Annotated in this window: 54 protein-coding genes and 1 tRNA gene (1 of these 55 running past the window's edge); 23 read left to right on the top strand and 32 right to left on the bottom strand. The window is 46.3% G+C overall.

From position 1 onward, the window contains the following. Positions 1-76: 76 nt before the first annotated feature. Together HR45_RS15060 and HR45_RS15065 are read right to left on the bottom strand one after the other, a co-directional pair. The gene (locus HR45_RS15060; RefSeq protein WP_037444571.1) at positions 77-529 is read right to left on the bottom strand and encodes an LPP20 family lipoprotein; all 453 of its coding nucleotides are present in this window, start codon (positions 527-529) and stop codon (positions 77-79) included. Then, entirely contained in the window at positions 526-1,134 is a 609-nt protein-coding gene (locus tag HR45_RS15065) for a FlgO family outer membrane protein (protein ID WP_037444573.1), read from the bottom strand. The genes HR45_RS15060 and HR45_RS15065 overlap by 4 nt, the downstream gene beginning before the upstream one ends. A 281-nt stretch (positions 1,135-1,415) precedes the next feature. Between HR45_RS15065 and HR45_RS15070 the strand changes: the two genes are divergently transcribed. The 7 genes from HR45_RS15070 to HR45_RS19105 all read left to right on the top strand — a co-directional run bounded on the left by HR45_RS15070 (position 1,416) and on the right by HR45_RS19105 (position 7,941). Then, complete coding sequence (locus HR45_RS15070) at positions 1,416-2,561, top strand: flagella assembly protein FlgT (protein ID WP_037444575.1); 1,146 nt, start codon at positions 1,416-1,418, stop codon at positions 2,559-2,561. 54 nt (positions 2,562-2,615) lie between these two features. Next, positions 2,616-2,691 (top strand) — tRNA-Arg (locus HR45_RS15075). 48 nt (positions 2,692-2,739) lie between these two features. Further along, positions 2,740-4,062, top strand: a complete 1,323-nt coding sequence (locus tag HR45_RS15080) for a motility associated factor glycosyltransferase family protein (protein ID WP_037444578.1) — start codon at positions 2,740-2,742, stop codon at positions 4,060-4,062. Beyond that, entirely contained in the window at positions 4,059-4,301 is a 243-nt protein-coding gene (locus HR45_RS15085; RefSeq protein ID WP_037444580.1) for a hypothetical protein, read from the top strand. The genes HR45_RS15080 and HR45_RS15085 overlap by 4 nt, the downstream gene beginning before the upstream one ends. An 82-nt stretch (positions 4,302-4,383) precedes the next feature. Next, positions 4,384-5,457: a glycosyltransferase family 2 protein gene (locus HR45_RS19100; RefSeq protein WP_052074775.1), complete on the top strand. Its 1,074-nt coding sequence runs from the start codon at positions 4,384-4,386 to the stop codon at positions 5,455-5,457. A 64-nt stretch (positions 5,458-5,521) separates the two neighbouring features. Continuing rightward, positions 5,522-6,766 carry a glycosyltransferase gene (locus HR45_RS15095; protein ID WP_052074776.1) on the top strand — a complete coding sequence of 415 codons (1,245 nt, stop codon included), beginning with the start codon at positions 5,522-5,524 and terminating at the stop codon, positions 6,764-6,766. Positions 6,767-6,789: 23 nt separating this feature from the next. Further along, complete coding sequence (locus HR45_RS19105) at positions 6,790-7,941, top strand: glycosyltransferase (RefSeq protein WP_052074777.1); 1,152 nt, start codon at positions 6,790-6,792, stop codon at positions 7,939-7,941. Positions 7,942-8,246: 305 nt separating this feature from the next. Here HR45_RS19105 and HR45_RS15105 read toward each other — a convergent pair whose 3' ends face one another. The 16 genes from HR45_RS15105 to pseB form a co-directional block, all read right to left on the bottom strand. After that, entirely contained in the window at positions 8,247-8,849 is a 603-nt protein-coding gene (locus HR45_RS15105; RefSeq protein ID WP_052074778.1) for a class I SAM-dependent methyltransferase, read from the bottom strand. Between the two features lie 22 nt (positions 8,850-8,871). Further along, positions 8,872-9,777, bottom strand: coding sequence for a class I SAM-dependent methyltransferase (locus HR45_RS15110; protein WP_052074779.1), 906 nt, complete (start codon positions 9,775-9,777; stop codon positions 8,872-8,874). Positions 9,778-9,893: 116 nt separating this feature from the next. After that, a complete protein-coding gene (locus HR45_RS19110; RefSeq protein WP_052074780.1) occupies positions 9,894-11,027 on the bottom strand; it encodes a glycosyltransferase family 2 protein in 1,134 nt (377 codons plus the stop codon). Positions 11,028-11,055: 28 nt separating this feature from the next. Next, positions 11,056-12,225: a UDP-galactopyranose mutase gene (gene glf / locus HR45_RS15120; protein WP_037444582.1), complete on the bottom strand. Its 1,170-nt coding sequence runs from the start codon at positions 12,223-12,225 to the stop codon at positions 11,056-11,058. Then, on the bottom strand, positions 12,222-13,181 hold the full coding sequence (locus tag HR45_RS15125; RefSeq protein WP_037444584.1) for a glycosyltransferase family 2 protein: 960 nt from the start codon (positions 13,179-13,181) through the stop codon (positions 12,222-12,224). Before HR45_RS15125 ends, glf begins: the two co-directional genes overlap by 4 nt. A 35-nt stretch (positions 13,182-13,216) precedes the next feature. Further along, positions 13,217-14,407, bottom strand: coding sequence for an acyl-CoA reductase (locus HR45_RS15130; protein WP_037444586.1), 1,191 nt, complete (start codon positions 14,405-14,407; stop codon positions 13,217-13,219). Continuing rightward, entirely contained in the window at positions 14,404-15,486 is a 1,083-nt protein-coding gene (locus HR45_RS15135; protein WP_037444588.1) for a LuxE/PaaK family acyltransferase, read from the bottom strand. Before HR45_RS15135 ends, HR45_RS15130 begins: the two co-directional genes overlap by 4 nt. A gap of 1 nt (position 15,487) precedes the next feature. Beyond that, positions 15,488-16,867 (bottom strand): AMP-binding protein, encoded by a 1,380-nt coding sequence (locus HR45_RS15140; protein ID WP_081933502.1) that lies wholly within the window; start codon positions 16,865-16,867, stop codon positions 15,488-15,490. Between the two features lie 4 nt (positions 16,868-16,871). Next, complete coding sequence (locus HR45_RS15145) at positions 16,872-17,102, bottom strand: acyl carrier protein (RefSeq protein ID WP_037444591.1); 231 nt, start codon at positions 17,100-17,102, stop codon at positions 16,872-16,874. A gap of 15 nt (positions 17,103-17,117) precedes the next feature. Next, positions 17,118-17,870, bottom strand: coding sequence for an SDR family NAD(P)-dependent oxidoreductase (locus HR45_RS15150; RefSeq protein ID WP_037444593.1), 753 nt, complete (start codon positions 17,868-17,870; stop codon positions 17,118-17,120). A gap of 1 nt (position 17,871) precedes the next feature. Then, positions 17,872-18,408 carry a UDP-4-amino-4,6-dideoxy-N-acetyl-beta-L-altrosamine N-acetyltransferase gene (gene pseH, locus HR45_RS19115; RefSeq protein ID WP_052074781.1) on the bottom strand — a complete coding sequence of 179 codons (537 nt, stop codon included), beginning with the start codon at positions 18,406-18,408 and terminating at the stop codon, positions 17,872-17,874. Beyond that, complete coding sequence (pseI, locus tag HR45_RS15160) at positions 18,405-19,457, bottom strand: pseudaminic acid synthase (protein WP_037444595.1); 1,053 nt, start codon at positions 19,455-19,457, stop codon at positions 18,405-18,407. Before pseI ends, pseH begins: the two co-directional genes overlap by 4 nt. After that, positions 19,454-20,479: a UDP-2,4-diacetamido-2,4,6-trideoxy-beta-L-altropyranose hydrolase gene (pseG, locus tag HR45_RS15165; RefSeq protein ID WP_037444597.1), complete on the bottom strand. Its 1,026-nt coding sequence runs from the start codon at positions 20,477-20,479 to the stop codon at positions 19,454-19,456. The genes pseI and pseG overlap by 4 nt, the downstream gene beginning before the upstream one ends. Further along, entirely contained in the window at positions 20,476-21,207 is a 732-nt protein-coding gene (gene pseF, locus HR45_RS15170; RefSeq protein WP_052074782.1) for a pseudaminic acid cytidylyltransferase, read from the bottom strand. The genes pseG and pseF overlap by 4 nt, the downstream gene beginning before the upstream one ends. After that, positions 21,204-22,367 (bottom strand): UDP-4-amino-4,6-dideoxy-N-acetyl-beta-L-altrosamine transaminase, encoded by a 1,164-nt coding sequence (gene pseC, locus HR45_RS15175; RefSeq protein ID WP_037444600.1) that lies wholly within the window; start codon positions 22,365-22,367, stop codon positions 21,204-21,206. Before pseC ends, pseF begins: the two co-directional genes overlap by 4 nt. Continuing rightward, entirely contained in the window at positions 22,364-23,359 is a 996-nt protein-coding gene (gene pseB / locus HR45_RS15180; RefSeq protein ID WP_037444602.1) for a UDP-N-acetylglucosamine 4,6-dehydratase (inverting), read from the bottom strand. The genes pseC and pseB overlap by 4 nt, the downstream gene beginning before the upstream one ends. Positions 23,360-23,948: 589 nt before the next feature. Between pseB and HR45_RS15185 the strand changes: the two genes are divergently transcribed. Then, positions 23,949-24,818, top strand: a complete 870-nt coding sequence (locus HR45_RS15185; protein ID WP_037444603.1) for an aldo/keto reductase — start codon at positions 23,949-23,951, stop codon at positions 24,816-24,818. Positions 24,819-24,951: 133 nt separating this feature from the next. On the opposite strand, the gene HR45_RS15190 is transcribed toward HR45_RS15185, so the two are convergent. Next, complete coding sequence (locus tag HR45_RS15190) at positions 24,952-26,523, bottom strand: methyl-accepting chemotaxis protein (protein ID WP_037444605.1); 1,572 nt, start codon at positions 26,521-26,523, stop codon at positions 24,952-24,954. A 455-nt stretch (positions 26,524-26,978) separates the two neighbouring features. Between HR45_RS15190 and HR45_RS15195 the strand changes: the two genes are divergently transcribed. The 3 genes from HR45_RS15195 (at position 26,979) to HR45_RS15205 (ending at position 30,309) form a co-directional block, all read left to right on the top strand. Then, positions 26,979-27,458 (top strand): DUF2947 domain-containing protein, encoded by a 480-nt coding sequence (locus HR45_RS15195; RefSeq protein ID WP_037444608.1) that lies wholly within the window; start codon positions 26,979-26,981, stop codon positions 27,456-27,458. Between the two features lie 51 nt (positions 27,459-27,509). Beyond that, positions 27,510-28,046 carry a chalcone isomerase family protein gene (locus HR45_RS15200; RefSeq protein WP_037444611.1) on the top strand — a complete coding sequence of 179 codons (537 nt, stop codon included), beginning with the start codon at positions 27,510-27,512 and terminating at the stop codon, positions 28,044-28,046. A gap of 253 nt (positions 28,047-28,299) precedes the next feature. After that, on the top strand, positions 28,300-30,309 hold the full coding sequence (locus HR45_RS15205) for a methyl-accepting chemotaxis protein (RefSeq protein ID WP_037444613.1): 2,010 nt from the start codon (positions 28,300-28,302) through the stop codon (positions 30,307-30,309). Between the two features lie 71 nt (positions 30,310-30,380). Here the strand turns inward: HR45_RS15205 and HR45_RS15210 are convergent, their stop codons facing one another. From HR45_RS15210 to HR45_RS15220, 3 genes are all read right to left on the bottom strand, one after another. Next, the gene (locus HR45_RS15210; protein ID WP_156104085.1) at positions 30,381-30,785 is read right to left on the bottom strand and encodes a YbaY family lipoprotein; all 405 of its coding nucleotides are present in this window, start codon (positions 30,783-30,785) and stop codon (positions 30,381-30,383) included. 2 nt (positions 30,786-30,787) lie between these two features. Beyond that, positions 30,788-31,666, bottom strand: coding sequence for an acyl-CoA thioesterase II (gene tesB / locus HR45_RS15215; protein ID WP_037444616.1), 879 nt, complete (start codon positions 31,664-31,666; stop codon positions 30,788-30,790). Positions 31,667-31,742: 76 nt separating this feature from the next. Continuing rightward, a complete protein-coding gene (locus HR45_RS15220) occupies positions 31,743-32,627 on the bottom strand; it encodes an SDR family NAD(P)-dependent oxidoreductase (protein ID WP_052074784.1) in 885 nt (294 codons plus the stop codon). A 222-nt stretch (positions 32,628-32,849) separates the two neighbouring features. On the opposite strand from HR45_RS15220, the gene HR45_RS15225 reads away from it, so the two are divergent. Then, entirely contained in the window at positions 32,850-33,725 is an 876-nt protein-coding gene (locus HR45_RS15225; RefSeq protein WP_037444618.1) for a 1,4-dihydroxy-2-naphthoate polyprenyltransferase, read from the top strand. A gap of 68 nt (positions 33,726-33,793) precedes the next feature. Here the strand turns inward: HR45_RS15225 and gndA are convergent, their stop codons facing one another. Both gndA and HR45_RS15235 read right to left on the bottom strand, forming a co-directional pair. Next, positions 33,794-35,323 carry an NADP-dependent phosphogluconate dehydrogenase gene (gndA, locus tag HR45_RS15230; protein WP_037444620.1) on the bottom strand — a complete coding sequence of 510 codons (1,530 nt, stop codon included), beginning with the start codon at positions 35,321-35,323 and terminating at the stop codon, positions 33,794-33,796. A gap of 194 nt (positions 35,324-35,517) precedes the next feature. Next, positions 35,518-37,434, bottom strand: a complete 1,917-nt coding sequence (locus tag HR45_RS15235; protein ID WP_037444622.1) for a propionyl-CoA synthetase — start codon at positions 37,432-37,434, stop codon at positions 35,518-35,520. Positions 37,435-37,700: 266 nt separating this feature from the next. On the opposite strand from HR45_RS15235, the gene HR45_RS15240 reads away from it, so the two are divergent. The 11 genes from HR45_RS15240 (at position 37,701) to HR45_RS15290 (ending at position 48,300) form a co-directional block, all read left to right on the top strand. Next, positions 37,701-38,105 (top strand): MerR family transcriptional regulator, encoded by a 405-nt coding sequence (locus tag HR45_RS15240; RefSeq protein WP_037444625.1) that lies wholly within the window; start codon positions 37,701-37,703, stop codon positions 38,103-38,105. A 50-nt stretch (positions 38,106-38,155) separates the two neighbouring features. After that, positions 38,156-39,325 (top strand): isovaleryl-CoA dehydrogenase, encoded by a 1,170-nt coding sequence (locus HR45_RS15245; RefSeq protein ID WP_037444627.1) that lies wholly within the window; start codon positions 38,156-38,158, stop codon positions 39,323-39,325. A 29-nt stretch (positions 39,326-39,354) separates the two neighbouring features. Then, positions 39,355-40,956 (top strand): carboxyl transferase domain-containing protein, encoded by a 1,602-nt coding sequence (locus tag HR45_RS15250; RefSeq protein ID WP_037444721.1) that lies wholly within the window; start codon positions 39,355-39,357, stop codon positions 40,954-40,956. An 8-nt stretch (positions 40,957-40,964) separates the two neighbouring features. Beyond that, positions 40,965-41,774 carry an enoyl-CoA hydratase-related protein gene (locus tag HR45_RS15255; protein WP_037444628.1) on the top strand — a complete coding sequence of 270 codons (810 nt, stop codon included), beginning with the start codon at positions 40,965-40,967 and terminating at the stop codon, positions 41,772-41,774. Beyond that, positions 41,767-43,785: an acetyl/propionyl/methylcrotonyl-CoA carboxylase subunit alpha gene (locus tag HR45_RS15260; protein WP_037444630.1), complete on the top strand. Its 2,019-nt coding sequence runs from the start codon at positions 41,767-41,769 to the stop codon at positions 43,783-43,785. The genes HR45_RS15255 and HR45_RS15260 overlap by 8 nt, the downstream gene beginning before the upstream one ends. Further along, positions 43,785-44,675: a hydroxymethylglutaryl-CoA lyase gene (locus tag HR45_RS15265; protein WP_037444633.1), complete on the top strand. Its 891-nt coding sequence runs from the start codon at positions 43,785-43,787 to the stop codon at positions 44,673-44,675. The genes HR45_RS15260 and HR45_RS15265 overlap by 1 nt, the downstream gene beginning before the upstream one ends. A 16-nt stretch (positions 44,676-44,691) precedes the next feature. Then, positions 44,692-45,396 carry a CoA transferase subunit A gene (locus HR45_RS15270; protein ID WP_037444635.1) on the top strand — a complete coding sequence of 235 codons (705 nt, stop codon included), beginning with the start codon at positions 44,692-44,694 and terminating at the stop codon, positions 45,394-45,396. Between the two features lie 47 nt (positions 45,397-45,443). Then, positions 45,444-46,100: a CoA transferase subunit B gene (locus HR45_RS15275; RefSeq protein ID WP_037444637.1), complete on the top strand. Its 657-nt coding sequence runs from the start codon at positions 45,444-45,446 to the stop codon at positions 46,098-46,100. A gap of 189 nt (positions 46,101-46,289) precedes the next feature. Continuing rightward, on the top strand, positions 46,290-46,550 hold the full coding sequence (locus tag HR45_RS15280) for a hypothetical protein (RefSeq protein WP_037444639.1): 261 nt from the start codon (positions 46,290-46,292) through the stop codon (positions 46,548-46,550). Between the two features lie 130 nt (positions 46,551-46,680). Beyond that, positions 46,681-47,238 (top strand): GNAT family N-acetyltransferase, encoded by a 558-nt coding sequence (locus tag HR45_RS15285; protein ID WP_037444643.1) that lies wholly within the window; start codon positions 46,681-46,683, stop codon positions 47,236-47,238. 141 nt (positions 47,239-47,379) lie between these two features. Next, positions 47,380-48,300, top strand: coding sequence for an S-layer homology domain-containing protein (locus HR45_RS15290; protein ID WP_037444646.1), 921 nt, complete (start codon positions 47,380-47,382; stop codon positions 48,298-48,300). A 77-nt stretch (positions 48,301-48,377) separates the two neighbouring features. Here the strand turns inward: HR45_RS15290 and HR45_RS15295 are convergent, their stop codons facing one another. The 8 genes from HR45_RS15295 to HR45_RS15330 all read right to left on the bottom strand — a co-directional run. Next, the gene (locus HR45_RS15295) at positions 48,378-49,835 is read right to left on the bottom strand and encodes a S10 family peptidase (RefSeq protein WP_081933503.1); all 1,458 of its coding nucleotides are present in this window, start codon (positions 49,833-49,835) and stop codon (positions 48,378-48,380) included. 6 nt (positions 49,836-49,841) lie between these two features. Continuing rightward, a complete protein-coding gene (locus HR45_RS15300; protein ID WP_037444649.1) occupies positions 49,842-51,530 on the bottom strand; it encodes a M61 metallopeptidase family protein in 1,689 nt (562 codons plus the stop codon). After that, the gene (locus HR45_RS15305; protein ID WP_037444651.1) at positions 51,527-51,958 is read right to left on the bottom strand and encodes a RidA family protein; all 432 of its coding nucleotides are present in this window, start codon (positions 51,956-51,958) and stop codon (positions 51,527-51,529) included. The genes HR45_RS15300 and HR45_RS15305 overlap by 4 nt, the downstream gene beginning before the upstream one ends. Next, the gene (locus tag HR45_RS15310) at positions 51,955-53,235 is read right to left on the bottom strand and encodes an aminotransferase class V-fold PLP-dependent enzyme (protein ID WP_052074786.1); all 1,281 of its coding nucleotides are present in this window, start codon (positions 53,233-53,235) and stop codon (positions 51,955-51,957) included. The genes HR45_RS15305 and HR45_RS15310 overlap by 4 nt, the downstream gene beginning before the upstream one ends. 25 nt (positions 53,236-53,260) lie before the next feature. Further along, positions 53,261-53,743: a RidA family protein gene (locus HR45_RS15315; protein WP_037444653.1), complete on the bottom strand. Its 483-nt coding sequence runs from the start codon at positions 53,741-53,743 to the stop codon at positions 53,261-53,263. Positions 53,744-53,838: 95 nt separating this feature from the next. Beyond that, complete coding sequence (locus HR45_RS15320; RefSeq protein ID WP_052074787.1) at positions 53,839-55,863, bottom strand: amidohydrolase family protein; 2,025 nt, start codon at positions 55,861-55,863, stop codon at positions 53,839-53,841. Next, positions 55,860-57,332 (bottom strand): S10 family serine carboxypeptidase-like protein, encoded by a 1,473-nt coding sequence (locus HR45_RS15325; protein ID WP_037444655.1) that lies wholly within the window; start codon positions 57,330-57,332, stop codon positions 55,860-55,862. Before HR45_RS15325 ends, HR45_RS15320 begins: the two co-directional genes overlap by 4 nt. Next, positions 57,320-57,671: the end of a M61 metallopeptidase family protein gene (locus tag HR45_RS15330; RefSeq protein ID WP_037444657.1), read on the bottom strand. It continues 1,325 nt past the right edge of the window; only the last 352 of its 1,677 coding nucleotides appear in the window; the start codon falls outside the window, past its right edge; the stop codon is at positions 57,320-57,322. Before HR45_RS15330 ends, HR45_RS15325 begins: the two co-directional genes overlap by 13 nt.

A 57,671-nucleotide genomic window follows, 5' to 3' on the forward strand; every position in this document is an offset into this window, starting at 1 on the left:
ATAGGAGGTGGTTTAAGGGTGACAATAAAAATGCCACAGTCTACGCTGTGGCATTTTTATTGGTGCTAGCCAACGATTAGAAATAGGTGACCGAGCGGATCTCTTGTGGTCGGTTTTGTTGTTGGTAAAGCTGCCACACTGTCGCAAAGTCTAATGATAACTCGGTGACATAATGATCACCGGCAGGATAACTTGCAATGACCTTAGCACCGCGAATAACACCCGAGACAGACGCTTTAACCGTATCAGACTTCATCGCCCATTCACCAACGCTGCTGCTCCCCTGCAAATGTTGACCATAAACCTGCTCTGCCAGCTCACGATAAGCCGCGATTTTAGACGCTTGCATAGCCATTAATACCCTTTCTGCTTGGGTCTTACCGGGTTGAGACGCCAACGGCGCATAACCCGTCGCAGTTAATGTCGGGAACTGTGCCGGCGGTACCGTTTCATACTGCACATATTTCTCTCGCGTAGAGGTGCAACCACTCAGCAACACAAGCAACACCACTAGGGAAAACTTGCTCATTGTTCACCTCCTACATAATGCTCAGTCTCAATCCCACTGCGCTCGTGTCGATACAGCAAACCATTCTTAGAAACGCTCGCATTCGATTCAGCCAGATATCCAGGTAACTGCTGCGCTGTAGCAAATGTATTTGCTGCTGAAGAAACATGATTGTCTGTGGTATCGATAATGCGTGCATTTATTGCAACACCATCTCGGCTCAACGTCATGGTAGAGACCAGAACATGCGTCACACTGACATTAGCGGCAATTTTTTGCCAATCACGAGTCAAAATAAACGTGCCATCTGCCGCCGCCTTAACGCTATCGCTCACATTGATATCGGTGACACGATAACCTCGTTGCTGGAAGGACGTCATCAAATCCTGCTGCAACTGCACGGCCAGCGGATTGGTTTTGTCTAGACTTGCAGCATCCACAGGGGTTGCGATCAACAACATTTGCGCATCATTAAAATCATCACTGTGACGCACTAAATCGTTCGTCAGTTGCTCAGCGATACCGAATAATGATGTCATCTGCTGTGGAGCTTGTGCATCACCGATGGGCGCAGTCGATGAGCAGCCGGCTAGCAAGGCAATCAAAGGTATGAGTGTTTTGTACATGGACCATCCAGCTCCTTAACGACATCATCTTTGTACATACTGCGACGTTGAAACAAGGATGATGCCATTGAATATTGCTACTTATATCGGCCTTGGTTGGCAAAACTTAACCGCCAATTCGACGACGTACCTGAGCACATCCGCCAAGAATGCATTTATTAAGCAACACTTGTGCCGACTCATGGCATAAAACTTGAATCTTGATGAATAAAGACCGTTGGCGCCTAAAAATTGGCTCCTACACCCAAAGGTTTATAGACTCAATGCAGGACTCACTTCGTATGATTCGCATATTTTTATTACTGCTATTGATGCTGGTGTTCCCATCTGCTCACGCAGCATGGGTGACAATTACTGGCGAAGCCAATATTGTCAAAGGTGATGTCAATGCCGCCCGTCAACAAGCGATTAAACATGCGCTAAATATGGCAGTGATCACCAATGGCGGTAGTATTAATGCACAGCAAACAGTAACTAACGGCATTCTTAACCAAAATGCGGAGCTGACCAATACTGCAGCCTATAGCAGTCTCGAAATCGTTAAAGAACAGCATAAGAACAATCGCATCGAAGTGACTATTCGTGTTGATCTGCTCCAGAATATTAATGAAGGGTGCGTCAGCAATGCCCTCAAAGCGCCACTTTATCTCCCGCGCGCGATTGTATTTGACCGTAAGCAACTGCGTTACGGCAAAATGGAAGAATTTCCACAAGCGCTATCGCAAAAGCTTGCCGCAGTACTAGGTCGCAATTCATCAAAGGTCTATCCAAAACTCGATTTAACTAACAGTGTACCAAGCCAGATCTTTAACAATGAACATCGTGGCGACAGCGCCAGTTGGCTCAACCAGCAAACCAATACGCTCTATCTGTTACTCCCTGAAGTAGAAGATATGGCGATGGCATCGTCACCATCGGGCATCAGCTCACTTTGGGATAAACAACAGCGCGACTTTCGCTTAAAAATGTCGCTCGTTCATAGTATTAGCGGCGAAACTATTTGGCAAAAAGAATATCAATTCACAACGGATTGGGATTTTGACGCCAACGCCGATGCCAAACCTATTAGCGATGCATTTTGGCAATCGAGCTATGGCAGCGCCATTGGCAACCTACTTAATCAAGTCAGTTTGGATCTTGATGACGCCTTAGGCTGCCGCCCGACTATGGCACAGGTCATCGCTAAACAAGGTCAACGCGTCATTCTCAATCTGGGTAGAAAAAGTGGTGTACGCACGGGGGATAAATTTAATGTGGTGTTACAACACAATTTCCCTGATCGGGTGGGCCAAACGCGTACCATCGCCAAAGCGACAGCCGTGCAAGTCACCATCGACCAGATAACCGATGACACATCTACCGCATTACTTAACGCAATGGACGATGGCTCAGGTATCCAAATAAACGATATTGCGCTTAAGAATTAAGCAGTTAGACAATTAAACTTTTATTGGAATCTAAAAACAGTATAATCGTTGCGTCTCCCTATAGCTCAACAGGATAGAGCAGTCGCCTCCTAAGCGACCGATCGGGGTTCGAGTCCCTGTGGGGAGACCAGTCAGCGTTGTAGAGAATCCAAAGCACTCAGAACTTAAGGCCTCACACATGACAGAACTCTTTCAGACCAACGTTGACGTCATTCAATCTCGTTGGCCACAAGCTGCAATGGTCCTCAAGCAGCAAAATATTGATAGTCTTGATGCCGCTTTGGTGACCGGTTCTAATCAAACGATTAGCATAAATGGTGTTCAATTGAGTAGTCGCCATGACCGCGTTGCAGAAACACAACTATTTTTAAGTACCCTACCAAACGACATAAAGCATGCCACTCTTTATGGTTTTGGTATGGGAGATATTCCTTCTATCGCGTTGGAGGAAGGACGACTGGATCAACTGGACATTTGCATCCTGAATCCAACAATCTTTGCTTTAGTACTGAGTTATACGGATCAAACTGCGTGGCTATCTCACCCTGGAGTATCTTTAGAACTGCAGCCGAAGCAAAATCGGTTGAGAAAGCCCTATCTGGTCGTTCCTGCAGATTTAGAACTTATCTCTGATGAAAATGCGAGACTGCGTGATTTATTGATGTATGAGTTAAATCTGAATTATGCGAATAGTAGTCATAAGAATGACAACCCTGCGATTATGCAACGCTTTGAAGATAATCGTACATTCATGCAGCAAGATCCCGATGTTAGCGCCTTAAAAAATACTGTGGCCTCAACATCGGCTGTTGTCATTGGCTCTGGCCCCTCATTAGAGCAACAATATGAGAAACTGGCTGCACTTTGTCTACGTTCTGAAAGACCGATAATAATCGCCGTTGATACCGCTTTGAGAGGGCTTCTGCACCACAACATTACACCAGATATCGTGGTTTCAATTGACGGTCTAGTTTCCTTCCAATTGCCACTGGAAAAAACTGATGCGATTAAACTCGTCTATTTCCCGAGGGTCAGAACAGAAAATATTCAAGAGTGGCGCGGCTCACGTTACAACGCACTAGGTGATACCCAACTCTACGATAATCTGGCAACGCAATTTCCCGAGAAAACTCGTCTTTATGCAAATGGCAGCGTACTCCATCCTGCCATAGATATTGCAGTTCTATTAGGGTGCCAAGATATTTATCTGTGCGGCAGTGATTTTTGTTTTTGCGGTAATAAGAGTCATGCCTTTTGGGATGAATACGCCGTCAAAGATAAAAACATCTCATATTGGATGAGTCTTGAACAAAAAAATGTTCAAAGTGCAGTACATTGGGTTATTAATGGATATGGCGAGAAGGTAGCGACTAACCTGAACTTCAGGTCCTTTTTAAGGAGTTTAGAGTTGTACCTAGAAAAGCACCCTACAACCCGTTTCCATCAGTGCAGTAAGGACAGTGCGAAAGTCATTGGGGCAGATTTTAGAGAATTACCATGAATAACGAAAAAATCATTACATTAGCAAGAGAAACTGCCACCCTATTTAGGTTAGGCCATGAGGCTGAAGCATCCGTGTTGATGCGCAAGTTAATCGATACATTGCAACTGCGATTACAAGAACAGACACTGCCCAACCAAGTGCTGACTATTTTTCCCCAAATGCTTAGTTCACAAGAGCGACGCGACTGGCTAGGGTTAGCGGATACGTTAGAGTACGAGTTGACTCTCTTAATGTAGTTCACATTCACAACGTGATTTTTTAATATCTACTAACAACGTCTGTTTTCTCACTTCACTCAAACAGCAAGGCCAATATCTGATGAAAGTTTCAATTATTACAGCCACATATAATAGTGAGAAAACACTAAAATCCTGTTTAGAAAGTGTTGCACAGCAAAGCGCTATAGAGTCCATCGAACATATAGTTATTGATGGTCGTTCAAGCGACTCTACTATAACGATTGTCAATCAATATAAACATGTAAGCAAGGTAGTCTCAGCAAAGGATCGCGGAATATACCATGCCTTCAATCGAGGGATAGAATTAGCTTCAGGCGATCTCCTATACTTTCTAAATGCCGATGATGAGTTTTATGATACGGACGTTATAGAACAAGTGTTGAAAGAGATGACCCCTGAATACAATTTTTACTGTGGAACTATTTACTGTGTGAATCAACTAACTAGCGAATCCTTTTTTAGCGTTAGCAAACTAGATAAATCACAAAATTTTGATCCACCTCACCAAGCTTTTTTTTGCCGTAAAACTCTCTTTGACCAACTAGGTCCATTCAATGAATGTCTAACTATCGCTGCCGATGCGTATTTTATGAAAAAAGTCATAAAACACGCTAAGGGCTTATTCACCTCTAGGCCTATCGCAAGATTCAGTCTACAAGGTACTAGTTCTGACTTTAAAAACCGTGCAAAAATGACATCACAGTATGCAATTATTGATACTCTCCTAGAGTCTAGTACTGAAAACTCTCAATTATCAGAAAAACTAGCACTACAATCTAAGAATGTTATATTATTCAAACAATTAATGTTAAACATCATACGAGATCAAGTACCGTTGGAGCCACTAAAAGGTAAAAGAATTGCAATTTTTGGAGCACGAGAACTATCACAATGGTTTTATCATTACTTAGCCTTAAAAAATATATCGGTAATGTGTCTTGTTGTATCATCGACAAAAAACTTGCCATTCTTTGACGAATTCCAGGTAATCGGACTCCCTCATCTACATGAGAAAAGACCTGAGGTTATTATTAATTGCATTGAAGGTTCTCATGAAACTGAGATTGGCTCTCTAATTAATACATATTGCCCCGAAGCAACGCTGATAAGTTGGAGAGCATTCTGTTCAGTGAATAATAAAAGTTCATTTTAAATTAGCGAGTAAAAATAAATATTTTATGTATCAACTCCAATTAAGAATCAAATAAGGTTTCAATTTGACTAAGATAAAAGTTGTTCACTTGATTGCAGGAAATATAAATGGCGGGGCAGCTAGGGGAGCGTACTGGCTGCACAAGGGATTATTGGAACAAGGAATTGATTCAACTATTATAACTTCAAGTGAGTTGACCTTAGGCGAACCTGAAATAATAGGCATTCTTAACGAAGAGAATAAAGAACTTTATAAAAATAATTTACAATCAGAAAAAAAAATATTATCTGAATATTCAAATAAATCAGCTGAACTTTTTAGCACAGGATTATTTGGTTTCAAACTTAAAAGCTTAGATAAAATAAAAAAATCAGATATTATACACTTACACTGGGTAAATGATAACTTTCTCGACATTTCAGAACTTAGTTTATTTAATAAGCCAATTATATGGACTCTTAGAGACATGTGGCCAATTACAGGTGGATGTCATTACGCCATTAATTGCGAACGTTACAAATCCAAATGCGGAAAATGTCCATTACTTGGAAGTGAAATAGAATCTGACCTATCTGAATTTGTCCAGCAGCGCAAGGAAGATTTATTACCTAAAGATATTTATTATGTAGGTATTAGTAAATGGATAACTGAGCAGGCAAGGCTTAGTCAAATATTAAGAGGAAAGAAAGTATCCACTATTGCTAATTGTATAGATACTTTAGAATATTTCCCTATAGATAAATCCCAATCTCGCTCCATACTTGGAATTAATACGCCTAAGAAAATCATTCTTATTGGGGCAACAAGAATAAAAGATAGCTATAAGGGATTTAATCTTTTAAAAAATGTGTTAGGCAATCTAGATAAAGAAAAATATTTTTTGGCGGTATTTGGAGCCGTAAATGACGCGGATATTAGTCAATTTGGATTTGAATATAAACGGTTTGGATATCTTTATGATACCGTATCTTTGAGGCTAGTATATTCGGCTTCGGATGTGTTCTTATGCACAAGCACCCTAGAAGCCTTTGGAAAAACAGTAGCAGAATCGATGTCATGTGGAACACCTGTCGTATGTTTTGATTGCTGCGGACCTAGTGAAATAGTGGAACATAACACCTCTGGTTATAAAGCGAAGCCTTACGATACTCAGGACATGGTGAATGGTATAAACCATATTTGTTTTTCTCCTAACTATAAGGATATTTCATCATCCGCAAACAAACGAATACTCAATTTTTTTGATAAAAGTAAAGCCGCCGAAAAATATGCAAAATTATATTTATCAATAAAATCAGGCAGCAATTAAATTTAAGTAAACTAGCTAGAATCATGATAAAAAGCAATATAGATATAAATATATATGAGGGTGAAATGATAGAGAAAAAAAAAGCATATATATATGGAGCAGGAACATATGCACTAACCGAATTCTATCGAATATCTAATCATTATGATATATTAGGAATTGTTGTTAGCGATCCGCAATGTGAACCTGAAAAATTAATGAATACTCCCGTTATATCTCTGAGGGAGATAAAAAATAAAAATTCATTTTTTATCATATGCTCGACTTATTTTGACGAAATATCAAACACTCTTTCAAATAACGGATTCAATAACTACATAACAATAGAAGAATTAACTAAGAATGGAACTATTCTTGGTGAAAAAATGATATTAGAATCCAAATTTATCGAAATCAAGAATAGAATAATAGATAATATAGTTAACCTCACATCCATAGAAGATAGCATAACACTTGATAATGTTATAGTTTCGCTTACGTCATATCCAAAACGTTTCAAAAATCTTTATATAGTTATTGAATCGATAAAAAAGCAAATATGGAAACCCAAAAAGATAATTCTATGGATATACACAGATGATTACAAAAAGCTACCAAATAAAGTATTAAAAATTCAAGATGAACTATTTGAAATTCGCCAATGTGAGGATTTAAAGTCATATAAAAAATTAATCCCTGCGTTAGCGGAGTTTCCAAATGAGATTATTGTAACTGCAGATGATGATTTATACTATTGGCCTAGCTGGTTAAAGGAATTGGTCGAAATATATAGAGAGAGTAATAATGCAGTTGTTGCCCACAGAGTTCATAGAATTACTAGTGAAAATGTAAACAAATACCAATTATGGAAACACGCATATACCGGTCCTGAGTCTCAAAAAATATCACCTTGGAATTTCCCTACTGGAGTTGCTGGTATTTTATATCCGAGTAACTGCTTCCACTCAGACGTACTTAATCCAGAGTTATTTATGGGATTATGCCCAACTGCTGATGACATATGGTTCTACTGGATGTTTAGACTTAAAGGCTACAGCGCAATTGGAACTGGCAGAAAAGATTCGTGGGTATCTATAGATAATTATGGAACACCAAATCTATATGAAGAAAACGTTTTAAAAAATGGAAATAATAGACAATTAAAAAATATGATTGAGAGATATGGATTTATATAAAAATGATCTCTACATTATTTTCAACAATAAAAATATACGGTTGAATTATAAATATTTGATAAAACCTATTGTTTTTATTCTATGATTTACACCTGTAGTTTCCTTCACTATAGAACAACTGAAAAATCGTAGATATCTATAAAATTTTATTCTATATTTAAAATATACTATTTGAATATTTTAAATATATAGTTAAATTTAAAAAATGACAATATTTAGCCACATACAAAACCATAAAAAAACCATAAAAAACCACATATTAGCATTGTGTTTTAATAAGCTAAATTTTAAGACGTTTAATAAATTCATTTTTTATAAAACACATAGAAATCTGAAAATGTACCTAAGAGATTATCTCCATAGTATGGGTAAATATTCTTTACTTTTTCAAAAATTTCCCATCTAGGAAAGTTATCTGCCACATACTTTGTAAAATTTCTATGTTTAACATGTGCTACCTCAACATCTGCATTATCATCAGTATCACTAGAATATATAATTACATATTTTAGAGAAGTATCAAATAGTTGTTTCATATACTTTTCAAATACATTATCTTCTATCAAATGGTAAATAACATCTAAAGATAATGCTAAGTCACATTTCGGAGGAACATATTTTTCTACTAAAAAGAATTTTTTTGTATCGTCTTCTATAAATTTTTCCCTACAAATATTTACTGCTGTTTCACTAACATCAAGTCCTATGTATTCTTGATAGTTGGCATATGATAACTGGTTACCATCACCACAACCAAACTCAACCACAGTAATTACATTGTTCTTAACTACAAAATCATTAATAAAACCTGCTTTAAATTCTGCGAATTTATTATATGATCCCGCTCCAGAATTGCCACCAGATTGATATCTTTTATCCCAGTAAACTGCTGAATTAAAATTTTTCATTCATAACCTATAATAATTTAAACTATTTCCTACATATAACGAAACTTTGAGATTCAGCTAAATCCATAGTTATGTACTTAATACGCCAATCAAATTCCTCACAAAATTCATGAACCGCTTCAATTACGCCGTATTTAAGCTGTTCCCCCCAATTTCCCATCGAATAATCATGCCCAGCAATGACACCATCATCTTTAATCTTTGAAGCATAAAGTTCAAGTTCAGATTTTGTGTTGTTATAGCAATGTGTAGTGTCTATATAAATCCAGTCAAAATACTTATCCGGAAAATCATTAACAGCTTCAGTTGATAATTTACGATGAATTTCCAACTGACCTTTTATTTGCTCATTTTTGAACTTTTCACAAACATTAATATATAAATTTTCGCCGTAACGTTCTGATTGCCATATATCAATTAGATGAAGTTTTTTAGGTCTATTTATATTAAGAATACTAGATGTATACTCACCATTGGCAACACCTAACTCTGCAACAACGCCGTCTTTACACATCAACCTTAACAACTCTTTTCTATTAGTAATTAATTTAGTATTTTTTATGCTTTCACCACTAAGTGAAACTTTAGGAATCTTTGATATATTTAACTTCCGGTAGTAATTATTCAGTGAAACATACTGATCTGTCGTATCAACCACATTTTGAAGCTCTTCGATTAACACACAATTTTCTAACTCATATTTAGAAATAATTTCATATATTTCTGAAATATAACTACTGGCAATAACTATATGGCTATAGCTTTTTAAAATAATAGATGATGGATGTAGAATCTCAATTCCTAAAAGAGAACTTCCCTGGCGTTCTATATCGCTATCTATGAATCCTAAAATTTCATAATTCAATGCTATGGCAGGCAAAAAATTTAGTGCTTTACTACCTGTACCATATATATAAACCTTTTCCATCACTCTCTTCCAAAAATCAATAAAACAGTATTAACTTACACATATTAAACTTTACTACGGCTTTTATTCACATAAAAACTGAAATACTATATGTTAAATTAAGAACATGATTTGTTTTATAAAAAACTCATAAAATCTTTCATCTTGGGAATAACTACAGCTCCAGAAAGTTTTTTCCCTTCTAGTATACTTAAAATATCTTCAATATAACATGAACCAATTAACACCTTACAATTCTCCATTAATAAGATATCTTCCACTGAGATAACCTTTCTATTCATAACAAAACTTCCATTTTTTAACTCGTCTGAATCACAGAAAAACAAGTTTCCAAAATTCAAACTCTGAAGCAATTCCATCAATCTAACTCCGGAACTACCAGTCCCATAGATAACAATATTTTCAACATTATACAATAGGGAATTAAGATATTTCTTTATTAATCTAGAACAGGGTTCACTAACGCAACTACGTAAAATATGGATAAAACAAACCGCATCTTCAATTTCTATTTTTTGTGACTCCAACAAAAGTGATTGAATATGCCCATTATACATAACACAATATTCGGATAGATTTTTAACGTTCCATTCATTGGAGCGAGAAGTGTCATAACGAATATAGTGGTAAAAAACACCTGAAGAAAAAACAGTTTTTTTTGAATAAAGGACCGCATTTCTAAAAAAATAAGCGTCTTCGTATTGGCTATTTAAAGGAAAACTTATTTTTTCATTTTTTAAAAAACTCTTTCTGTATACTGCAGCCCAACATCCATGCCCATATCTTTCCTTATAAAGATAGGTAAAGCATTCTTTACCATTGTAGTATGTACTTATTGGCAATTTATGAGTAGTTAATTTTTCTGCTTCAGGTGTTTCTTGATAATAACCAAATTGTAAAATATCAGCATCTTCTTGCTCAATGATACTTATCAATTCATGAAAATCCGCATTTGTATAATCATCCGCATCGACAAAGGCAATATAACGTCCTTGAGCATTAGCAATACCATAATTTCTAGCGGCACCAGGTCCTAAATGGATTTGCTTTACTAAAGAAATTTGGTCATAAATTTTTGCTAATGACAGTAATTTTTCCCACGACTCATCAGTGGAGTCGTCATCTATACATAATACTTCTATCGAAACGGTCTGATTATTAAGCACACTAGTCACTGCGCGCTCAATAACAGCAGCACTATTATATACAGGTATGATGACGGTTAAATCAATGTCTTTTAGTTCATCCATCTCTTATTTTCTCACCATCTATAATTCATTATCTCTGAAAAGATATTTGGTCCTGCAGTTTCAAAAACGTTTTCAACGCATTTGCAACTGCGTCATCCATATCGAAATATCGGTACTCAGCAAGGCGCCCTAGCGGAATAAAACGAGCAAATTTTGATAATTGATTCCGATAAGTGCAATGGGCAGCAATAGCACTATCCGTAAATAGTGGATAATAAGGATCAACATTTTCCTTAGGCTGATATTCACAAGGATATTCGTAGACGACACTGGTTCCGACGTGTTTAGTGGGAGATAAATGTTTGAACTCAGTTATTCGCGTATATGCTTCGTCATTAGGGTAATTAACGGTAGCAACCGGTTGAAATTCTTTTATGTTTAGATGTTTATGTTTAAATTTTAACGCACGGTAAGGCAAATTTTGAGCATCAGGCACAAGCGTGTCCAACATGCCAGTATAGATGGTATGCCCGTTAAAAAGCTCACCATCCAGCAAAACTTGATGATGCTCCCAATCCAACCTAACACGTCGCGCCATCGGAGTGTTTAACTCTACGGTGATCAATGGATGCGCTAACATAGCTGACACCATTGCGGTAAAGCCTTTACTCGGCAATGCCTGATAAGTATCACTGAAGTAGCGGTCATCATAGCTCACGACCACTGGTACTCTCGCCGTGACCTCAGGCGCTATTTCGTCCGGGGCAACGCCCCATTGTTTGCAGGTGTAATTCACAAATACATTACGGTAAATAAACTCTGCTAACTCGGCTAATAAAGGTTCAACTCGTTGCTTTAATTCTAAGATTGGAACCTTCGAACCATCTCCATAATGTTCTCGTAACGCAGAGATCATGGCCGTAGCTTTTTGGGGTGAGAAACACCGTTCAATACTGGTTAAATTGAATGGAATTGGTACGAGGATATCGTTGATCTTTGCTAAGACTCGATGTTGATATGGATGCCAGGCTGTAAACGTTGAAAGATAGTCCCAAACGTCGTTATTGCTGCTGTGCAACAGGTGAGGCCCGTAACGATGAACATTGATACCGAACTCATCATTTTCATCAAAGCAATTACCCGCAATATGCTCTCGTTGCTCTAACACTAGTACTTTCCAGTTGAGCACATTCGCCATTCTTTCGGCCATTACGGCTCCGGACAGTCCTGCCCCGATGACCACTGCATCAAAACTCATGATGGCAAGGCTCCTAATAATGAACCTGCAACAATGCTAGGGGTTAGCTGCTGTCGCCATGCCAACTGGTGTCGGGCGTCAAAAAACCAATCCCCATCGGTAGATAAATTGATAAATCTTTGAAACCGTTCATCATCCCGTAATTTAAGAAAATACAGTGCAGTCGCAAAGTAATAATGTCGCTTACCAGCAGTAATGACCTCTTCACTAACACCAAATGCTTTTGCGTTGTCACAAGCGCGCAGTTGATCTTCTAACACCTGCTCACGTCTTGCTGCACTGCGTTTTGTTTGACTGCCAAAACTGTTGCTATGAATTCGGTATCGACCAAAGACCCCTGCGACAAAATCGACACTTCCGCCCCCATAAAGGGCATTAAGAATATGCCAAGGGTGATCAAGTATAATTTTGCATTTGGAATCAACTGCATCCGTAAGATGCTCGTGACGACGAAACGCTATGGAACTCGCATTGGGAAAACACCCGTAACGAATAAGGTGCTCATAGGAAGCTCGCTGCGGAATATACTTGGCGTTATAAAAATCTCGACTGTAATGCCTCAGAATCTTATTCGTATCAGAATCAAAAACTTCAGCTTCGTGATAACACAAACTGCAATCAGGATGTGTATCAAGGTAATCAGCTAACGTTTGTAACTTACCTGGCAGCGCGAGATCATCTCCGTCAACGTAAACTAGGTATTCTCCTCGTGCTCGCTTTAAAAGATGTTGCTGAGTGTATGCTAGACCTGAGTTTTGAGCATTTTGTAAAACTAAAAGATGAGGGTAAACAGCCGTTAATGCCTGCATTCTGCGGTAAGAATCATCTGAAGACCCATCATCAACCGCTATTACTTCATACGAAAAATTGGTTTGTTGAGACAACAAACTATGTAGGCAGGGTTCAATAAAAACTGCGAGATTATATACTGGCACCAAGACGCTCAGTTTCAACATAGGCCTATCTCTATTTCGTTCTGTGCAGGCGACAGCTAGCTACACTTTGCCAATTTATTGCGAGTGACTCGACTCAGCGACAAAACTAAATCATGACCATCCCATAGATGATCAAACATCAGCGCCTCGCCAACAGGGACTAATCTATCAATACCGATTAGCACGCCTTGGAACCAATCATCGACTAACTGCGGATCAAGCCCCCACCAACTAACTGTTTGATGACAATGGCGTAACATTGGTGTCAACTGCGCTAATTCAGGCGTTATCAATTCCAGAAACAAGCCATTCCCGGAGTTGAGCTTCACCTGCTCAGCCGTGAGTTGCTCAACTGCAACACGCACCATTGGCTCACAAATAGTCAGGCTTTTGGCACTCGGATCTTGAATAAGCAATTGTTGTGCCCGCGCTAGCGCATCGAAATGTTCGGCATCGGTTAATGGCTCACGCACGATTAATGCTTTGCTTGCAAAAGCCGGCCAAAAACGCTGCTGAGCGCGTAATACTTGCGCTTGGTTCCCGACCCACACAACCACTTTAGCTGATGAACAAGCTTGCTGAGCAAACGTGAGATTATCTCGGCAAAAATTGTCCAACAGAGCGACGAAATCTTGCTCATCTGCCGCTATCAACGCTGAAGCATCTAACACTACTAACGATAACTTATGGTTAAAGACAAGATCACGACAATGTGCTGGGCAATCGAAGGCTCGTAGCGCTTTAATCGCCACATCGCTGCCCCAAAGCACGCGCGCATCGGCCATTGCACTAATGGCACTAAGTTCTGCTGCGTGGTGCTCACATTGCACTAATTGGAGTCGACTCACTTGCTCTGGATAGCTATCGGCTAAGGATGTCAGTATTTCAACCAATACCATCGCGCTACCACCAGCGCGGCTGGACAAGCGGATGATATTGCGGTTCCCCATCAATAAGCTGAGAATCCCCGAATACACAAATAAGCTATCAACGTTGGCGGGTGTGTTGTGAAATACCAAGCCAAGCGGCTTATACAACAAGTTATCCTGCTGATACGGCGCGATGAGTCGCTGGATGTTGGCTTTGCGCAACCAAAACGCTAATGCGGCTAGATCGGCAAATTGTCGTGAACGTGGATCGGCAAAAATTGCTTCTGATAAGGCATAACAAAACGCCAATGACGGCTCAGCAAATGCCTTGGTGAGCGTAGGTTGTACAAGCATGGGGGTCAACACTTGCAGACTCATAGATTACCTCCTTGGCCAAAGGTATCGCTACAACCACGTACTTCCGCTTTAGGTAAGCGTCCCAGCACTTCAAAATAGCGTCCCATACGGCCACATGGGCAATCATCGTCCCCCAGCCAACGGCCACGATCTTCAGCCAGAATACTGTGGCCAGGATAGCTGCGAGGCAAAGCTGATAGTAATTGCAACACGCCGATTTCGCCTTTATCCGCCAACTGCCAACTACCTGGGCGGCGTATGAGAATATCGGCATAGCTCGGGCAATGTAGATGACCATGCTCGCATTCAACAAATATGGCGCCGACTTGCTCCACCATGCCATAGAAATTATGCACACGGCTCACGCCGAGGGTCGTTAACACGCCCTGCTTGAAGTTGAAATTATCCACCGCTTGGTCGGCAAGTTTTTTCCAGCCACCACTATGGATAAGTATGCCTTGTGGTAATTGAAACCGCTGTTGCTGATGCGCTAATTGCTGCACGACGAACTGCCACACCATAAAAGTAAAGCCAAATAACAGTACAGGCGTGTCAGCAAACTTGTCGCAGAATTCACTGATAGCTTCAATATCCAGTGACATATCATCTTTCAGTGCATAACAGTGGTTACGACCTAAAAATGACAAGCCTTGGATACCTGCACCACGGGCGCTGAAATTACGTCGATCTTTAATCACACTCGGATGGTCGAGGATCAGCATTGGCAAGCGTTGTTTACCAAGCCAATGCTGCATAATTTTGACTAGCGTGCGGGATTGTAAGGCCGCAGCGGCACTGTCCAACATGATTTTTGATGGTTTGCCAGTGGTGCCGCTCGATTGCAGCACTTTAAACACCTCATCATCGCCGATGGATTGTAATCTGAGCTCTTTAAATAGCCGTACATTGACGAACGGCAAGTCACCGATGCTGGGAGCATTATCAGCATTAAACTGTGGCCATTGACCATTGATGAGCTGCTTAAACGCTTGGCACTGCTGATAGTGGTGTTGAGTTAATTCACCCAATGCCGCTTGCAGCAGTGGCGTTTTATGAGCGGCATCCACGTCATAGGGTGGCAGATCCAGCAGAGCTGTCATATTAAGTCTCCGCAGCCATAGCAATTAACGCGGGATAATTGGCTTTGTTGTTGCTGTAGCGCGGCAATTCATCGCATAACAACAGCTGGTATAAGGTTGGATGCAATTGCAGCGTAGCAAGGTAGTGCTGCGCAATTGTTTTGGCAGCGTCGTTGGTAATTGCGATCAGCAATAACTCATCGCGGCCGCTGACTATAACATCGCTTATCCCCTGCCCTTGCAGCATCTGTTCGATATGATCTAGCGACATACGCTTGCCGCGTATTTTGACAAACCGGCTGCGGCGCCCGGTGATGCGATAGAGCCCATTGGCTAAACGCTCCGCCATATCGCCCGTGCGCAATTCTTGAATGCTACTGTCACAGTCAAGATCGCTAGCATCCATAGCGTACCCCAACATCACGTTAGGACCGCGATAACACAACTCACCTTCCTTAAGTTCACGCTCAATCACTTGCTCAGAACTGATATCACGCAACAATAACTCGCCACCGGGAACCGCCTTACCAATGCAATCACCAAACTCAGCTTGTGCTTCTGGTGGCAGATAAGCGATGCGCGGTGCCGCTTCAGTTTGGCCATACATTTGATAGAAGCGCCAACCACGCTCAGCACTGAGCGCGGCAAAGTATTTAGAGAGTTCTAATGGCAGACGGCCACCCGCTTGGGTTAGAACGCGTAATGATGGCAAAGCCATCTGGCCAAACTTCATGGTTTTAAGCATCTGAAAACTAAACGGCACACCAGAAAGCGAGGTCACGTGATATTGCTCAACCAATTGCCAAAACTTACGGGAAACAAAGGATTCAGCGGTAAGCACGAAGGTGGCCCCCGCTACTAGATGAGTGTGTAGTAACGACATGCCAAAACTGTAGTTAAGCGGCATGCTGCTGATACCTACATCATCGGCACCTAGCTGCAAATACTCGATAATCGAGTGGGCATTACTAACTAAGTTGGTATTACTAAGCATCACGGCTTTTGGCGCGCCAGTACTACCAGATGTGGTGAGTAGCAGTTGTAGGTCGGGACGAGTACAACTCGCGCTGCGGTCTAATATCTGCCAATACGCCGCGCGGCAGACAGCAGCAAAACGATAACGTTGCTGGAGAGCGGCAAAGTTAGTGTCACTCACCTCAGGATCAAGTAATAACACGGGCACCTTGGCACAGTAACAAGCCAAATATTGCACCACGGTTTCAACGTCTGGTGTAAACAGCAGGGCGCATGGTCGCTGGGGCAACCCAAACTGATGCAGCTGTGACGCAGCTGCCGTGACTCGGTTCGCTAGCTCAGCGTATGTAAGCGACTGCTCACTATCACACAGTGCGATTCGCTCACGATTGATACCGTCAGCATGTTTGCTTATTGCCGCCCACATGCCATTAGTCCTGATATTTAGCGATAATGGTCTGCGCTTTGGCAGGTGAACTCATATCAATAATGTCATCGGTATCTAACATAATGTCGTACTGACTTTCGATTTCAGCCACCAGCATCATATGGGCAGTTGAGTCCCATTCAGGGATACTGCCATAGGTCAATTCATCGCTGATCGCAGCTTCGTCGATACCTAGAGCCGTTGCGAAAATCGTTTTTAATTTATTATCAATCATTTAGTTATCCATAGTTCAGATTAACATGCCGCCATCAACACCCAGCACTTGTCCTGTGACATAAGCCGACATGTCGGATGCTAAAAATAAAATACTGTTGGCCACATCAGTTGCTTTGCCAATATGTCCCATTGCAATACTATCCAACCGTTGCTGATATTTCTCAGCCGGTAATTGTTCGGTCATCGGCGTTTCAATAAAGCCGGGCGCAACGGCATTAACGCGAATTTGTGCGGCAGCGAGTTCTTTCGCCAGAGATAGAGTAATACCGATGACTGCAGCTTTACTGCCGCCATACACCGCCTGCCCTTGATTACCCACTCGACCGATAATAGAACTCAAGTTAATAATTGAACCGCCACCGCTGCGTTGCATCAAACGGCTAGCATATTGACTACAGTAGAGAACACTGAAGCTGTTACTGGCAAAAGTACGCTCCACTTGCTTAGCGGATACCATGCCAATGAGCGCATCATCAAGAATGCCCGCATTATTGACCAGCACATCCAAGCTCTTTGCTTTTTTAAATAAGGTTTGGAATCCGGCTTTTACGGCATCAGGATCACTAACATCAAAGGCAATAACTTCACAGTTACTTTCAGGAAAATCATGTTGGATTTGCGCAACAACCTCAGCAAGCGACAGCTCATCGCGGGCATTAAGATATAGCTCAGCACCATGAGCAGCAAAAAGCCTAGCAGTCGCAGCACCTATACCACTGCCAGCCCCTGTAATTAATACCTTTTTTTTGGATAATAACTTTTCCAATTCAATACCTTATAAATCTAGCAATTGGCGTTCTTGCGGTCTGATAATCAGCATATGTTAGCTGCATGTAGATCAAATCATCTCGAATTTCTGACACTTGATAGCCTGATTTCAGGTGAAAGCGCAAAGAAGCTGGGTTGCTTGCATAGACTTTGCCATGCAACAAATTCAATTTGAGCACTTCAAAAGCAACATCATTCAAAGCAAAGGCGACACAAAACGGCACGATGTTGTTGCGATAGCGTTCTGGATAGATGTACATGCCGGGTGCGGCGCAGCCCTGTTCCAGCGAGATATCCACTAACGATGCTACGCCAATCGGTTCATCTTTAAACCACGCCACCCAATAGGCTCGACTGCGATCACATTGTAAGCGGGCAAACCACTGCTGTTGTTCCTCGGCAGTGATGTAGTGCTTATCCAGCATCTGGGTGGCAATCACCGGATCGTTACGCCAACCACGTACGGTTTCTAACATCTCATCCGTCAGCGGCTTAAGTGTCACGCCGTAACGCGTAAAACTTGCCGGCCAACTCATATCAATTCCCACTGCATCGGCGTACCGGCAGACACATTTTGGTTGACGGTTTTACCTAACAACTGCGGCAAAAATTTTGGTGCGAGACCCAATCCGGGCCGCACTGAACGCAGATTATCGACAGTGAGGACATCACCCGCTTTTAAATCTTGGCTGATGTATAGCGAACGGCGGAACTTACGTGAATCGAGCTCTTTGGCGGTACAGCCATAACGAACGTGCCCGACTGCGATACGGGCACGATTGCATTCAGTGACTAATGCACTGAACTCTTCCGGTTGCAGTGAAAATGCACTATCTACGCCACCTGCCGCTCGGTCTAACACAAAGTGTTTTTCAATCACGCTGGCACCCAGCGTCACCGCTGCGACAGCAACACCGATGCCTGCGGTGTGATCAGACAATCCCACTTGGCAATCAAATAACTGCTTGAGATGCGGAATGGTCATCAAGTTGGCATCAACTGGGTCAGCAGGATAATGACTGGTGCATTTAAGCAGGATTAAGTCCTGACAACCGTTATCTCTCAGTACCTGCACACTCTCAGCCAACTCGGCGACATCCGCCATCCCAGTTGACATAATGACCGGCTTGCCAGTGCGGGCAACCGCGCGCAGCAGACCGTGATCGATATTTTCAAACGAGGCAATTTTGTAGCACGGTACCTGCAACGACTCTAAAAATTCGACGGCAGTTTCATCAAATGGGGTACTAAATGCCAATAAGCCTAAGGACGCGGCATACTCAAATAACGCTTGGTGCCATTCCCACGGCGTCATCGCTTCGCCATACAGCTGGTACAGTGTTTTGCCTTGCCACAGATTATCGGCATCAGTGATGAGAAATTCATCCCGAGCAACATTGAGTGTAATGGTATCAGGCGTATAAGTTTGCAACTTAATCGCTTGCACACCGGTACTCGCCGCCGCTTTAATCATTGCCTTGGCGGTATCGAGTGATTGATGATGATTGCCGGATAGCTCGGCGATAATCATTGGTGGATGTCCGCCACCAATCGGTATATCGCCAATGGTGATATTGTTTGTCATGTTCCATATCCTACCGTTTCATATATGGCATCTATCACAGAAGAGCTGCCAGCGACAGCGGGCATAATTTTGCGCGCGTTAGCTGCCAGTATCGATAACTCTTGAGGTGCATTAAAAGCAGTTGCCAAAGCAGCTTTGATATCTGCTGTCGATATAGTGTCATCTCCCAACCAGCGACAAGCACCGAGCTCAGCCAAATAAGCAGTGGTAGCACGCTGATTTTCAGCAACTGTGATAACGAAAGAGGGGACGCCCATAAACGCTCTCTCCCAATGTGTTCCTCCGCCCGCGCCGAGCGACAAACTGGCGCGAGCCATTAACCGTGCCATATAGGAACAATTTATATGCCAAGAAATTCGAGGAATATTAGCAAATTCAAGCGATAGCTCACTAATCCAAGGGTTTGCGGCACCTAGGACCACATCGATGGCCGGAGCTAACTCGCCAAGTTCCTGAGCAGCCAACAATGCCCGACGAGTGAGATTTTTTTCATCTGCACCGCCAAAAAACACCAACAAACGATCTCTTTGACGAGCGGGCTCCTGATAAAACTCTTGCCTAAGCAGCACAAAACGTGGCCCCAGCAAACATCTGCAGCTAACCGGAACTAAATGCTTGTAGCGCTGCTGCATATCAGGCAAAAAATTCTGATCCAACAGTAAATCACAGTCGTGTGTACGATCGGCTAAATCGTCTATGACCATAACACGCTGACATTTCTGCCTCATCGTGCGGCAAAAACTTGCTCCAAGTTGATAGTGGTCGACGATCAGTAATTCGACGTCATCGGTTAACAAATCCAGACATCTTTTCGCCTGCAAGGTTTCATCTGCCAATGACTCTAGCAGCATATGCAACTGAAACCCTTGATGACGAATAGTTGCCGCTAGTGCGGACTCCAATTGATTACAGATAAAAGTAATCTGATTGTCTGCAGATAACGCTTTGGCTAGCGCCAAACAACGCATCAAATGCCCAGTACCGATACTTGTTGAAGCGTCGGCTCGAATAACAACCTTCATGCACTTTCCTGCTGCAATAGGCGATACAACAACTCAGCTCGTCGCCAATCCGCTTCGGTATCAATATCTGCAACTAAATAATCCGGTAACAAGTGCATGCGAGAACGTGGGCCAAATACCGCCGGCTGAGGCGCTAAAAAAGCGTTCGTCATCCCCCAGTAAAATTGACCAGCGTCATGATAGGTTTTGACTAAGTCTTGTGAACGTTTACCAATACTCTCAGGATCAAACGGAACAACGCCGCCATGTGAGTCTGTTAGTAGTGCACGTTGAATTGGAAACGAAAATTCACAGGCGGAAAACACGAAATCAACTGTATCATCAGCAAGTAACGTAGCTTTCGCTTGCCGTAACATCTCTGCGGACATTAAGGGAGCGGTGGCATAAATACAGCAACAAGAGGTCGGATTGGCCCCTAACTCACTAAGTGCTTGCAAAGCATGCTGCACAATAGGAGTCGTCCCAATAAAATCATCAGCCAACGCTTTGGGACGACGAAATGGCACTAACGCACCATATTGCTCTGCCACAGCGGCAATTTCATCGCTTTCGGTTGATACTACGATTGCATCAAAACAGTTACTTTTCATTGCAGTGTTGATCGAGTGTGCGATCAAAGGAATATTATCGAATAAACGGATATTTTTATGTTTGATTCGCTTACTTCCCCCGCGTGCCGGAATAATTGCGACACAGGAGCAGTGCGTTAAATCAACAGCAGCCGTCATACTTTTATTCCTACCTCAAATCCTTGTTTAAGTTTATCGGCAATAAAAGACAAATCCTCAATAGTTAAACCGGGATGCAATGGCAGTGTCAGAATCTCTTGATAAAACGCCTCTGCTCTGGGGAAATCCCCTACTTGAAAGCCACGTTTCATATAGTAAGGCTGTAAATGAATAGGAAAATAGTGCACATGCACTTGGATCCCTGCACTACGCATAAACTCGAATATCGCTTTACGTAGCTTAGGCTGATGTAGTCGAATGAGCTGTAAATGTCTGGCACTGGTACTCGCATCAAGCGGTTCGATAGGCGTAACAGGTAACGCCATAAGTAACTGCTGATACAATGATGCTAGCTCATTTCGCTTAACCACAAACTGGTTTAAACGCTGTAGTTGCGAACAGCCAAGAGCCGCCTGTAGCTCAGTCATTCGATAATTAAAGCCCAGCATTTGTTGTTCATAATACCAATCGCCTTCATCAGGCCTTAACAAGCTTGATGACTCACGAACCACACCATGCGAGCGCAGTCGGGTCATTGCCTCGGCAAGTTCTGCACGTTGGGTTGTTGCAACACCGCCTTCAGCTGTCGTGACTATCTTAACCGGATGAAAACTGAATACAGTGATGTCCGCATACTCACAACAACCTATAGGCTGCCCTAAATAGCTGCCCCCTATTCCATGAGATGCATCCTCAATAATGCTTATGCCATATGCCTTTGCCAACGCTGCAATCGCCTGCATATCACAACTATGACCGGCGAGATGCACGGGAATAATCACTTTCGGCAAAGTGCCTTGCTGTTCAGCCAACACTAATTTGGTTCGCAAAGCATCTGCGCTCATATTGCCTGTAGTCGGCTCAATATCTACAAAATCAATATCGGCCCCACAGTACAAGGCACAGTTGGCTGAAGATAAGAATGAAATAGGTGAAGTCCAGACAACGTCGCCTGCGCCAACACCTAATGCCAGACAGGCAAGATGTAACGCCGCGGTCGCACTGCTGACAGCGACAGAATAGGCAGACTGAGTAAGTTCGCAAATGGCTTGTTCAAAAACAGGGACTTTAGGCCCCTGAGTTAAAAAATCTGAACGTAACGTATCCACAACGGCCGCGATATCAGCGTCACTGATATCTTGTTTACCATAGCTAATCATGCGTTGGCTTCCATTGCCAAGATATCATCAAGACTCAGGAATCTAGGATTGCTGCCGGAGTTATATTCAAACCCCTGCTTTACTGGAGCTCCAATTTCATTTAATGCGTTACAACAGAAATCATTTTCACGGCCAAAAAACTTAATACTCGGCGTAATAACAAAGTGGTCATCAAACTCTAAAGTATGATGAGAGTCATCAGCAGGACACATGATTTCATGCAATTTTTCCCCGGGTCTTATTCCGATAATATGTTGTTTTTTATCAGGGCCATAAGCTCGTGCTAAGTCTGTAATTCGCACCGAAGGGAGCTTAGGCACGAAAATCTCTCCACCTTGCATCCGCTCAAAATTTTTAAGAACAAAATCGACCCCTTGCTGCAATGTAATCCAAAAACGGGTCATATCTGGATGGGTAATAGGGAGTGAATCAGCCTCTTCATTTACTAATTTTTTAAAGAAGGGGACCACCGAACCTCGGGAACCAACGACATTGCCGTATCTGACAGCAGCGAAACGCGTCACTCCAGTGCCTACGACGTTGTTAGCAGCAATAAACAATTTATCAGAAGCAAGCTTAGTGGCACCGTAAAGATTTATAGGATTCGCCGCTTTATCAGTCGATAAAGCGATAACCTTCTTAACTCCATTGGTAATCGCTGCGTGAATAACATTTTCCGCCCCATGGATATTCGTTTTTATACATTCCATCGGGTTATATTCAGCGGCCGGCACCTGCTTGATCGCAGCAGCGTGAATAACATAGTCGACGCCATTCATCGCCTGAACCATACGTTGGCTATCGCGAACATCGCCAATAAAATAACGCATGCATGGCGCATTAAACTCCTGTTGCATTTCATATTGCTTGAGTTCATCACGCGAAAATATGATTAATCGTTTAGGTGAATAGCGTTTAAGTAAGGTCTCGGTATATTTCCTTCCAAATGACCCCGTACCACCAGTGATCAGGATTGTTTTATTATTGAACATATTTCGCACCCTTAATTACACGGCGATGACAACTGCAGTTAGCATATTATTATCAGAGACCATTGGATGTAATCGTTAGTTGGACATCCAAAAAGCATTTAAGATTACTTAGTAATGAGCATACGTGAAAAATATCACTTAAGGCTCATCAAGTTACAGACCTAGGTTCGAAAATACACCACTAAACGGAATCCGTTAACAAATATTGGGTTGTATAACGACAACACGCTAATTTCTCGTTCGCTGAGTAACGTGTCTAAACAATATCGGCTGTTTTAACTGCCACAGTACCAGATTGGCGCATACTGATGCGAGGTTGCAACATCCCATGCGGCAAAACATCTCAGAATATTGAAATCGACCATTTTAATGAAAATAATTCATTAATGCATTGAAATAATCATAACAATCTTTCAGTGAAACTGCGTTAGCCTAGCCAACACTTGGCCTAAGCTTACATCATGTTCAGTTCGGTAAGCATTTGGCGATGAACTTATCATCACGATGAGATTCCAAATAGTTACGCGTTTTAGGGTATGGATAGCAAGGTTATATCCATATTCAATCATCCTAACGGAGGTATTCCACTATGGAATATGCAGTATTAAGTAACAACCTCAAAATGCCTATGGAAGGCTTCGGTGTCTTTCAAGTCACCGATAAAGAAGAATGCAAACAATCAGTACTGGCAGCAATTCGCACCGGATACCGCCTGATCGATACTGCGGCAGTTTATGGTAATGAAGATGCTGTTGGTGACGCGGTACGCGAAGCAATTGCAGAAGGGTTGTGTACCCGTGAAGAGCTGTTTATCACCTCAAAACTGTGGGTGCAGGATATGGCCAACTACGACATGGCCGAAGCAGCAATTGATGCCTCACTGAAGAAATCTGGGCTGGAATACTTTGACCTGTACCTGTTACACCAAGCTATGAAAGACTACTTCAGTGCTTGGCGTGCCTTGGAAGATGCGTATGAAGCGGGCAAATTGAAAGCCATTGGTGTTTCAAACTTCTACGCTCACGTGCTGACAAACTTCTGTGAAACTGTGCGTATCAAGCCAATGGTTAACCAAGTTGAACTACACCCATACTTTGCGCAACCCCAAGCGCTGGAAACCATGAAACACTATAATGTGCAGCCAGAAGCATGGGCGCCATTAGGTGGTGGTCGTTATCAGCCATTTGAAGATGAGATGCTACAAGGCATCGCCGCAGCACACAGTAAGTCAATCGCTCAAGTAATTCTGCGTTGGAACGTGCAACGTGGTGTGACCGTGATCCCTAAATCCACCAAGCAAGCCCGTATCGAAGAAAACTTCGACATTTGGGATTTCACCCTAAGCGATGCTGAAATGGAGCAAATCAGCTCACTGGATCTTGGTTATGTTGGCCCCGCCATCAAACATTTTGATCCTCAGTTTGTTCGTGGCTGCAACAACGTCAAAATCCACGATTAGTGCACATCAGGCAGATGCGGTTTACTCGCTAGCGCTATGTCGGTCGAATTAAGCCTAATGCCCAACGTACATTAATGGTTATCTATCAAAAAAGCGGCGATAACTCGCCGCTTTTTTGCATCAACGCTGACGATTACAACTTACGACAGATGCTTTGAAGCCAAAATTGCTCTGATAACACACTGCTCTTCACAGCGAGACGACTCACCTGCTCACTGCGTCTTTCGGCGAGTCCGGTTTGCTCGGCACTTTCTACCGCTAAATCGCTTACAGTATGAATTGCTCGATTAATCTCTTCTGCGACGATCAACTGCTGCTGCACTGCCGCCGCATTCGCTTCCGTCATTTCGCCTAAACGATGATTTGAATGTTTAAGCGATTCAAATACCTGATTTGCTTCTTCAGCAAGCTCAACAGATCTTTTGGCATCAGCTTCGCTGGCTTGCATTTTTTGACTCGCATCTTTGGTTGTACTTTGGAAGTTCGCAATAATCTGTTCAATCCGGCCGGTGGACTCACTGGTGCGGCAGGAAAGACTACGCACTTCATCCGCCACCACCGCAAATCCCCGGCCCGCTTCTCCAGCACGCGCAGCTTCAATGGCGGCGTTCAGTGCTAACAAGTTAGTTTGATCAGCAATATTACGGATCACTTCCAACACTTCACTGATGGCTTTGCTGTCTTGTTGCAAGTCGTCGACCACGGTCGAAAACTCGACAACTCGCTGATTAAGTAAATCGATAGACGACATTACCTTTCTTAGGCTTTCATGCCCCAAGGATGTCGCCTGCATGCTTGATTGCATTTCCGTCAACGCGAGTTGCAAATTGCCACTGACTTCGTTAAAACTCGCGGTCATTTCTGACATTGCCGTGCCAGCTTGGCCGGTCTGTGCCTGTTGGTTTTCAGCTCTCGTGGTATTTTCACGCAAAGCGTTTAATAGCTCTTCACTACGGCCTGTAATCGCACTACTGGAGTCAGCCATGCGACCAATAACGCCACCAGTCTCCGCAGACAGATAATTTAACACCAAGCTAAGCTGCCCTAACTCATCCTGTCTGCCGGTATAAACTGCACGCGCCAGCGGATCGTCCACAATCTCACGCGTTCCATTTACCAACTTAAAAAATGGCGCCAATAACCACTGACTCGCCGCCAACCAGAAAAGCGCACTCACAACACCTAACCAAGGTGAGAAAAATGTCGCTGCGAACGTTAACAGCACACAGGCTAAGCCAACAAACTGCAGTGCCCGGGCAAACCCCAGAACAGGCTTACGCAACTCAGCAGGTTTGCGACCTTGATTGATTTGTTGATAGATTTTACTGGCAGTATCAATCTGCTCTCGTGTAGCGCTGTGACGAACCGACTGAAACTCATGAATTTCACCATTTTCCATTACTGGACTCGCATAAGCGTTCACCCAATAGTGGTCGCCGTTACGGCTACGGTTTTTCACAATCCCCATCCATGGTTTGCCGGCCTTTAATCGTTTCCATAGCATTTCAAATGCCAGCGGCGGCATATCTGGATGACGAACAATATTGTGCGGCTGACCTTTGATTTCGTCTTGACTGAATTCGCTGACGTCACAAAACGCCTTGTTGGCGTATTTGAGGTTGCCGCGAAGATCGGTAGTGGTAAGCAAGATGTCCTTATCAGATAGTACTCGCTCCCTTTGAGTTACAGGTTGATTTAAACGCATGAAAGCTTGCTCTCTGAGTCCAGTTGTTAATGCACGGCCAATCTAGTCTGACCAGTAAAAAGTTACAAAAGCCGGGTAAGATACGGATAAAACTTAGCTAACTCAAGCCAAACTGCATGGTTTTTTTTCGATTAAGAATTCTACAAATTTAGATGGATGAATTTTCCGTTTGCAGGCCTATAGTTGCGGCAAAATTTGCCAATATCGCGTTTTAGAGTTCAGTCATTATTAAGGTCAAATTAAGTCTTGCGCATAGAGAACGAGCGGATTTGTAACGGTTTTACGCAAGCCCAAGCAGTCATTTGATGACCCATATCGTCCAGTATCATTACCATCAATTACGTCAACTGATTCGCGCTCTCCTATTCACCACAATTTATAGCAGGCGCTTAAAGTTGGTCGTCGAGCTGTAACTCTATATAATTGCGCCATTACCTTGTTTTGGGAGTGTTAGTTTGTCGCTTACGTACCAACCATTAGAGCAATACCGCCGCCGTTGGATGTTCAATCACCATGAATTACCCGTCTCTGAAGCGGACGCACTACAAATTAAGCCACTGACACAAAAGTCAGCAATGGACCTGTGGAATCGTTTAGTAAGCAACAAAAGTGTCTCACCAGAAGAGTTCGCCAAAGGCGACTGGCCTACCCGTACAAGCACATGGCATCAATCCGATGAGTGGCAAGCTGCGTGGGACAGCGATGACCAAGCTTTGCCCGAATTGATTGCACAATTTATCGAGTGGCCAGAAGATGCAAAAGTATTTTTCTGCTATGAAAAATATGACGTTATTGAAACGACTTGGGGATGTTTCAAACGAAATTGGAAGTGTTTTTTATTTAATGACAACGAACCGCTCTTTATTAGTAGTCAGCACCGTCAAGCAGTTTGGTTTCATCAAGATGGTAGCTGTGATATCGGCTTACGCGGTTGATTAATCACAACGAGAACTTATATGAAAAAAATCATTTTATGTTGCCTCTTCATGTTTTGTAGCCAATCATTTTCAGCCTTGGCTCGAGAAGTTGCTGATACCGATGTTGCTGAACATCTGCAGCTAGACGGAATGCCAGCACTAGCGCTCAATGGTGCCGGTGTACGTAGCAAATTTTTTATGGATCTTTATGTTGGCAGCCTTTATATCAGCGATAAGACCTCATCGGTGGAGCAAGTACTCAATGCTCCTTACGCTGCAATCAATCTCACCATTTTATCAGGACTCATCACCTCAGAAAAAATGGAAGATGCCATTCGTGAAGGCTTTGATGATGCGACTAAAGGCAATATCCAACCCATCAGCAGTGAAATAGAACAGTTTATTAGCTTGTTTAAGGCCGAAATTAAGGTCGGTGACCAGTTTTTGTTGGTCTTTGCTAAGGATAAAGGGGTTACGGCCTATAAGAATGGTGCCCTGCAAGCAACTGTCGGTAATGAGCAATTCAGAACCGCGTTACTCAAAATTTGGTTGGGTGATAAACCGGCGCAAAAAAGCCTCAAAAAAGCGATGTTAGCCGCAAAATAGTTCTACATTGGCGACTCAACTGCACCCGAGTTGAGTCGCAGCTTACTTCTCTCCTTGTTTCCTCAAAACGCACTCCTCAATCGAAAATCCTGTTTTAGTTATTTCTCAAGGATTTGAACTAACAAAACCTTTTCATCGGTCGATACAGTCTATAATCATCAAACGCAAAACCTGAGTAATGAAGTCTATCTGGGAGGTGGTATTGGGGGCCCAGTGCGACGAAAACTAATCTACTGATAATAAGAGAAAAGACATGAACTACCGTAATTGGCCTATCGCCAAGCAGATAGGAACGCTTTCCTTCATTTTAACCATCGTGGTATTTGGTGTTATCGGTTCCATATCTTATATTTCCGCTTCTAATGCTCTTAGGGATAAGGCGTTGTCTGCTGTGGAAGCACAGATGATGTCAGTTGAAGATCTATTAAAGCTGCAATATGACACGCTGTTGACGCTTGCCAGACGTAATTCAGATGTATTTCGAGGAATGTATCCTGGTCAGTTCTACAAACCAGAAAATAAAACAGTAAGAGTAATGGGCAAGGATACGCCCGCCTTAATGCAAGACAATGAGCAAATTAACTCGTCAATCAGTAAAGTTGACCGTTATGCGAAATTAACTGGTGGTAACGCCACTGTGTTCGTGCGCGACGGTGATGATTTTCTGCGTATTTCAACCTCGCTGAAGAAGGCAGATGGTAGTCGTGCCGTAGGCACTTATCTTGGGAAACAACACCCAGGCTACAATATGCTGATGAATGGTGAGACCTATGAAGGTTATGCCAAGTTGTTTGGCAAAGACTACATGACCGTCTATCGCCCGATGAAAGATCCACAGGGCAATGTCGTCGCAATTCTCTACATTGGCTTTGATATCACCGATTCTTTGCAACAGTTACAGGAATCCGTTAAGCAACTCAAAATCGAAGAGTCCGGCTATTACATGGTGGTACGCAAGGCCGACGATGTGTTAATAGCTCATCCATCGTTGAAAATCGGCAGCCCGATTGCGGATGACCAGCTCAATGGCCTGCCGCTGCGTAAGTTGCTCAGCGATTACGATCAAATGACCTCATTTACCAGCAACAATGGTGTCAAGATGGCCAGTCTTAGTGCGCTCATTCCCGGATGGGATTGGGTCATTATCGGCCAAGTGAAATACGCTGAGCTAAATGAAGAAAGCTGGTCATTGCTGTTACTCAGCCTACTCATTTCCACCGTTGGTATTATTGCCATTACCGCGTTGCTATCGCTGGTGCTGGTTAACACAGTAAAACCTCTGCGCCGTTTGCAAACCCATATGGAAGAACTCGGCAAGGGCGATCTGAGTGTGGATCTGCCGCAGGTTAATCAAAACAGCCAAAATGAAGTCGATCGCATCAGTTACAGCGCTAGCATGATGACGCAAAACTTACGCAAACTTATCCGTTCGTTGCTCGACTCAGTACAAACCATTGAGAGTCAGGCCAGTCAGTCACAAGAAATTGCCCGACTGAACGGCGAAGAAGCTAACGCGCTGATGGCGCAAACCGACCAAATTGCGACAGCTATCGAAGAGATGTCGACATCTATCCGCGACGTAGCTACGCATGCCAATGAGAGTGCAGACCAAAGCCATCAGGTTGATGTTGCCTCACAAGAGGGACACATGGCGTTGGTACAGGTCGTGAAGGACCTCGAAACCTTGTCACTGCAATTGACGAAAAGCCATGAGGCCGTTGAAGGTGTCGCTAAAGAAAGTGAATCGATTAATAAAATCACCGAAGTTATCAATGGCATTGCGGAACAGACCAACTTGTTGGCACTGAACGCAGCGATTGAAGCTGCTCGCGCGGGTGAACAAGGCCGTGGATTTGCGGTAGTCGCCGACGAAGTTCGAACGCTAGCAAGTCGTACTCAGGCCTCGATTTCTGAAATCAGTCAAACCATCTTGCAGCTGCAGTCTAAGGTGAAAGATACCGCGTCGCGCATGGATGAAAGCCATCAGTTAGGCATGAAATCTACTGAACAAGGTACTGCCGCAAATCAGCAGTTAACCGCGATTACCGAGCGTATTGCCGACCTCGCAGTGTCGGTAAGCAGCATTGCCAGCGCCACAGAGCAACAGAGTTCAGTGGCTGCAGATGTAACCCGTAATTTGCATGAAATCAGCGAATTGGCGAAGGAGGGTGAGATTCGGGCCAGCAGTACAGTCACTTCCGCTGATGAACTGGCTTCACTGGCATCATCACTGAAACGCCAAATCAGCGTCTTTAAGGTGTAGTTCCTGTCACATGAAAAAAGGTGCTAGTAATAGCACCTTTTTTATTGGTAACGCTTAGCTGATGTCGATATTTAGCGCAGATTTTCAATCGGAACGGCTTTCATCACAACTTCCACAGTGTTCTTACCGTTGTTTATCACCGGATACTTATCATAGGTCTGGAAAATAACCTTATTCTGATACTGGATTAGCGCCACCACGCCGTAATTGATACTGCTGCTAATGGTGTCAGCGGGCAAAATGAATTTGAATGGCACAGGAGCACGCGCCACGTTAAAGGTTTTCTGCGCAATAATGACGCCGGGCGTGTCCAAATCAATCACGGCAATAGTGATAGAACAACCTTGAGGCAAGGTCAGTTTCTCACGATAGCCAGCGGCGCCATTGATCACCACTGGCGGGTCGGGTTCAACCGTGACACAGCCAACCACGCTCAACAACATCAGTGCTGCAAATACACCTTTAAGCAATTTCATTTTCAGTCCTTTTTCGCACTTGGATCCGTCATACGCATCAGGCCTTCCTGTGTTGCTGATGCAATCAACCTTCCTTGTAAATCAAAAAACTGGCCACGAACATAACCGCGCCCACCACAAGCATTCGGGCTCTCAATCGCATACAGCAACCAATCATTAAGATTCACCGGACGATGGAACCAAATTGAATGATCAATCGTCGCCATGCGCATTCCCGGCGTTAAGAATGACACGCCGTGTGGCTGTGCAGCCGTCACTAAGAAATTGAAGTCAGACGCATAAGCCAACAAGTAATCATGCATATCGTGATCGGCAGGAAGCTTGCCGTTAGCGCGCATCCACACATAGCGATGTGGCTCAGTTTCATTTGGAGCGACAGGGGTAAGCGGATTAACCAAACGCATTTCGACTGGTGCATCTGCCATAAACTTCTCAAGCATTTTTGGCGGCACTTTATCACGCATGGTCATCGCAAGTTCTTGCTGGTTCAACAAGCCCTCTGGACCGGGAACATCAGGCATAGCCGATTGATGTTCAAAGCCTTTTTCCTCGACTTGAAAAGAACAGGTCATGTAAAAAATAGGACGACCTTTTTGAACAGCTTTAACGCGCCTCGCACTAAAACTGCCGCCGTCGCGAACATTTTCGACGTCATAAATAATGGGCAGTTTCTCATCGCCTGCACGTAAGAAATAGGAGTGCAACGAATGCACGTTACGCTCTGCGGGCACCGTTTGTCGCGCTGCACTTAGCGCCTGCCCCATCACTTGGCCACCAAACACATGACCAAAACCTAAATCCTGACTTTGGCCGCGATACCAACCTGTCTCAATACGTTCTAATGCCAACAACGACATCAGCTCATCTAGAACATGACTCATGAATCACCCTGTTTTGAAATCCTTCTGCCACAGAGATTACCGCAGACCCATGATTAAATACCAGTCCTAACATGCGCTATTTGAGCAATACACCATGTTCTTTTGATGCGGACTTCGCCCACCTAACAATCTGATCTTCGCCGCTTTTGCTCGCAATCATCGCGCTCGTTTCAAGCAACTTAGGCCAGGCTTTGCTAATGGCTTCGGCGGTGCAGTCCGCCGCTTGAAAGTAATGCGGTTTAGATTGGGTCATAAACGCACGACTGACACTGCCCGCAGCGGCTAACAGATGTTGCCCAGTAGGTGCTTCATCGCTGAGAAGATAGGTAGCCGCCGCAACTGGCGTTTCCATAGAAAACATTGGTGCGACTTCTGAAGCGAGATGCTGCGAGGTCATGGGGGTTAAGGCTTGTGCGCAAAGCGTATTGACGTGAATATTGTATTCGGCGCCTTCCTGGCTCATGCAACTGGCTAGCCCAAGTAAGCCCATTTTAGCGGTAGCAAAAGCGCATTCAAACTGATCGCCAAACAAAGCGCTGGCGCCGGTTAGTAACACCACTCGGCCGTAGTTTTGCTGTTTCATAAGCGGCCAAAATGCACGGCTCAACAGAAACGCCCCATCTAGGTCGACATCAATCTGCCGCCGCCAATCCTGTGTCGGCATCTTTTCCAGTTCATTGGGCAGATGAATACCAGCAGACAGCAATAAGCCATCTACATGAGCGTAAGATTTGAGAATTTCACGGGTAGTTTGTTCGACTTGGGCTTCGTTGGCAACATCACATAGCCAACAACTTACACGTCCGCCCAACGCTTCCACCGCAGCTTTGATGTTTTGCGTTGAATGGCTATCGATCAGTATCAGCTCAGCACCTCGCTGCGCTAACGCAATAGCAAATGCCCGCCCTAATCCTGACGCGGCGCCGGTGATGACAATGGTTCTGTTATTAAAGCGCATCATAACCGCTCCTATCGGTTAGCTATCGCCTCAATCTGTTGGTTGTTAACCTCAGATATCCCCTGAGCACTCATTGATTATGGTGCTATTTTGGTGAGTTAACAGCCTCGCAAATGTGCGCTAAATCAAACTCTTTTACATGCATTAATCGTGTTGTACTAACTTTCACAACAGAAATTGTTATCCTATAAGGATATTACGTTGTGATGAGTAGACTTAGTTAGAATGAACCCTTGGATTCTTGCCATCAGACCTCGTACGCTGCCAGCCGCAGCTGGGCCGCTGCTTGTAGGCAACTTTTTAGCACTGCCACTGGAAAAGTTTAGTATTTGGGTCGCCGTGGCCTCAATGGTCTGTGCCCTGCTGTTACAGATTGCCGTTAACTTGGCCAACGATTATTTTGATCATAAAAATGGCATTGATACCGAAGAACGCGTCGGGCCAACACGCGTCACCCAAAGCGGCTTACTGGCGCCTACTGCTGTGCGTAATGCAATGACACTATGTTTGCTGTTATCGCTGGCTGTAGGGTCATTTTTGATTTGGCACGGTGGTTGGCCAATAGCTATTCTTGCCGCAGCTTCTATGCTCGGAGCGTTAGGTTACAGTGGTGGTCCTTACCCGTTGGCATCGCACGGTTTGGGTGAGCTGGCAGCATTTGTATTCTTTGGCTTAGTCGCTGTTGTCGGCAGTTACTATCTGCAAGCCGGTGAAACCACTACAGCTTCTTGGTTGCTAGGCAGCGCCGTAGGGTTACTGAACGCTGCAATTATGTTGGTAAACAATACTCGTGACATCTTCACCGACACCAAAGCCGGGAAAAAAACCTTAGCAGTACGCATTGGTGAAGCCCAAGCTAAAGTGATGTATCAGGCCTTGGTTTATCTGCCATTTGGCTTAATTATCGCGGGCTTCCTATTGGGGCAACTTCCTGGCTTTCCAGTATTATTAGCTGGTTTGTCTTTAATCATGGCACGCAAACTGTCGTCTGATTTTTATCAGTATTCAGGAGCATCACTTAATCCACTATTAGGTAAAACCGCCAAACTAACGATGATGTTTAGTGCGCTGTTCAGTTTTGGATTGGTGTTTGTGGTCTAACCGCCAAGATTTCCATACTAAAAAGGCTTCCACTTGGAAGCCTTTTTTTTCACTGTCACTGAATGTGATTAGCTCATTTTCACCAGCTTACGTGGCGATTCACTCCAAGTGATATGGTAGAACTCGCCTTTTGGCGCATCGGTGCGCTCAAAAGTATGTGAACCGAAGAAGTCACGCTGACCTTGTAACAAGTTGGCTGGCAGAACTTCACAACGCAGTGAATCAAAATAAGCCAGCGCAGAACTGATACACGGCACTGGAATACCTTTCACCACTGCTTGAGCAACAACTTGGCGCCACTGTCCTTGCAGCTCGTTGAGCTTGCTGGCAAAACCTTCTGCTTGCAGCAAGTTTTCAATGCCCGCATCCGCCTCAAAAGCATCAGAAATCGTCCGCAGGAAACCAGCGCGAATGATACAACCTGCACGCCAGATCCGCGCGATTGCGGCGTAATCCAACTCCCACTGTTGCTCTTTGGCTTGCATTGCAATCATCTGGAAACCTTGTGCGTAAGCGGTTACTTTCGCGCAGTACAAGGCCGCTTCCAACGCATCAATCGTCGCTTGCTGTTCTTCAGCAGAAACCGCTGCAATAGCTGGTCCGGTCAAAGACGTTGCCAACTGCTGACGCAATGTTTTCTGAGTACTCATTGAACGCGCATACACGGCTTCAGCAATCGTTGATGCAGGACAACCCAGTTGCAAACTGCTAACGGCAGTCCACAGCCCTGTCCCTTTTTGCCCTGCTTTATCAAGGATAATATCCACCAGCGGCTTGTCAGTTTGCGGATCAACCTGACGTAGAACTTCAGCACTGATCTCAATCAGATAGCTGTTCAGCACGCCTTTGTTCCAGCGTTCAAATACTTCCGCAATCTGAACTGTGCTCATACCCAAGCCAGTTTGCATAAAGTGGAAGGTTTCACAGATCAGCTGCATATCCGCGTATTCGATACCATTGTGTACCATTTTCACGTAATGGCCAGAACCCGCGGGGCCGATGTATGCAGTACAAGCTTCGCCTTGTTCAATGACTTCTCCCGGCTGATGGCGCTCAAGCGGTAAACCTGTGTCAGCATCTACTTTGGCGGCAATTGCGGTCCAAATTGGCTCGATACGTTGCCAAGCTTTTTTGTCTCCGCTTGGCATCAGTGAAGGCCCAAAACGTGCGCCAACTTCACCACCAGAAACCGCTGAGCTAAAGAAGGTCAATTTACCTTGGTAATGCTTCTCACGCGCAACGGTGTCAGTCCACAGACTGTTACCGGTGTCGATAACGATATCTTCAGCAATAGCGCCCGCTTCAATCAACGCATCACAGATACTGTCAACGGCACGCCCAGCGGGTACAGACAAAAGAAATACGCGTGGTGCTTTAACACTTGCTAAGATCTGAGACAAGGACTCAACCCCAAACAAGCGGGTTTCCCTACCTGCCACTTCCGTTGCGGCCTGCTGTTCAGCAGCTTCAACTTTAGCTTTATCGAGATCAAATGCCGCAACAGAAAAACCATTATCAACGATATTAAGCGCTAGGTTTTTGCCCATGACGCCCAGACCAATTACACCGATATCTGCTGCTTCTAACTTGGGTTCCATAGTGTATTCCACCAAAATACTGCTCACACAACTGCAAAAAATGTGCTACGCATACAATAATTAATTGCATTCTACTGAATCAGCTAATGCCGATGCAAACAGATAGTGGCGATGTTAAATAAAGAAAAAAACGATTGAATAATTCATAGATAACAAAAAAGACCCGCAATTGCGGGTCTTTTATTCAAACAAACTTAAGCATGTTGCTTAAGCAAGGCATCGGCATACCCCATTCGCGTTAACGCAGAACGAACTAAATCAAGCGTTTGCGGATCTTCAATCGTCGCTGGTGGTGTAAAGTCCTTGTTGTCAGCAATCTTACGCATGGTGCCGCGCAAAATCTTGCCCGAACGCGTTTTAGGCAACTTCTGCACTGCGCTTACCAGTTTAAACGCGGCCACTGGGCCAATCTCTTGTCGCACTAGCGCCACTAACTCTTTATGGAGTTGGTCCTCACTAATATCGACACCATTTTTCAGCACTACAAGTCCCAACGGTACCTGCCCTTTAAGGTTGTCGTCGACACCAATAACGGCAGCCTCGGCTACCGCGGCGTGCTGACATAACACCTCTTCAAAACGTCCCGTCGACAAGCGGTGCCCCGCTACGTTAATGATGTCGTCAATACGACTCATAATATAGAGGTAACCGTCCTCATCCATATAGCCTGCATCACCGGTTAAGTAATAGCCGGGATACATGCTCAGGTAGCTGTCGACGTAACGTTTATCGTTTTGCCAAAGCGTGGTCAGAGTACCGGGCGGTAATGGCAATTTGATGGCCACGTTACCAGACTGACCAGCAGAAACCTGCTCACCAAATTCATCTAACACTTCCACCTGATAGCCAGGTACTGCCCGTGCGGGCGATCCCGGTTTAATGGTAATCTGTTCGACCCCCATCAAATTAGCAGCGACCGGCCAACCAGTTTCGGTTTGCCACCAATGGTCAATCACCGGCTTGCCTAACTTCTCAGACGCCCAATTTAAGGTATCAGGATCGCAACGTTCACCTGCTAAAAACAGGCTGTTAAGACAAGTTAAATCCGCTTTTGCTACAAATTCACCATTGGGATCTTCACGTTTAATCGCGCGAATAGCCGTTGGTGCAGTAAAAAACGACTTCACTTGGTAACGCTCAATGGTCTTCCAGAACACGCCAGGATCTGGGGTTCCCACTGGTTTACCTTCATACAACACAGTCGTAGCCCCCACCAATAGCGGTGCATAAACGATATAGGAGTGGCCAACCACCCAGCCGACATCAGATGCCGCCCAGAAAGTATCGCCAGCTTGAATATCGTAAATATGCTTCATCGACCAAGCGAGTGCGACCGCATGCCCACCGTTATCCCTTACGACCCCTTTAGGTTGCCCGGTTGTTCCAGAGGTATACAGAATGTACAGCGGATCAGTGGCCTCTACCGCTACACAGTCAACCGCTGGCGCCTGACACACTGACTGTTGCCAATCATGGTCACGCGGTTGCTGCAGCTCAGCTTGATATTGGCTACGTTGTAGAATAAGACAGTTGGATGGTTGATGTTCAGACTGCTGTAATGCTTTATCGAGCAGTGGCTTATACGGCACCACACCTGAAGGTTCTACACCGCAAGAGGCGCTCAACACAAGTTTGGGTTTGGCATCGTTAATACGCGTCGCCAACTCATTGGCGGCAAAGCCACCAAATACCACGGAGTGAATTGCACCCAAGCGTGCACAGGCCAACATGGCGTATACCGTTTCAGGGATCATCGGCATATAAATCACCACACGATCACCTTTGGTTACGCCAATAGACTGCATATAGCCAGCTAAACGACTGACTTGCGCCTGCAGTTCCGCATAGGTCACCGCATATTCAGTATCGGTGACCGGACTGAAATAGCGGATAGCTAATTGTTCGCCTCGCCCATTGTTGACGTGTCGGTCAACAGCGTTGAAGCATGTGTTAAGTTTTCCTTGACTGAACCAGCGATAAAACGGCTTATTACTCTCGTCTAGTACAGTTTCCCAGGGCTGGTACCAATCAATGAGCTTGGCACACTCGCCCCAAAATGCGTTTTTGTCATCGAGCGACATTTTATACAGGGCTAAACCTGGATCTGTCATTCAACTGTCCTCCCACGGACTGCCTTGCGGCAAAAACACCCCTTCCTTCCCCACGGACATTATGGGTTGCTTTTTTAAGCACTCCCTATTAGACGTTAGCCTAAAACCCTGAAATAATCGGGGGAAAGCCAAGATCCCGCATTGCACGTTCATCGTTGCAGCAAATTTCAAAAACTTGTCTAAAATTAGATAACGTTTTCTTTACCTTTACGTAAACTTCATATATCTTGGCTAGGTTGTTGTAATTTAGCAGGAAGCCGTAGCAAATGAGTATTAAGCCAAGTCCATCTACCTCGTTTTCGATCAGTGAATTATCAAAAGAGTTTGATATCACGACGAGAAGTATTCGTTTTTACGAGGACCAAGGACTGCTTAAGCCCAAACGCCGAGGCCAAACGCGGATTTACAGCATGAAAGATAGAGTCCGCCTGAAGTTGATTTTACGAGGAAAGAGACTGGGATTTTCTCTGTCAGAAACGCGTACTTTGTTTGAGATGTACGATGCCGAAAAAGGCAGCACCTCACAACTCAATACTATGTTGCAACTGATAGAGGATAAAAAAACCGCCTTACAGCAGCAGATGGACGACATCAAAATAGTGCTGATGGAACTCTCGTCAGCCGAAAGTCAATGTCGTCAGGCACTTGCGGATATCGCCGCGAAGCAATAAGTTGCCTGCTCCGTGCTGACGTAAGGCCATGTCAGTGACGGAGAATATACATGGCGACCAGCTACACGCCGCTAGACTTTGGCTTTACCGCAGAACTCGACATGCTACGCGATGCCGTAGCAGATTTCAGCCAGAATGTTATCGCGCCAATTGCGGCTGAAATTGATCAACAAAATCGTTTTCCGGCCGAACTATGGCCACAACTCGGCGCATTGGGCTTACACGGCATTACCGTTAGTGAAGAGTATGGTGGCGCAGGTATGGGCTATCTTGCCCACGTTATCGCCATGGAAGAGATCTCTCGCGTCTCAGCCTCTGTTGGCCTTTCCTACGGTGCACATTCCAACCTGTGTGTAAACCAGATTTTCCGCAATGGTAGCCACACGCAAAAGCAGCAATACTTACCTAAACTCATCAGCGGTGAACATATCGGCGCCTTAGCCATGAGTGAGCCAAATGCCGGCTCAGACGTGGTGTCGATGACCTTAAGCGCCACTGATAATGGTGACCATTTTTGCCTCAATGGTAGCAAGATGTGGATCACCAATGGCCCGGATGCCGACGTATTGGTGGTTTATGCGAAAACCGCGCCTGAGCTTGACGCACATGGTATCAGCGCTTTTATTATCGAACGCAGTTTTAGCGGTTTCAGCACCGCTCAGAAGCTCGACAAGCTCGGTATGCGCGGTTCCAGCACTTGTGAGTTAGTGTTTAACAACTGCCTCGTTCCCAAAGAGAATCTACTTGGCGAACTCAATCAGGGCGTCAAAGTGCTAATGAGTGGCCTTGATTATGAGCGCTTAGTGCTTGCTGGTGGGCCTCTCGGTATTATTTCCGCCTGTCTCGATATTGCCCATCCCTATACTGCTGAACGCAAGCAGTTCGGCAAAGCCATTGGTGAATTTCAGTTGGTGCAAGCCAAACTCGCCGATATGTACACCGCCATGAATACCGCCAAAGCCTATGTATACAGTGTGGCGCGCGCCTGTGACAAAGGCAATGTCAGTCGTAAAGATGCGGCTGGCGCAATCCTCTATAGCGCCGAAGCAGCCACTAAAGCGGCGCTCGACACCATTCAATTACTCGGCGGCAACGGCTACATCAACGATTATGCTGCTGGCAGGCTGCTACGTGATGCCAAGCTCTACGAAATCGGCGCTGGCACCTCAGAGATCCGCCGTATGTTAATTGGCCGCGAACTCTATCAGGAAAGCTGCTAACAACTTTGGCATTAAGGAGCAGGATGGCGATGAGTGTGATTGCGAGCCAGATAAATTCAAATTCCGACGAGTTTCAGCAACGCTACCAAGCAATGCAGCAGCTAGTAAAACAACTCTACCAACAAACAGAACAGGTCATGGCGGGTGGCGGTAGTGCCGCACTCGCCAGACATTGTGCTAAAGGTAAGCTAGCGCCGCGAGAGCGGCTTGCCAGCCTGCTCGATGCCGATTCCCCCTTTCTCGAAATTGGCCAATTTGCAGCACATCAGGTATATGAAACCGCGGTGCCAGCGGCGGGAGTGATTGCAGGTATTGGTCGCGTCAGCGGCATCGACTGCATGATCGTCGCCAACGATCCGACCGTCAAAGGTGGCAGCTATTATCCGCTGACAGTGAAGAAACATCTGCGCGCACAAGCTATTGCCGAACGCTGTCACTTACCTTGCATCTATCTAGTGGACTCAGGCGGAGCTTACCTGCCCTTACAGGCTGAAGTATTTCCCGACCGCGATCATTTTGGGCGCATTTTCTATAACCAAGCGCGCATGTCGGCCAAAGGTATCGCCCAAATTGCGGTGGTGATGGGGCTTTGTACAGCCGGTGGGGCGTATGTGCCCGCAATGGCGGATGAGTCAATTATTGTGGCCAATCAGGGCACGATTTTTCTCGCAGGGCCGCCGTTGGTGAAAGCCGCTACCGGTGAAGAAGTTTCAGCTGAAGAACTCGGCGGTGGCGATGTACACACTCGGATGTCCGGCGTAGCAGACCACTTAGCGCAGAATGATACCCACGCCCTACAGCTGGCACGCAATGCCGTTAGTCGCTTAAACCGTAATCGCACAGCGTTTCAAACAGCCAGTAAGCCGCCACGCTACAGTGCTGAAGAACTGTATGGCATTGTCGGCACAGATCTGAAAAAGCCATTCGATGTACTGCAAGTGATTGCCCGCCTTGTGGACGACTCAGATTTTGATGAATTTAAAGCGAACTACGGCACCACGCTAGTGTGTGGTTTTGCCAAACTGCATGGCCACAATGTCGGCATTATTGCCAATAACGGCATTCTATTCTCTGAGTCGGCACAAAAAGGCACGCACTTTATTGAGCTCTGCTGCCAACGCAATATTCCGTTGATTTTCTTGCAAAACATTACCGGCTTTATGGTGGGTAAAAAGTATGAGCAGCAAGGTATCGCCAAACATGGAGCCAAGATGGTGATGGCAGTGGCCTGCGCTAATGTGCCCAAGTTCACCGTCATTATTGGTGGCAGCTACGGTGCGGGTAATTACGGTATGTGCGGCCGCGCCTATGATCCCACCATGATGTGGAGTTGGCCCAATGCGCGCATTTCCGTTATGGGCGGAGAACAGGCGGCCAACGTATTAGCGACGGTTAAACGCGACGGACTGCAACGCCAAGGTAGCGACTGGAGCGATGCCGAAGAGAACGCCTTTAAGCAACCTATCATTGATAAATATGAGCAGGAAGGCGATCCCTACTACGCCAGCGCGCGTCTATGGGATGACGGCATCATAGATCCCGCTCAGACTCGTGACGTATTGGGTTTAGCGCTCAACGCGGCGGCTCATGCGCCACGCGAAGCCACTCAGTTTGGCGTGTTCAGAATTTAGGAGGGAGTATGCAATCTTTGCTCATGGAAACAGATGCTCGCGGGATCTGCCGATTGACACTCAACCGGCCACAAACAGCCAATGCTTTTGACGAACAGCTGATCAGCGACCTTATCGACGCATTAGAGCACTTAGCCACCCTGCGTGATTGTCGAGTGTTGGTACTGCAAGGCGCGGGCAAACACTTCAGTGCTGGTGCAGATCTCAACTGGATGCAGCGCCAAGCAGAGATGGATTACGCCACCAACGTCGAAGATGCAGCACGGTTGGCGAAACTCATGCAAGTGTTGGATGAATTCCCTAAACCCACTATTGCGCTGGTACAAGGTGCCGCTTATGGCGGCGCCCTCGGCCTTATCTGCTGCTGCGACGTGGCATTGGCGACGGACTCTGCCCGCTTTTGCCTGAGCGAAGTCAAACTTGGGCTAATTCCGGCGGTCATTTCACCCTATGTGTGTCGCAGTATTGGCATGCGCCAAGCGAGGCGTTATGCGCTCACCGCAGAAACCATTGATGCCTTCACCGCTTTACAGCTTGGTCTTGTGCATCAACTCGCATCAGATTTATGCAGTAGTGCCGCGACGATTATCGATGCCGTTTTACAAGGCGGCCCTGAAGCTCAACAACAGTGCAAAGCATTACTCGCCAAAGTCGAAGATAAGAGTTTTGATGACTCGTTACGCATATTAACCACGCGCGCAATTGCCGATGCACGCTGTACCAGCGAAGCGCATGAAGGCATGAAAGCATTTTTTGAAAAGCGCAGCGCTAATTGGCGACTCTCTGGTGCAAGTTCAACGGAGGGACAGCATGGCTGAGCGCCGTATTCAAAAATTATTGATCGCAAACCGCGGAGAAATCGCTTGCCGTATTATCCGCAGTTGCCACAAATTAGCGATTCACGCTGTCGCCATCTATTCAGACACAGATCACAACGCCTGCCATGTAAAACAAGCAGATAGTGCTTATCGTGTTAGTGGAAACACGCCCGTTGCGGCGTATCTCAACGGAAAGGATATTATCGCGCTCGCATTGCAATGCGGCGCAGATGCGATCCATCCGGGTTATGGTTTTCTGTCAGAGAACGCCGAATTTGCCGAAGCATGTGAAGCAGCGGGCTTAATATTTGTCGGCCCGCCGGCCAGTGCCATTGCGGCTATGGGCAGTAAAAGCGCTGCGAAAACGATTATGCAGCACGCTGGCGTACCGCTGATCCCAGGCTATCATGGCAGTGAGCAAACACTCACTACACTGCTGGCGCAAGCTCAGGCTATCGGCTTTCCCATGCTAATCAAAGCAGCCTTTGGCGGCGGTGGTAAAGGCATGCGAGTCGTTAATAATCAGCAGGAGTTTGCAAATCAACTTGAGGCGGCCAAACGCGAAGCTAAGGCTGCATTTGGCGATGACAGCATGCTGCTGGAAAAATATATCGAGCAGCCACGCCATATTGAAGTGCAAATATTTGCCGATCAACACGGCCACTGTATCTATTTGGGTGACCGAGACTGCTCGCTACAGCGGCGCCATCAGAAAGTGATTGAAGAGGCGCCCGCGCCTTATTTGGCAGCAGCTACGCGCCAAGCCATGGGGCAAGCAGCGGTAGCCGCCGCCCAAGCAATTGATTATGTCGGCGCAGGTACTATCGAGTTTTTGCTGGATAGCCAACAACAGTTTTATTTTATGGAGATGAATACCCGACTGCAGGTCGAGCACCCGGTCACTGAAATGGTTACTGGTGTTGACCTCGTTGAGTGGCAATTGAATATTGCTGCAGGGCAAACTCTACCAATAGCGCAAGCTGACGTTACCATTACCGGGCATGCTGTAGAAGCCAGAATCTATGCCGAAGATCCGCAGCATCAATTTCTGCCGGCATCAGGACCTTTGCTTGCTCTAAAAACGCCACTCACGTCCGACGAATTGCGCATCGACTCAGGTGTGCAAGCGGGTGATGAAATCAGTCCCTATTACGATCCAATGATCGCCAAATTAATTGTCCACCAGCAAGACCGCAACAGTGCTTTGGCCCATCTACAACGAGCGCTTACGCAATATCAAATTGCCGGGGTTAAACACAACATCGCCTTTCTCACCGCGTTAGCGGGGCATTCTGAGTTTGCAGGTACTCACTTTAGTACCCACTTTATTGAGCAACATGCAACCGAGTTACTCAAATATCCAGCGAAGCAGCCATTGCTCGCGCTGGCGGCGTTAGCGTGTATTCTTCAACCGCAAAAAAGTGCAGCAACACCACTTGCCGGATTCAGAATTAACGCCAAACCCACTTGGAATCTTTACCTCGCGCCCAGTGATGCCAGCGATCTATATGGCTATCTCACAGTGCAACAAGACCGTAGTGGTAACTACTCGCTCATCATTGATGAACAGCCATATTCTGTGAGTGGCGAATTAGATCACCACACAAATGAACTACGCGCCAGCGTTAATGGTGCATGGATGTCTTGCCGGTTAACTTGGCATGAGCAGCAGCTCTATCTTAGCTATCAAGGACACACCTTTGAGTTCATTACGGCCGCGCCTGCAATTCGTCATAGTCAAACGGAACAACACAGTTTTGACGCACCAATGAATGGCACCATCGTGGCGCATCTAGTCGCCCCCGGTGAAACCGTGACTGCTGGCCAAGGCTTATTGGTGATGGAAGCGATGAAGATGGAGTATCAACTCAGCGCACCAACCGCTGGCTGTGTAGAAGCGTTTTGTTTTACACCGGGAGCACTGGTTAGCGAAGGTGAACGACTACTGCATTTTAGCGAAAGTGCCACTGCTAGCGATGAGCAAGAAACGCCGCTGGAGGATAGCCGCTAATGTATCCAAAGCAGATCAGCATTTACGAAGTGGGCCCGCGCGATGGACTGCAAAATGAAGCGCAGTTAGGCCTTGAGGCTAAGGTACAACTCATTAACGGCCTCAGCGCTTGTGGTCTAAAACGGATAGAAGCAGGCAGTTTTGTATCGCCTAAATGGGTGCCGCAGATGGCGGACTCGACAGCGGTATTGCAGCAAATCGAGCGACAGCAAAATGTCACCTACTCGGCACTCACACCTAACCTGAGCGGCTTTGAACAAGCGATTGCCGCGCACGTTAATGAAGTCGCAGTGTTCACTGCTGCCTCCGAAAGTTTTTGCCAACGCAATATCAACTGCAGCATCGCAGAATCACTCCGTCGCTTCGACACCATTTTTGTTGCAGCAAAAGCGGCTAACATCAAAGTGCGCGCCTATGTCTCTTGTGTGCTTGGTTGTCCATACGAAGGCGCCATTAATATTGAGCAAGTGGCGGCGGTCAGCCAAGCCCTAATCGACATGGGCGCCTATCAAGTCTCGCTTGGTGACACCATTGGAGTTGGCACGCCGCAAAACGCGCGGCAGATGCTCGATGCGGTGAGTCAGCGTATCGCCCCGCAGCAGTTAGCTCTGCATTTTCACGATACCTATGGCCAAGCGCTGGCGAATATTCTGGCATGCCTCGACAGTGGCATCAGCACGATTGATAGTGCAGTCGCTGGACTTGGAGGCTGCCCATACGCTCGCGGGGCCTCCGGCAATCTCGCCACCGAGGATCTGTTGTACATGTTGCATGGCTTAGGGATCGAAACCGGTGTAGACCTGCAACAACTGGCTAATGTCGGTCATAAAATCTGCCAGCAACTCGGCAAGCGTAGTAGCAGCAAAGTCAGCCAAGCACTGATGAATTGAGCTCAATGGAGGCAACATGGGCGGTTTAAACAAAGTGGTCACTAACTATCAACAAGCGCTGGCCGGATTGCAAAACGACATGACTATTATGGTCGGCGGCTTCGGTTTATGTGGCATACCTGAAGGGTTAATTGCGGAGATGGTGCGCATGCAAGTCACCGGATTAACCGCCATCTCCAACAACGCTGGCGTCGATGATTTTGGCCTTGGACTGTTACTGCAGCACAAACAGATCCGCACCATGATTGCGTCTTATGTTGGCGAAAACGCCCTATTTGAACAGCAGATGCTGAGCGGCGAGTTGGAGGTCATTTTGACACCGCAAGGCTCTTTGGCAGAAAAGATTCGCGCAGCTGGTGCTGGCATTCCGGCATTTTATACCGCCACAGGCTTTGGCACGCCAGTCGCGGACGGCAAAGAAACCCGCGAATTTAATGGCCGCCACTATGTGCTTGAACCTGCGCTATACGCCGATTTTGCGCTAATCAAGGCTTGGAAAGCCGATACCATGGGCAATCTTATTTATCGCCATACGGCGGCCAACTTTAACCCGGTAATGGCGACAGCCGGGCAAATCACCGTGGTTGAAGTGGAAGAACTTGTTGAACCCGGTGAGCTAGACCCAAATCAGATCCATACTCCCGGCATCTATGTTGATCGCCTGATCGTCGGCAGTTTTGAGAAACGAATCGAAAAACGCACGCTAAAAACACTCAGCTGAAACCTAATCCCACCGCTCACTTTTCACCAGCGAGATAGGAGTTTGATATGGCATTAACGCGAGAACAGATGGCCAAGCGGGTGGCTCAAGAATTACATGATGGCGATTATGTCAATTTGGGGATCGGCATTCCGACCTTAGTTGCCAACTATATTCCAGCCGATATAGACGTGATGTTGCAGTCGGAAAACGGCCTGTTGGGAATGGGCGAATTTCCCACCGAAGCAGAAGTGGATGCCGATCTGATTAACGCTGGCAAGCAAACAGTAACAGCGGTTGATGGCGCAGCGTTTTTCTCCAGTGCCGACAGCTTTGCCATGATCCGCGGCGGACATGTCGACTTAACGGTACTCGGTGCATTTGAAGTCGATGTTGAAGGCTCAATTGCCTCGTGGATGATCCCCGGCAAATTAGTTAAAGGCATGGGCGGCGCCATGGATTTAGTCGCCGGGGCACACAATATCATCGTTACTATGATGCATGCCGATAAAGCCGGAAACTCCAAATTATTGCCGCAATGTCAGTTGCCACTAACCGGCTATCGTTGTATTCAACGCGTACTGACCGATCTCGCATTACTGAAAATCGAAGATGGTGCATTTCATCTGCTAGAACGGGCGCCCGGAGTCTCAGTGGAAGAAATTCAGCAAAAAACCGCGGGTAAACTTATCTGCCCTAGACACGTTCCAGAGATAAAAGTTTAATTATGTTTAAAAACATAATGTTAACCATTTATTAGTCATCAGTGTTCTATTAAGCGAATCACAGTTTTCGACACTTATGCTTTCACATCATGGTCAAGTCACCTAAGGTGTCCGATTCGTTTTTGCTGCTGCTTAAATAACAAGCTAATGCAGCCATATTTGATCAATTCCGAACAGTAATCGCACCATATGGACACTTATCTTAGCTCACTGCTTTGCCTCGCAGCTGGCGGCTTGTTTTTAGTACGTAACCTCAGCCATCTGCTCAATGAAACGCAGCTGCGTTGTTATTTGCAACGTAGTCCAAAAGCCAAGCTTTGGGTCAACTACTTTGGTTTTGATCGCACCTTTTGCCTAGCACAGAAGCTATTACTGCCGCTTGGCTGTGTTGTTGGCTGTTGTTTGATATTGCTAGGTTGCTGGGACTTATTGAGGTTATCTGGCCTCTAGCAGGCGTATCACTTATTGACACTTCACGACTCGCACCAGCCCACGCATTGCTTACTTGGCTCAGCAGCGGTTATCACGTATAACCCTTGGAGTAATGAATATTCCTGTTCCCTGATCACGGAGTCAAGCAATGGCGCTAAGCACTGGCATGATGATTGGCCCACTACAACTCAAAGCGTTGCATATTCAAGATGCCGCAGCGTTCTTTGAGCATATCGAGCAGAACCGCGCTATCTACGAAGACACCATTCCATTTGTTAGCCGCACTCATTCACTCGAACAGGTGGCAGCGTTACTCAATGCCAATCTCGCTAAACAACAATGTGGCGAAGCCCTGTTTTATACCTTGTGGCACGAACAACAAATTGCCGGCTATCTGCTCGTGCGCGAAATAGAACCGCAAGCACGCTGGGCTGAAATCGGCTATATGCTGGGGCGTGAATGGCATGGCAAAGGTATTATGACGCTCGCCTGTAAGCTGCTGATAGAGCATCTGTTTACCACGCTGGCGATGGATAAAGTGGTGATCTGCTGCAATGACGATAACAAGGCCAGTATTACGATGGCACAACGTCTGGGGTTTACCCTTGAAGGTACGCTGCGACAATATTTCGTAGTTAACGGCGTACGCCGCAACATGTGTAGCTACGGCCTTCTAAAACATGAGTGGCAAGCCCTTTCAAATTAACAATGTAAATCCTTACTGAATAAGCTATACACAGCCACAACACTTCATTACAGCGGCGATATTGGCCGCACGATATAGTCATCCTTAGCGTCGTCAAACTGGCGATAACCTCTGTTCTGCTCCCCATAACAGGATGACTTAATGCCAAGCAATCGAATTTTCAGACTCACAGCGGCAGTGCTTACCGCCGCTGTTATCATCACGTTACCGACCGCCTGCAGCTCGGGCGGACACAAATCAGCCTGCGGTGGCAAAGGCGGTCACATGGGTGGCCCCGGCGGACATGGTGGCGGACCTGGCGGTGATATGGGAGGCCCAGGAGGTATGGGCGGGCCTGGAGGTGGTCCGGGTGGCTCTGATAGAATGGGCCGAGGCCAGCAAGGGAACTGCGATATTCAACAAAACGATCTGCTGGCATTACATCTGCCAATGGAAAGAAGCTCACGTTACTTTACTGATTTAGACCAACAAACTGCCGCAGTGAATGCTGCGATTGACCGCCTCTATGAACGCGGCGTGTTTGCCGGTTTTGCTAGTGAGTTTCAGCCGCAACAGAGCCTCAGCAGAGGCGATTTAGCCGCAATGCTTTATAACTATTACCATTATCGTGCCGATGGTGCGCAATATGATGATGTCAACGCCGATGCCTTTTACGCGGATGCGGCGCGTCATGGCCGAGCGGCGAAGATTTTCAAAGATACCTTTTCATTTTACGCCGATGTTTCCATTAGCCGGGAGCAAATCGCCGCGTGGATCTATCGCAGTGAATTGTTAACTGGCCTTGCCGCTGACAACGACAGTAACGCGCTGGAACAGATTGGGGATGCCGAAAACATCACCCTCGGCTATTCACAGGCCGTGGAAGTCATGCTCGATGAAAAATGGATGAGCAGTGACTATAACGGCAATTTTAATCCGCAGGCTTTGGTCACTCGAACTGAGATAATTCCGACTCTGTACCGCCTCGTCTTTCGTGATGAGTTCGCACGAGAGCAGCAACAAATGGCGCAACACAGCGGCAAACAAGCTCCTTCAGGAATGGGGATGCCACCACGGCGTTAATTTCGTTAGCGAATCGATAGTAAAAAAGAGCTGCGTTGGCAGCTCTTTTTTAGGTACGTCTTTCACATCCTACACACTTACTGCTGTAACCACTGCCGCAGGTCGTCAGTGAAGGCTTTTAGATTCGCCTCAACGGTATAGGCCATGTGCCCGCCCGGATAATATTTCAGCTGCACTTGAGACGCTGGCCATGGTTCCTGATTAAGCAAATACTCGGTCGCGCCTGTGGTGGTTTGGGTATCGTAATAACCCACGCCAACAATCAGTTGCAGCTTGGGAAACGCTTTAAACCCAGCAGTAATGCCATTGGCGTAAGGCCAATTACCGAAAGGCCCCGCTTTTGACCCCCAATCCCACTGTGCAAGCGAGCTAACCGGAGAAGACACCTGATAGCTATCCGCATTTACTACACCGAGTTCATTTGCGGCATATTGTTTAAACGCCTCAGATAACGGCGGATAAACCACCCCGGCACCATCAACCAACTGTCCCTGCTTTGGTGCTTTAGCGGTATAACGTCCGTCCGACCCACCTAATACTAACTGCTGCTGTTTGAGTAACTCCAAGCGGAATTGGTTTTTAGTCAAACGTAGATTATGTGCCAGATGAACTGCGGCACTCACACCTGTGTAAGCGGCCAGCTTGTCAGCTACCTGTTGGCGTTCAGCCGCAGAAGCACGATTACCGGCTAACAGAACGTGCAAATATTCACCTTCTGCGAACTTACCTACTTGCTCAAGAAACTGCGGCAAACTACGACCATTTTTTGCAACTTTATCGTGATACCAGCCCAGCGCCGCCAAGGTCTTCAGCGAGACCACATACGTCATGATATTGGCTGGACGTTGCGCGGTTTCAACAATATTCAGTGCCTGACCGAACAGATAGACGCCACGTAAGTTAAGCGCCGACGTTTCCTCGCTCAGTTGCTGTACCGCTGCTGCGGTACGCATAGTGCCGTAGCTTTCTCCCAGAATATAAATCGGTGACGATTCACGCTGATGACGCTGCAGCCAAGCATGAACAAAGGCCACAAACGCTTTGGCATCACTCACGTTGCCATAGTACTGCGCTGCATTATCTGCCTGCTCAATCTTGCTAAAGCCAGTGTTTCCCGGATCGTAAAACACAATATCAGCCACATCGAGTGGCGTGTAGTGATTGTCCACCACGGCAAAACTGGCAGGGTCTGCGTTAAGATCATCGGGAACAGCCAATCGCTTAGGCCCCAGCGCCAGCATATGCAGGTACACCGATGGTGAGATAGGACCACCATTAAACGCAAACAACACCGGCCGCTGCGCATCATTACCGACCAGATAACTGGTGCTGACCAATTCCACTGGATTATTTACAAGAGGTGACAGTGAAAACGACTCCACCACGGATTGATAATGCACAGAGTGCCCGGCAAACGTTCCCTGATGCTGCTTAATCACAGGCACAGAAAACTTTGCTGCAGACGCTGAAAACGCCGTTGCAGAGGTCGTAATGAGTACGCCAAACAGCGCTGTTTTAATCGAAAATTTCATCATAGTCCTTTACTCAAAATGGCACGCTGCCGGCCCTTGAGCATTAAACTGCCATTGCCAACCTGCCACTAATGGCCCACGTGGTAAGAAGCTGAAAGAGAGTGTTTGTTGTCCACGAGATACGGTAATTGCCATCTTTTTACTGCCATCCGCTTTTAGCTCAGTCAGTGGCGTCAGATGCAGAATTTTATCGCCATTAAGCAGCCCGGCTTTAGCGGCCTCACTGTCTTCACGCAATTTGAACACTTCACCAAGGCGCATCTCATCAAAGCCCAAATCAAACGGACGATATTGTGTGGCTTTAGCTTCGAGGCAACCAAAAGCGTTGGCTGACGGGACTTGTAGTGCACCTTGCGTCATCGCCGTAAAAGAGCTGACCGCTTTCTCACCCAACTCACGTTTGAGGATTTGCTGCCACTCAAGATTACCGATGATTTCACCCTGTTGCTGACGCTGATACACCTCCAACACTAAATCGTCCAAACGACGTTTTCCGTCTGAGGCTTGCAACAATTGCTGATTGAGTTCAAACAGATACATAAAGCCGCGACCATAAGGTACCTTTTGAGCGCGCGCATCTTTCCAGAATAGCTCTCCGGCCTCGTGATTGGTCATTTTTACGTAAGGATTCGCGTAATAGGCAGAAGCCCGCAGATTGATCTGCCGTAACCACTCATCAGGGCTGGCGATCCCCGCTCGCAGTGAGTTCAAAATGGCATAATACTCAGCAGTCCCTTCGGTATACCAAGCGGTTTCAGCATGGGGCTCGTCTGAGTTTAATCTTGGCCAGGTATGTGCCATTTCGTGGGCCAGCAGCAATTGCACACCTTCGGCGATGGTTTGCCCTTCACTGCCGTAACCAAACATAAAGGAATGCGCCAACCCCGTACCGCCTCCTGCGGGATAGGGATTGGAGCGGGCAAACACTCGGTAATCGCGTTTATCACCGAAAAAGTTGGCCATATAACGGTAAAACTTCTCAGTTTGCGGCGCCAACTGGCTCATATCAAATGGCGGTTTGTCGAGCCAATACATAGAAAAGTCACTATCGTCACTCGGCCACTGCGTGAGCATCCCCGCGCTGTAATAAGAAAAGCGCAGCGCTTCAGCGGGCATCACCGTATGCTGCTCACCCTCGCCGTAACTCCATACGCCACGGCTGCCTTTAGGCATATGCGACAGATCCCAACTAAGCGTTACGCTATAGGGCTGATGATCAGCAGGTAATGCCAGAAAATACACCCCTGCCCCCATCATACCTTGTTGCTGCGCACGCAGATCAAACAAGGGGCCATTGCGAGTACTGGCATCCGCCGCTCTAGGGGCGGTGTGATATTCGTAAGTTACGTCACCGACTGTCGCTCGGCTAGCATAATAGCGGCGGTACTGGCCACTGGGATCTGCGGGTAGCTCTTCACTGCTAATCGCTAAAATCCCTTTAGCATCACGGGCAATAATGTCAGTTGCTGAATATGCCGCAGTGGGCGTCGAAACTAATTCAATTGGCATAGTCAGCAACGACTCCCCTGCCGCGACATCAGGTGCTTGCTGCGTCAGACTAATCGCAACATCAGCGACTGTATGCTCGTTCATGGAGGGGGTAATGGTTAACGCTAAACTTGGCGGCGCATCAGCAGCCATCACTTGCAGGGTAAAGCCCGCCATCAGCGCCGTGCCCAATACAGATTTCAACTTCATTTGGCCTCCTGCGGCTGATACACAATACATTCCATTTCAGCAACGGCGCCCATGGCTAAGCCATTAACGCCGAAAGCGCTGCGGGCTGGTAATTTGTCAGCGGAAAAATAGCGCACATAGATGCGGTTGAAATCTTGCCACTTACTCATGTCAGCAATCATCACGGTACATTTAACGATGTCATCCATGTTGAAATGCAACTGTTCAGCGCGGGCTTTTAAGTTATCCATCAACTGCGTCACTTGGCGGTTAAACTCTGTAGGAATGGTGCCGTCTGGACGTCCACCAATCATGCCTGATAGATATAAGGTATCGCCCGCCTGCACCGCTTTTGAAAATGGAGCACCTTTAAGCGAATAGAACGTCGGGGCTTGAGCCAGCGCGGAACAGCTGAACGCCAGCAGCATCATACTCAGTAAAGACTTCATCTTAACGCTCCCAACAAACGCTCAACATCTGCAGCAGTGTTATAGAACGACGGCGCAATCCTTAAGTAATGGCGATAGACAGTGACACTCACGCCAGCTTTTTGCAGTTTGTCATAGATTGCTTTTGCGCCATCTTTAAACGCAAACGACACGATCGCTGACGTAGAATCTTGCGGAGTCATTGGCAGATAGCCGAGCTTTGGCATCTCTTGTTGCAGTTGTTGTAGTAACGGCTGACGCCACGCTTTGATATTGTCGAGGCCAAGCTGGTCTAGATAGGCTAACGAGTAGGCTAAAGCCGATACTGCGCCGTTTCCAAGCGTCCCGACACCGACAATGCCTGCCAATCCAGTTGTTGCTTGCGTTTCAATCAGCGGATAGCCGGGCGGATCAAATGGCATGTAATGGGTCGTCACTTTACCTTCTTGACGAAAACCAATTTGACTGCGCTTCAGCGCAGCTTGACTGTCGCGGCGCGCGTACATAATGCCAATGCCAAAGTCACCCATCAGCCACTTATAAGTGGAGCATGCCGCAAAGTCGACACCACTGGCATGCAGATCTATTGGGGTGTTGCCAGCGGCTTGGATAATGTCGGCATACACCATCACGCCTTTAGCATGGGCCATATCGCACACTGCTTTAAGATCATGCTCAAAGCCGCCCACGTTAGATACTAAAGTCAGCGCGATTAGGCGCGTATCGGGTTTGATCGCGTTGGCAATATCTTCCACATGAATGCGCTGGTCGCGCGCTTCGACAATGGCGTATTTCAGCCCTTGTTTAGCAAATTCGTTGTACATAAACAGCGAACCGCTGAAATGATAAACATCCGTAACCACACTGCCTTGTTGATGCAGTCCTAGCCCGTCAATAACAAGGTTTTCCGCCACCGTAGTGCTGGGCACCCATGCTAACTCGTCGGCGTCTGCGTTAAATAATTTGCCAAACAGTTTCATCGCAGTATCACGGTCACCACTCATATTGACCTGACGTTGCCCGGGATTCATCAAACGCGCATCCAAATACTGTTTGATAGCATCGGCAGCACCAGTTGATACAGGGTGCATGTAAGCACCGTTGAGATAACTGCCTTCAAACTCAAAGTCGGCACGACTGTTATTTAGGCCGGCATTAATCCGTTTACTCGTTGCTGCGCGAATAGGCGCACTAGAAAAAGCGCTGGCAACCCCTAGCGTTAGCGGCACTGCTGCCATTTTCCCCATCAGACTGCGACGTTGCAGGTCTACTGAGTTTTCAGCCATATCATGTTTCATATTCAGTTCCTTTGGTCCGACGAGCTTAATCAAGCAACTCTACTTCACCTTCGATCTCGACACATATGCCGAATGGTAACTCCGCCATTCCCACCGCGGTTCGGCTATGCTGTCCGCGCTCTTGACCATAGAGTTCAATAATCAAATCGGAAAACCCGTTAATTACTGTCGGTTGTTGTTGAAAGCCCGGGTGTGACGCCACCATGCCAAAGAAGCGTCCCCAACGGGAGATCCGCTCTAGGCTGCCAAGTTCGCGTTTTAAACTGGCCAAAATCGACAAGGCTGTCGCTTGCGCCGCTTGATAGGCTGTCTCTGTCGAAACGTCATCACCAACTTTGCCAAAGAACCCGAGTGAACCATCTCGATTTTGCGGGCCATGGCCGGAAATCAAGGCGCGATTCCCCAATACCCGCACCATGCTAAAAGGCAGCACCACGCCATCAGGTGGAACCAAAGGCGGCGGTAATACCAAGCCCAACTCACTCAATTTCTGTTCAATTGCATCCATAACTATTCCTCTGTTGTCTGGCCCGGCTGTCGACAAAGTGAGTAAACTAACTCAGCAGCCTACGACCTTGGTTCCGCCAGCAGCGGAACCTTTATTTATTGTTGTTTTTTAGGTGGTTGGCTAAATGGTGTTACGCCTAATGCTTGATAGATTTCACTCGGGAAGTAGAACTGTTGGTCTTTGGCCACTAAGCGCGTCGTGCGCACAGCACTGATATCCTTAAGCGGATCATCAGCCAACAATACGAAGTCTGCTTGCTTGCCGATAGCAACACTGCCCAAACGATCGTCATTGCCTAAATACTGAGCACAGCCTAATGTCGCTAGCGACAGCACCTCCGCTGGTGAAATCCCCGCTTTTACGTACAGCTCCAACTCACGCAGTAAGGTAAAACCTGTGGTATCGTCCGTGCCGGGGAAGATGCGAATATGGTCGTCATGCATCAATTTGAGCACAGCCAAAATCTTGTCAAAGGCAGCGCGATAGGCGTTGTCCAGCTCAGGTGTAAGAGTGACAAAACTGCGTTGGCGATAGCGCTGATAACCGATTGGCATGTGCGACAGATAGGCTTGATCACCGGCAGCAATCTCACCAGCACGACTTAGCATCAAGCGTTCAAGAATGACGGCGGTAGGATCAATGCCAATATTCCCCTGTTGCATCAGCTTTAATGTGTGTTGCACCTTGGCACTGCTGAGGTCCAACGTCGCGGCACGCGTCATCGCGGTCAGTCGCAGTGGCGTGCGGGTATCCTCATCAGGGGTTAACAACCAGCCCAACATCAATTGGTTGATGTGAGTGATTTCGTTATAACCCGCAGCAATCATATGATCGGCATCAGTAAAGGCAGGAATATGCCCCGTCACACTCATCCCCAGACGATGAGCTTCTTTTGCAATCGCGGGCACCCACTCAGGATTCATCGAGTTATAGATTTTAATCTGCCAATAGCCGTGTTCTTTATACCAGCGCACCTTAGCTAACGCTTCGGCTTGTGAGTTCACCACAAAACCATCGCGGGCCGAATATGGACTGCGTCCTTCGAGGAAACCGTTGCGAGTGATACGCGGCCCGGCCAACTCACCTGCATCAATCTGCGGGATAAGATCTAGCAAGAATTGGTTGTCGTTGCCCATGTCGCGGGTGTTGGTGACACCGGCGGCCAGATACCATAACCCAGACGACAACGTGCTGTGGGAATGCATATCGTGTAGCCCAGGGATAACCGTGCCACCTTCGCCATCATATACCGCCAGTTCACCACCGACCTTAGCCGTTTGTGCCATTGGCGTAATAGCGGCAATTTTGCCGTTGCTGACCGTAATCGACACTAAATCGCTTCGCGTACCGGTTTCGGGCGAGAACAGATGCACATTGTCCAAGCGCCACCCAGCCGTAAAGCGATGTGCTAACTGCTGTTGCAGTTGTCGCATTCGTTCACTCTCCAGCGTGCTGGCAAGCTGTTGCAGCGTGGTAGCTTCTGCCTCATAGCCTTTGCGCACATTGACTTCTTGAGCACTAAACACGGCAAACAGCTGCTGCTGTTCATCAAGTAACAGCAGAGAAGGCGATAATGACAATCCTGACAACATGTAAGCCTGTAGCGCAATTTGCTGCTGGCCTTCTCCTAAGGTCACGCTACGTAGTTTGGTGAGATAGGCATTGCCTGCCGGGAGTGTCGGCAACTGCTGCTGGCCCGATTGCAAGATAGCGCTGGCGTAACGGCCCAATAACCAAGGATCGCCGTCGTTGGCAATATACAGTGCCGGACTGCTGACGTGCAGTTCTCCAGTATCCGCTTGGCTTGTCCATTTCACCGCTTGCTGCTGCCAGCTAAAGCTTTCAGCCACCTCACCGCCCATCAATGACGTACCTTTGATGCTTAGTTGCTGCGGAATGCCTTGCGCGTTAACCGACAACCGTGCCTTGTGCTTCGGGCCGCGGCCATTGTTATCCACATAGTAGGTCACATAGCTGTGGCCCTGCTCGGTATCCGCTGTGATATATCCAACATTTTCACCATTAGCAATAACGCTGAACTGTTCAAGCTGCGCCATCGCCGTATGTGCGTAATAGCCGCAGGCAGCGATAACCACCAAACCTAGAGTGTTGAGCCTCATTTGATGAACTCCTTCAGCAGCTTATCCAACTCAGGTCGTGATGCCTTATCGGCAAAGACCGAATGGCCGGTTTTCAGTACCGCGAGTGTCAGATTTTTTGCAGGAATAGCAGCTTGGTTGAGTGCAAACTCTACCGCAGCTGTTGGTACCGCTAAGTCGTAGTAACCAGAAAGCACCAACAGTTTTGTCTCTGGCTGTTGTTTCACAAAGTCAGCTAGGTTAGCGGTTGGATTAAAGTAAAACGTTTCACCATCAAAGCCTTCGCGATGAGGCGCAAACTGCCAGTGATAGTTAATATTCAGATTGAGTGCCTTATAAGGCGCATCATTGCTTATACCGGTAAGCTGTTGTAGATACTCGGTATAAAGCGGCACTTTAATTTCTAAACCACCTTTTAACCCCAGCGCTGGATCATCAAGCGCCGAGACCTTGTCCTTTCTTGGCGGCGGCAAGGGCGCTGCAACACGCGAATCCAAGCGACCGAACACATTCCCATCGCTTGCCAGCAACATATTGCGATAGTCTTCCACGCCCAGTTTCAGTGATTTATCTAACAGGTCTTTGGCCGTGATCCCCAACATCGCCGCCAGCTCTTGCGCGATTTTTTGCTGGGTATTTTTGGCTAATGCCGCCCCTTGCATTAACGCTGGGGCATAAACTTGATAGCTATATGCTGATACCTGCTGATAGATCTGCTGCAACGATTTATTCTGCAAGTTACCACGATGATAATGCGCTGCGGCAATGGCCATGCTCGGCAGATTGAACACATAGCTCAATACATTGCCTTTGGCTTCTGAGGTATCACTGCCGTCGAGCAACGGCGAGATAAACAGCAAGCCACCCACGTTGAGTTCGGTCAGTTGCTTAGTCATCAATGCCAGACGATAACCACCGTAGCTTTCACCAGCTAAGAAAATACGCGCATCGCGGCGCTCATGCTCAGCCAACCAACGATGCACAAACTGCGCAAATGCGTTGGCATCCCCTTCAGAGGTCCAAAACGTTAAGCGCGAAGCTTCACTTTCAGGGGCTTGAGTCAATCCAGTTCCCGGCGGATCGATAAACACCAGATCAACTTGATCTAATAATGAGAGTGGATTATCGACAAAGGTATCCTTGCCGTCTGTCCCCTTCAGCTTTTGCTTAGGGCCTAAGCCATCGAAATGTAGCATTGAGGAAGATGAGCCCGGGCCACCATTGAACAGAAACATGACCGGACGGGATGTTGTCGATTTAACGGTGTAGCTGATGGCATCCATAGTGGTGCCATGTTCACCGCTTTCCAACGCTAAGGTTTCCAGACAACCGCGATAGCTGACCTGTTTAAAACTGTGGGATTCACCGCATTGGCTGTTCCACAGTGCAGGGGCTTCTTGCGCCACTGCAGACATACTCAGCAGCGAAAACGCCGCAACGGCTAGGGCCGAGGGCCACGCTAAACAAGGTAAAAATCTTAACGACGACATTCAGTCTCTCCCGCGGTTCCGTTCTTTTTCTGCCACTGATAACCTTCCGTTAACGCGCCGGTCGGCACAAAAGAGATACTGGTTGGCTTACCGTTGCGTTCAACTAGCAGTGTCAGTGGTGAAGAGGGCTTCGATTGCTGTTCATCTAAGCCAACAGATTTCAGCACCTTATCGCCTTCTTTTAAGCCTGCTTTGGCCGCTGGTGAGTTGGGTTGCAAACCGTGGATAACGCGCGGAACTTGCATCAAACTGCTGATTTCAAATCCCAAATCAAATAATGGCATTGAGACTTTTTCACGAGTAAAACAGCGACCAAACGCGTCATCTTCAGGTACCAAG

Source organism: Shewanella mangrovi, from assembly GCF_000753795.1.
GTDB lineage: Bacteria > Pseudomonadota > Gammaproteobacteria > Enterobacterales > Shewanellaceae > Shewanella > Shewanella mangrovi.

Bases quoted from the DNA above. Each gene is read 5' to 3' on its own strand.
- HR45_RS15285 (WP_037444643.1), top strand. From the start codon at position 46,681: ATGGCGCTAAGCACTGGCATGATGATTGGCCCACTACAACTCAAAGCG.
- HR45_RS15220 (WP_052074784.1), bottom strand. From the start codon at position 32,627: ATGATGCGCTTTAATAACAGAACCATTGTCATCACCGGCGCCGCGTCA.
- HR45_RS15275 (WP_037444637.1), top strand. From the start codon at position 45,444: ATGGCATTAACGCGAGAACAGATGGCCAAGCGGGTGGCTCAAGAATTA.
- tesB (WP_037444616.1), bottom strand. From the start codon at position 31,666: ATGAGTCATGTTCTAGATGAGCTGATGTCGTTGTTGGCATTAGAACGT.
- HR45_RS15105 (WP_052074778.1), bottom strand. From the start codon at position 8,849: ATGAAAAATTTTAATTCAGCAGTTTACTGGGATAAAAGATATCAATCT.
- HR45_RS15295 (WP_081933503.1), bottom strand. From the start codon at position 49,835: ATGATGAAATTTTCGATTAAAACAGCGCTGTTTGGCGTACTCATTACG.
- pseG (WP_037444597.1), bottom strand. From the start codon at position 20,479: ATGAAGGTTGTTATTCGAGCCGACGCTTCAACAAGTATCGGTACTGGG.
- HR45_RS15065 (WP_037444573.1), bottom strand. From the start codon at position 1,134: ATGTACAAAACACTCATACCTTTGATTGCCTTGCTAGCCGGCTGCTCA.
- HR45_RS15235 (WP_037444622.1), bottom strand. From the start codon at position 37,434: ATGACAGATCCAGGTTTAGCCCTGTATAAAATGTCGCTCGATGACAAA.
- HR45_RS15130 (WP_037444586.1), bottom strand. From the start codon at position 14,407: ATGAGTCTGCAAGTGTTGACCCCCATGCTTGTACAACCTACGCTCACC.
- HR45_RS15125 (WP_037444584.1), bottom strand. From the start codon at position 13,181: ATGTTGAAACTGAGCGTCTTGGTGCCAGTATATAATCTCGCAGTTTTT.
- pseB (WP_037444602.1), bottom strand. From the start codon at position 23,359: ATGTTCAATAATAAAACAATCCTGATCACTGGTGGTACGGGGTCATTT.
- HR45_RS15290 (WP_037444646.1), top strand. From the start codon at position 47,380: ATGCCAAGCAATCGAATTTTCAGACTCACAGCGGCAGTGCTTACCGCC.
- HR45_RS15245 (WP_037444627.1), top strand. From the start codon at position 38,156: ATGGCGACCAGCTACACGCCGCTAGACTTTGGCTTTACCGCAGAACTC.
- HR45_RS15085 (WP_037444580.1), top strand. From the start codon at position 4,059: ATGAATAACGAAAAAATCATTACATTAGCAAGAGAAACTGCCACCCTA.
- HR45_RS15310 (WP_052074786.1), bottom strand. From the start codon at position 53,235: ATGAAACATGATATGGCTGAAAACTCAGTAGACCTGCAACGTCGCAGT.
- HR45_RS15300 (WP_037444649.1), bottom strand. From the start codon at position 51,530: ATGAAGTTGAAATCTGTATTGGGCACGGCGCTGATGGCGGGCTTTACC.
- HR45_RS19100 (WP_052074775.1), top strand. From the start codon at position 4,384: ATGAAAGTTTCAATTATTACAGCCACATATAATAGTGAGAAAACACTA.
- gndA (WP_037444620.1), bottom strand. From the start codon at position 35,323: ATGGAACCCAAGTTAGAAGCAGCAGATATCGGTGTAATTGGTCTGGGC.
- pseI (WP_037444595.1), bottom strand. From the start codon at position 19,457: ATGACAAACAATATCACCATTGGCGATATACCGATTGGTGGCGGACAT.
- HR45_RS15270 (WP_037444635.1), top strand. From the start codon at position 44,692: ATGGGCGGTTTAAACAAAGTGGTCACTAACTATCAACAAGCGCTGGCC.
- HR45_RS15265 (WP_037444633.1), top strand. From the start codon at position 43,785: ATGTATCCAAAGCAGATCAGCATTTACGAAGTGGGCCCGCGCGATGGA.
- pseC (WP_037444600.1), bottom strand. From the start codon at position 22,367: ATGATTAGCTATGGTAAACAAGATATCAGTGACGCTGATATCGCGGCC.
- HR45_RS15190 (WP_037444605.1), bottom strand. From the start codon at position 26,523: ATGCGTTTAAATCAACCTGTAACTCAAAGGGAGCGAGTACTATCTGAT.
- HR45_RS15320 (WP_052074787.1), bottom strand. From the start codon at position 55,863: ATGAGGCTCAACACTCTAGGTTTGGTGGTTATCGCTGCCTGCGGCTAT.
- HR45_RS15185 (WP_037444603.1), top strand. From the start codon at position 23,949: ATGGAATATGCAGTATTAAGTAACAACCTCAAAATGCCTATGGAAGGC.
- HR45_RS15110 (WP_052074779.1), bottom strand. From the start codon at position 9,777: ATGGAAAAGGTTTATATATATGGTACAGGTAGTAAAGCACTAAATTTT.
- HR45_RS15305 (WP_037444651.1), bottom strand. From the start codon at position 51,958: ATGAAGTCTTTACTGAGTATGATGCTGCTGGCGTTCAGCTGTTCCGCG.
- HR45_RS15070 (WP_037444575.1), top strand. From the start codon at position 1,416: ATGATTCGCATATTTTTATTACTGCTATTGATGCTGGTGTTCCCATCT.
- glf (WP_037444582.1), bottom strand. From the start codon at position 12,225: ATGAGTTTTGATGCAGTGGTCATCGGGGCAGGACTGTCCGGAGCCGTA.
- pseH (WP_052074781.1), bottom strand. From the start codon at position 18,408: ATGAGTTGGCCGGCAAGTTTTACGCGTTACGGCGTGACACTTAAGCCG.
- HR45_RS15210 (WP_156104085.1), bottom strand. From the start codon at position 30,785: ATGAAATTGCTTAAAGGTGTATTTGCAGCACTGATGTTGTTGAGCGTG.
- HR45_RS15200 (WP_037444611.1), top strand. From the start codon at position 27,510: ATGTTTTGTAGCCAATCATTTTCAGCCTTGGCTCGAGAAGTTGCTGAT.
- HR45_RS15250 (WP_037444721.1), top strand. From the start codon at position 39,355: ATGAGTGTGATTGCGAGCCAGATAAATTCAAATTCCGACGAGTTTCAG.
- HR45_RS15080 (WP_037444578.1), top strand. From the start codon at position 2,740: ATGACAGAACTCTTTCAGACCAACGTTGACGTCATTCAATCTCGTTGG.
- HR45_RS15280 (WP_037444639.1), top strand. From the start codon at position 46,290: ATGGACACTTATCTTAGCTCACTGCTTTGCCTCGCAGCTGGCGGCTTG.
- HR45_RS15145 (WP_037444591.1), bottom strand. From the start codon at position 17,102: ATGATTGATAATAAATTAAAAACGATTTTCGCAACGGCTCTAGGTATC.
- HR45_RS15135 (WP_037444588.1), bottom strand. From the start codon at position 15,486: ATGACAGCTCTGCTGGATCTGCCACCCTATGACGTGGATGCCGCTCAT.
- pseF (WP_052074782.1), bottom strand. From the start codon at position 21,207: ATGACGGCTGCTGTTGATTTAACGCACTGCTCCTGTGTCGCAATTATT.
- HR45_RS19105 (WP_052074777.1), top strand. From the start codon at position 6,790: ATGATAAAAAGCAATATAGATATAAATATATATGAGGGTGAAATGATA.
- HR45_RS15205 (WP_037444613.1), top strand. From the start codon at position 28,300: ATGAACTACCGTAATTGGCCTATCGCCAAGCAGATAGGAACGCTTTCC.
- HR45_RS15255 (WP_037444628.1), top strand. From the start codon at position 40,965: ATGCAATCTTTGCTCATGGAAACAGATGCTCGCGGGATCTGCCGATTG.
- HR45_RS19110 (WP_052074780.1), bottom strand. From the start codon at position 11,027: ATGGATGAACTAAAAGACATTGATTTAACCGTCATCATACCTGTATAT.
- HR45_RS15240 (WP_037444625.1), top strand. From the start codon at position 37,701: ATGAGTATTAAGCCAAGTCCATCTACCTCGTTTTCGATCAGTGAATTA.
- HR45_RS15060 (WP_037444571.1), bottom strand. From the start codon at position 529: ATGAGCAAGTTTTCCCTAGTGGTGTTGCTTGTGTTGCTGAGTGGTTGC.
- HR45_RS15140 (WP_081933502.1), bottom strand. From the start codon at position 16,867: ATGTGGGCGGCAATAAGCAAACATGCTGACGGTATCAATCGTGAGCGA.
- HR45_RS15260 (WP_037444630.1), top strand. From the start codon at position 41,767: ATGGCTGAGCGCCGTATTCAAAAATTATTGATCGCAAACCGCGGAGAA.
- HR45_RS15315 (WP_037444653.1), bottom strand. From the start codon at position 53,743: ATGGATGCAATTGAACAGAAATTGAGTGAGTTGGGCTTGGTATTACCG.
- HR45_RS15325 (WP_037444655.1), bottom strand. From the start codon at position 57,332: ATGTCGTCGTTAAGATTTTTACCTTGTTTAGCGTGGCCCTCGGCCCTA.
- HR45_RS15225 (WP_037444618.1), top strand. From the start codon at position 32,850: ATGAACCCTTGGATTCTTGCCATCAGACCTCGTACGCTGCCAGCCGCA.